The sequence below is a fragment of the Streptomyces sp. NBC_00012 genome, from assembly GCF_045040875.1.
GTDB lineage: Bacteria > Actinomycetota > Actinomycetes > Streptomycetales > Streptomycetaceae > Streptomyces.
The window spans coordinates 5090247-5146653 of record NZ_CP108309.1 but is presented as its reverse complement, the minus strand read 5'-3'; the positions used below and the strand labels follow the sequence as shown (position 1 = coordinate 5146653).

Genomic DNA, 56407 nt, shown 5'->3' with positions numbered 1-56407 from the left:
CGTAGCCGCCTGCCGCGTTCCAGCCGGCGGCGTTCACCGCGGCCTCGCCGCCGCCCAGGTTCCACGGGCCGCGGTTGAGGGCCCGCTGGAGCAGGCCGGGGCCCTCGGTGCCGAGGGTCTGGTTCTTCAGGGTCAGCTGGTGCAGCCGGCCCCAGCTCCAGGTGGTGATGTCCTTGCCGAGCTTGGCGGTCAGCTCCCAGCGGGCGTCCTCCATGGCACGGGCGAAAAGCTGGTCACGGTTCTCGGTCGGCTCGTCCCGGCCGCTCCTCGGCGCCTTCCACCAGTCGCTGTTCTGGTCCTCCATCAGATCGGCGACCACCTGGTACCAGCGGTCACCGCCGTCCGGCTGAGCGGAGTCCGCGTCCCGCTGGCCGCACTCGCGCACCAGCCTGCGCTGCTCGTCGACCGGGCCCGAACCGCCGGCCCGGGGCACGTTGAGGCACTCGCCCTCGACGCGCAGTTCCTTGGGCAGCTTGTTGCCGAAGGCCAGCTTGAGGATGTTGCGCCAGACCGCGTTGAAGTACGCCGCCGCGGCCGAGTCGGACTCCTGGGCGTAGTCCCAGCCTTCCAGGAGCTTCTGTGCCTCGCGGACACTCTTGTCCGAGACATTGATCTTCATCAGCTCGGGCACCAGCAGCGCGGCGATCTCGCTGGTGTTGTCCATCTGCATCTTCTGCATGTCCTCGGTCGAGATCTTCCCCCCGTCCTTGATCTTCGACTGGATGAGGTCGTCGATCCGCTGGCTGCGGCTGCCGTAGCCCCAGTCCTTGGTGAGCAGGTGGGGGTACTTCTTCTCGTCGATGACGGCCTGGTTGGCGGTGACGATGTAGCCGCGCTTCGGGTTGTACTCGTAGGGCAGCTCGTCGAACGGGATCGGCTCCTCCTTCCAGCCGTACTTCGAGGACCAGCCGGGGCTGGGCATCGTGCCGTCGCCGTCGAGGCGGACCGGGATCTTCCCGGGTGCCTGGTAGCCGATGTTGCCCTTGATGTCGGCGTAGATGAGGTTCTGCGAGGGGACCTCGAAGTGCTCGGCCGCCGCCTGGAAGGTCTTGAAGTCCTTGGCCCGGTTCAGCTCGAAGACGGCGTCCATGGACTTGCCGGCATCCAGCGCGGTCCACCTCAGGGCGACCGCGTAGCCGTCGGCCCGGTCCGGAGCGGAGTTGGTGACGGGGGCCTTCTGGCCGACCTTCTCCATCTCGCTGCTGCGGTCGGAGACCAGCGGGCCGTTGTTGGTCTCGCGGACGGTGATCGTCCGGTCCTCGCCACCCGCGACCTTGATGACCTCGTCGCGGACGGTGAAGGGCTTGACCTTGCCGTCGTACAGGTAGCCGTCGCCGGAGACCTTCTCCAGGAAGAGGTCGGTGACGTCGGCGCCGAGGTTGGTGAAGCCCCAGGCGATGTCCTGGTTGTGACCGATTATCACGCCGGGCATACCGGCGAAGGTGTAGCCCGCTGTGTCGTACTGGCACTTCGCGCTGATCTCGCGGCAGTGCAGGCCCATCTGGTACCAGAGCGAGGGCAGCTGCGGCGCCAGGTGCGGGTCGTTGGCGAGCAGCGGCTTGCCGGTCGTCGTGTAGTTGCCGGAGACCACCCAGGAGTTGGACCCGATGCCGTTGCCGTTCGGGCCGAGCAGTGCCGGGATCTCGTCGAGGGTGTCGGAGAGCGCGGAGAGCTGGGTGTTCAGGCCCTCGGTGGCGCCCTGCGCGGTGTCCGAGCCGATTTTGTCGGACGGGGTCGCGTCCGGGTCGAACTTCCCGGTGACCGGGGAGACCGCCCCCTGGTCGACGATCGGCCGGTGCTTGTACTGGTACGCCGGGTAGAGGTCCTTGATCTGCTTCGTGTCGAGCCTGCTGGTCATCAGCGAGCGGTCGATCTCGTCCTGCATGTTGCCGCGCAGGTCCCAGGCCATGGCCTTGAGCCAGGCGACCGAGTCGACCGGGGTCCACTCGGTGGGCTTGTAGTCGTTGGTGAAGCCGAGGGCCGCGTACTCGACGGAGATGTCCTTGCCGTCACGCCCCTTGAGGTAGGCGTTCACGCCGTCCGCGTACGCCTGGAGGTTCTTCTTGGTGTCCTCGGACAGGACGTTGTCGTACTCCTCCTGCGCGACCTTGCGCCAGCCCAGCGTGCGCAGGAAGGAGTCCGTCTCGACCTGTCCCGAGCCGAACATCTCGGAGAGCCGGCCGGCCGTCATGTGACGGCGGACGTCCATCTCCCAGAAGCGGTCCTGCGCCTGGACGAAGCCCTGGGCGCGGAAGAGGTCGGCGTCGGAGTCCGCGTACAGCTGCGGGATTCCGTAGCTGTCGCGTTTGACGTCCACGCTCCCGTCGAGGCCGTCGAGCTTCGTCGACCCAGTGGTCTGCGGGTACGAGGCCCGCACGGTGGAGACGGACCAGAACGCGCCGTAACCGATACCCGCGACAAGCGCCAGCACCAGAACGATCACGATCAGGCGGGCACGTCGCCCCTTCTTCCTGCCGGTCTTCGCACCGGCGGAACCGGTGGAGCCGGTGGTACCGGAAGAGGCGGTTGTGTTGGCGGGCATCGCTGTCCTTCGAGGGGCAGGTGGTCCAGGGAGTGCAGGAGCAACCATAGGCGCAGCGCGGGGACGGCTCTGACGCGGTATCTGGATGATTCGAATTGCGTAGCGATCGTACGAATGCTCGAAGGCATCAAGAAAACGTTAAAGATTAGGTAAGGTAACGAAGTACCGGCCGCCAATGGCCGATGCCGAGGGGCGATCCGGTCGAAGCCGGTCGCGCCGTCCGATCCGATCGGTTCCTCCGATCAGATCGATTCGTTCGACTCGGCAGGCGTACGCAGGGAAGGAACGGCCACTGTCTGTCCACACGCTCAACGAACTCCTGCTCGTCTGCTCACTCGTACTGCTCGTCGCGGTGGTGGCGGTGCGCGTCTCGTCCCGCAGCGGGCTCCCCAGCCTGCTCCTGTACCTCGGCATCGGGATCGCCATAGGGCAGGACGGCTTCTTCGACGTCAAGTTCGACAATGCGGAGCTGACCCAGGTCATCGGCTATGCCGCGCTTGTCGTGATCCTCGCCGAGGGCGGTCTCGGCACGAAGTGGAAAGAGATCAGACCGGCGCTGCCCGCCGCGGTGATGCTCTCGCTGGTCGGCGTCGCGGTGAGTGTGGGCGTCACGGCGGCCGGGGCGCACTACCTGGTCGGCCTGGACTGGCGGCAGTCGCTGATCATCGGCGCGGTCGTCTCGTCGACGGACGCCGCGGCCGTCTTCTCCGTGCTGCGCAAGGTGCCGCTGCCCGCCCGGGTCACCGGTGTGCTGGAGGCCGAGTCCGGCTTCAACGACGCCCCGGTGGTGATCCTGGTGGTCGCCTTCTCGACCACGGGACCGGTGGATAGCTGGTACGTGCTGGTCGGCGAGATAGCTCTGGAGCTCGCCATCGGCGCCGCCATGGGTATCGCCGTCGGCTGGCTCGGCTCGTACGGACTGCGTCGCGTGGCGCTGCCCGCGTCCGGTCTCTACCCGATCGCCGTGATGGCGATCGCGGTGTCGGCGTACGCGGCCGGCGCCCTGGTCCACGGCAGTGGCTTCCTCGCCGTGTATCTGGCCGCGATGATCCTCGGCAACGCCAAGCTGCCGCACTGGCCCGCCACCCGCGGCTTCGCCGACGGGCTCGGCTGGCTGGCGCAGATCGGCATGTTCGTGCTGCTCGGCCTGCTGGTCACACCGCACGACCTGCTCGACGACTTCTGGCCCGCGGTCATCGTGGGCCTGGTGCTGACCGTGGTGGCGCGTCCGCTGGAGGTCTTCATCTCGCTGGCACCGTTCCGGCTGCCCTGGCAGGAGAAGGCCCTCATGTCCTGGGCGGGGCTGCGCGGCGCCGTGCCCATCATCCTGGCGACCATCCCGATGGTCGCCGGGGTCGAGGGCTCCACCCGCGTCTTCAACATCGTCTTCGTTCTCGTCATCGTCTACACCCTCATCCAGGGGCCGACCCTGCCCTGGCTGGCGAAGGCCCTGAAGATCTCCGACGATCCGGCCGAGGCCGCCGACCTGGGCATCGAGTCGGCGCCGCTGGAGCGGCTGCGCGGTCATCTGCTGTCGGTGGCGATCCCCGGCCGGTCGAAGATGCACGGCGTGGAGGTCGGGGAGCTGCGGCTGCCCGCCGGGGCCGCCGTCACCCTCGTCGTACGGGACGGCAAGAGCTTCGTACCGGCGCCCTCGACCGTGCTGCGGCGCGGCGACGAGCTGCTGGTGGTCACCACCGATCCGGTGCGCGACGCGGCCGAGGAACGGCTGCGCGCGGTCGGCGAGGGCGGCAAGCTCGCGGGCTGGCTGGGGGCCGGCGGCAGTGGAGACGGAGGTGGCAGCAGGGGCGGCGGTGGCTCCGGTGAGGGCCGCCCGGGGTCGCATGCGGCGCACGACGTGTCACACGCGCTGAAGGCCGTGAAACGGCTGGGGAAGACGGGCGGCCCGAAGACGCATCACTGAGAGCGCCCGCACGGGCACTTCCGATCCGAGGCATCGAGGGAGTCCTTGCGCACAATCACAGGTGCACAAGGCCCTCTGCCTGTATCATGAAGGGACTCGATCGCCCCCTTGTTACGGGGTTGGTCGACCCGATCGACCAACCCGAACGACCAACTCTGCCTGATGCAGAGCTGGCGCGACCGTATGGCGGTCGTGGCGTCCTCCGCCTCTGCTGAGCGCCCGGCATCTACCGCAGTTCCGCGCGAAGAGGACAGCTCTCGGCAGCACCCGCACGAACGAGCCCGCACCCATCCGTGCCGGCCGTCTCGCGGGAGCTCAGCCACCAGGCGGCAGAAAGGCATGGACCGTGGCGTCCACGGTCACCGACCGCCCCGGTTACGGGCAGTTGCTGCGCACCCCGGGTGCGTGGACTTTTCTCCTTCCGGGCTTCGCCGCACGGCAGCCCTTCGCGATGCTGACCATCGGCATCGTGCTCCTGGTCCAGCACACCACCGGTTCGTACGGCAGCGCGGGCGCCGTCGCCGCCGTGACCGGTGTCGCCATGGCCCTGTTCGCACCGCAGACCGGCAAGCTCGCCGACCGCTTCGGCCAGCGTGCCGTTCTGCTGCCCGGCGTCCTGGTGCACGCGGCGTCCGTCTCGGCGCTGACGGCACTGGCGCTGGCGGACGCGCCCCTGTGGGCGCTGTTCGTGGCGGCCGTGCCGACGGGTGCGTCCGTTCCGCAGGTCGGGCCGATGGTGCGGGCCCGCTGGGCGGCCGCGCTCGGCGCGGCACCCGGCCGCGAGGCCTCGCCGCTGCTGTCCACGGCAGCCGCCTTCGAATCGGTGACGGACGAGTTCACCTTCGTCATCGGCCCGGTGCTCGCCACCGCGCTGTGCACGGGAGTGCACCCGGCGGCCGGCCTGATCACGGAGGCCGCGCTGACCCTGGTCGGCGGGCTGCTCTTCGCCGCACAGCGCCGCACCCAGCCCACGGTGCGCAACGCCGAGTCCGGCACGTCCGAGCGGCACGCCTCCGCCCTGTCCGTACCGGGCGTGCGGGTGCTCGCGGTGGCCTTCCTCGGGATCGGCGCGGTCTTCGGCGGGATGCAGGTCTCGCTGACCGCCTTCGCCGAGGAGATCGGCCGCCCGGGAGCGAACGGCCTGCTGTACGGCGTCTTCGCGGCCGGCAACATGCTGGCCGGGATCGCCTGCGGTGCCATCGCCTGGAAGAGCGGGCCGCGACGGCGGCTGATCGTCGGGTACGCGGCACTCACCCTGACCGCGTCCGGCCTGTGGGCGGTGCACTCGATGCCACTGCTGGCCGGACTCGGACTTCTGGTCGGGCTCTCCATCGCCCCGGCCCTGATCAGCGGCTACACGCTGGTCGAGGCGCTGGTGCCGGGGTCCGCCCGGACCGAGGCGTTCACCTGGCTGACCGGCTCGGTCGCGCTCGGCCAGGCGGCAGCGGTGACGGTCGCCGGGCAGCTCGCGGACGCCCACGGGGCCAGCACCGGTTTCCTGGTCCCGCTCGTGGGCACCGTACTGGCGCTGATCACCCTGGTTTCCCTGCGTTCCAGGCTCGCGGCCGCCGCCCCTGGACGGACCGTCGCGCGTGGTGTCGGTCACCGGAAGCCGGTCACGGTGGACTGATGCAGCGGAATACGTCAGTATGGAGCGTCGTTAGCACTCATTGAGTCAGAGTGCCAGGAGGAGCAAGTGCCGACCTATCAGTACCAGTGCACCGAATGTGGCGAGGGCCTCGAGGCGGTGCAGAAGTTCACCGATGACGCCCTCACCGTGTGCCCGAGCTGCGATGGACGCCTGAAGAAGGTGTTCTCGGCGGTCGGCATCGTCTTCAAGGGTTCCGGTTTCTACCGGAACGACAGCCGCGGCTCCTCGTCGAGCAGCACGTCGGCTTCGTCCTCGGCGAAGGCTTCCGGTTCCGCTTCGTCCGATTCCTCGTCTTCTTCGACGTCGTCCTCGTCGACGGGATCCGACTCGAAGTCGTCCTCTTCCTCGACGGCGTCCTCGTCGTCCTCGTCCGCTCCCTCGACGAGCGGCACGTCGGCCGCCTGAGCCGAACCGCACTTCTGCCGGGAGCCCCACCGATCCGTTCGGCGGGGCTCCCGGCGTTTTCGCACACCGATACTGTGACCGCATGGTGAACGCAGAGATCGGTGTCATCGGCGGCTCGGGCTTGTACTCCTTCCTGGAGGACGTCGCTGAGGTGCGCGTGGACACCCCGTACGGACCGCCGAGCGACTCCCTCTTCCTCGGCGAGGTCGGCGGCCGCCGAGTCGCCTTCCTCCCCCGCCACGGACGCGGCCACCACCTGCCGCCGCACCGCATCAACTACCGGGCCAACATGTGGGCGCTGCGCTCCGTCGGTGTACGTCAGGTGCTCGGCCCGTGCGCGGTGGGCGGCCTGCGCCCGGAGTACGGTCCGGGCACCCTGCTCGTCCCGGACCAGCTGGTGGATCGCACCAAGGCCCGGACACAGACGTACTACGACGGGGTGCCCCGGGCCGACGGGGCGGAGTCGAACGTCCTGCACCTGGGCTTCGCCGATCCGTACTGCCCCGACGGGCGCAGGGCCGCACTGGCGGCGGCTCGGGCGAAGAACTGGGAACCGGTGGACGGCGGGACGCTGGTGGTCGTCGAGGGGCCGCGCTTCTCGACCCGGGCGGAATCTCGCTGGCATGCGGCGATGGGCTGGTCGGTGGTCGGGATGACCGGTCACCCGGAGGCCGTCCTCGCCCGTGAGCTGGGCCTCTGCTACACGACGATGACCCTGGTGACGGACCTGGACGCGGGCGCGGAGGCCGGCGAGGGCGTCTCGCACGAGGAGGTGCTGAAGGTGTTCGCGGCCAACGTGGACCGGCTGCGCGCGGTGCTCTTCGACGTGGTGGCCGCACTGCCCGCGGAGGCGGACCGGGACTGCCCGTGCTCGCATGCGCTGGACGGCCTCAATCCGGGGATCGCGCTGCCTTAGCGGGGTGGGGCTTGGCGGGGCGGGGCGGGGCTGAGCTTGGCGGGGCTGGGCTTGGTGTGGTGGGGCTCGGTTTGGTGGGGCTCGGTGCGGTGGGGCGGGTGACTGTTGCGGTGTGAGTGGGTGACGGAGTTGTCCACAACTCCGGGGCTGTCCACAGGCTTCGGCGGGAATCTCGCGAACGGTGAATCGTGAGGAGTGTTCGTCCGAAACTCCCCATGACTCCTCACAGCAGGTGGTGTCGCCCATGTTCGCGTCCTCCGCGCCGTCTCAGTCGCCCTCTCCGTCGTTCTCCCCATTGCCCTCTCCGTCACCGGCGCCGCCACCCTGCGGGGTGCCCGCGTTCGCGCCTCTGCGGGTGCGCGGAGGCGGTGGGCACCGGCTGCGGCGGGCGTTGTGGCGGCAGCGCCGTGCCTTTGCGGCCGGACTGGCCCTGACGGCCGCCGCGCTCGCCGCCACGGGGCTGGGCGGTGACGGCACGGGCGCGGGCGGCCATGCCGCGTACGGGGCGGGAGCCGGGCCTGCGGCGGGAGCGCTGCCGAAGCCGGCGCGGCGACCTGCTCGGCTGGTGTCCGCGCCGGTCCGGATCGCGGATGCGGAGACAGTCCGCTTATTGCGGCCCGGTGACCACGTCGACGTGATCGCCTCCGGGGAATCCGGAACCAGGGCCGGGGCCGGGGCCGGAACCGGGGCCGGGGCCGGGGCCGGAACCGGGGCCGGGGCCCGGGTGCTGGCGAAGGGCGCGCGGGTGGCGGAGGTGCCGCAGACCCTGGCCGACGGGTCCGAGGGCTCCGGGGCATTCGTGGGTTCCGGCGGCTACACGGAGGACGGTGCGCTGATCGTGCTGGCCGTTCCCCGGGAAACCGCCACCGCACTGGCCGGCGCGGGGATCTCGTCCCAACTGGCGGTGATCCTGTGTTGATTCACACTTCTGATCGGTCAAGTCACCTTGCCAAGCATGAGGATTGGGTGGTTTCTACGCGTACTGCCGTAAGTTGCGGAGGAGTTTGCTCCGCCTACAGAACACGCGCAGGAAGGCTCACCTGTGAGCGAGAAGAAGGTCAGTCTGCTGGAAGGGTTCAAAGCCTTCCTGATGCGCGGCAACGTGATCGATCTGGCGGTCGCCGTCGTCATCGGTGCCGCGTTCACCCAGGTCGTGAACTCGATCGTCAAGGGAGTCATCAACCCGCTGGTCGGTGCGTTCGGCACGAAGGACCTGGAGGGCTACAGCTCCTGCCTCAAGGGCCCCTGCGTCACGGACCCGAAGACGGGCGAGGCCACCGAGGGCATCCGGATCCTGTGGGGCTCGGTGCTCAGCGCCACCCTCAGCTTCCTGATCACGGCAGCCGTCGTGTACTTCCTGATGGTCCTGCCCATGGCCAAGTACCTGGCCAAGCGGGCGGCGATGCAGGCCGCGAAGGAAGGGGTGCGGGAGACGCTGGAGGTGAGCGAGCTGGAGGTGCTGAAGGAGATCCGCGACGCCCTCGTCTCGCAGCGCGGCGGCCCGGCGGGCGAGAGCGGCGAGAACCCCGGCCGGGGTCACGACCAGTAGCGCGACGCGCAGCGGTAGAACCGGCGGCAACACCGCCGGACCACCACGGAGCGGGGAATCAGATGTGGTGGGGCGGCTTCTCGTCAAGGAAGCGCGCCAGATCGGCGGCGCTGCCACCGGCCGGGGCCCGCTCGCCCCACCCTCGGTCCGTATCGTCCGCGGACTGCTGGTCCAGCGGATCGTCGAAGATCAGAGCCGGTTTCGGTTTCGGCCGGTCCGGCTGGGAGGGCTTCGAATCACGCGGGCCGGGGGCGGGGGCGGTGCTCATACGTCAAGGGTACGGCGACGCTCAGCGGTCCTTCGGATCGATCAGCCACAGCCCGAGGACGACGAGGAACGACAGGCAGAGGAAGCCGGCACCCCACCAGGCCGTGCCGGTGCTGCCCTCCATCCAGGCGTCGATGATGACGGTCAGCCCCCAGAGCTGTCCGATGACCACCGTCATGGCGAGGGCCAGCCGGGCCGTCAGTTTCGAGGACCGCTCGGGCTCCTGGTCGGTGCCGGCTCCCGGGCCGGGGCCGGTGTGGCGGATCCGGGGGTCGCCGTAGCCGCTGGTGGCCCGGATCTGCGGATAGCGCTCGTGGACGGGCCGGTTGAGCTCGGGGCGAGCACTCCCCGGGTGGTACTCCGGATACTCCGGATACTCCGGATCCGCATGACGCTCCTGGGGCTCCTGCGGCCCTGGGTAGTTCTGAGGTTCCGGGGACTCCTGGGGCTCCTGGTTCCGGGACTGCCTGGACTGCCGGGACTGCCGGGACTGCCGGGACTGCCGGGCGTCGCTCATGTCCGCCTGCCAGGAGTCTCGGCCCCGGCCCCGGCGGTCCCCGGCGGCGCGGCCGCGGGTCCCTCCGCCCCGCCACCGTTGACGGCGGGGCAGCCGATGCGTGAGGCGAGGTCCGGGCGGTCGGCGCGGAACCGGCGGCACAGACCTTGCTCGACGCTCTCGCCCGAGCGCGTCGTGCCGATGGCCCAGATGCTGCCGTCGGCCTGTTCGATGAGCACCACCTTGGGCAGCCCACGGGGCGGCGGGCCGGCGGTGACCTCGCCGGTGCGGGCGTCGAAGACGCCTTCGTGGCAGGGGCAGTACAGCTCCCCCTCGGAACCGCGATCCTTGCGCCAGAGCACGGCACAGGCGAGATGGGTGCAGATCGCGGAGTAGCCGACGAGGGTGCCGTCGTCCAGCCGGACGGCGACCGCCTTGTCCTCCTCGTCCGGGTAGTGGAACGCGAGGGACTCACCGGGCAGCAGCTGAGCGGCGATCCTCTTCGGCGAGGGCGTCTTGCCGTCGTCCGGGTCGCCGTGGCGCGGCAGGATTCCCGCCGCCACGCCGAGACCGCCGACGGCGAGCCCGCCGGAGACGGTCGCCACGATCCGGAGGTAGTCGCGCCGGGTGGTGAGGGAGTCGGCGGCGATCCGGTCGTGCAGGGCTTCGCGCGGATCGCCGGGCGGCTGGTCGGTGACGCTCATCGGCGGACGTCCTTCCCGTTGATCTCGACGACGGGAAGTCCGCCGGGCACCGGCCACTGCATCCGGTCGGCGGGAACGACCATGGCCACGCCGGTGCGTACCTCGCTCCGGCCGAAGGTGAAGGTGTCGGCGACCTGGACACCGGGGCGCTCCGCCTGAAGCTCCTCGACGGTCCCGTAGAACAGCGCTCCGGTCGGGCAGACGGTCGCGCACATGGGGGCGAGGCCGTAGGCGGTGCGGTCGTAGCAGAGGTTGCACTTCATCTGCAGCTTCGCCCGGAGGTCGATCTTCGGTACGCCGAAGGGGCAGGCGTTGACGCAGTTGGCACAACCGATGCAGCGGGTGGTGTCGGCCTGCTGCACCACTCCGTCGGCGGTCACCAGGATCGCGTCGGCGGGACAGACCTCGGCGCACGGGGCGACGGGGTCCTCGCAGTGCATGCAGACGGTGGGGAGGGAGGCCACGGACCGGCCCTCGTCGGTGTAGTCGAGGTGGATCATCGACTTGCCGCGGTGCGAGTCGCATTCCCGGCAGGCGGAGACACAGGCCTGGCAGCCGATGCAGCGCCCCGGGTCGATGAAGATCGTTCTGCCCATCATGGGCTGTCAGCTCCTCTCCGAGGTGCCACGCCCCTGGGGGGCCGTGGGCGGCAGCGGGTCGGTACGGGAGACCTGGGTCTCCGGGTAGCTGACCTGGCCGGGTGCGACAGGCGGCGCGGGAACGTCGTCGATCTTCTCGGCGTGCTCGATGCGGCAGGCGCACACCTTGTACTCGGGGATCTTGGAGCGGGGGTCGAGGGCGTCGATGGTGAGGGCGTTGGCCGCGATGGGGACGGGCCAGTGGTACGGGACGAAGACGGTGTCGGGGCGGATCGCCTCGGTGACCAGTGCGGGGAAGACCTCGCTGCCGCGCCGGGTGACGACGCGGACCGGTTCGCCGTTGCGGAAGCCGTGGGAGGGATGGATCTCGGCCCAGGGGCGCGGGGTCTGTTCCACGAGGGCGCCCAGACGGCGGGTCTGGTTGCCGGAGAGGAAGTGGGCGACGGTGCGCCCGGTGGTGAGCGACATGGGGTACACGTCGTCGTACGGGTCCATCGGCGGGTGCCATTCGACGACCTGCATATGGATCTTGCCGTCGGGGTGGTAGGTCCGGCCGTCCTCGAAGAGCCGAGGGGTGCCGGGGTGGTCGGTGGCGGGGCAGGGCCAGGCGATCCCGCCGGTCTCCTCAAGCCGTTCGTAGGTGATGCCGTAGTAGTCGTTGACGGTGCCGGCGGAGGCGGTCCGCAGTTCGTCGAAGACGGCGCGGGAGTCGGCGAAGGCGAATTTGTCGCCCGCGCCGAGGCGCCTGGCGAGTTCGCACATCACCCAGGTGTCGGTCCGCACCCCGGGCGGCGGGTCCTGGGCCTTGTTGTGCTTGACCACCCGGGCCTCGGCGTTGGCCATCACCCCTTCGTCCTCGGCCCAGGTGGTGACGGGGAAGACGACATGTGCGTTGGCAGCGGTCTCGGAAAGGAAGAAGTCGAATTGGGCGTGGAACTCCGTGGCGTCGTACCCCTCCTTGACCACCCTGTAGTTGGGGAGGGAGACGAAGGGGTTGTTGCAGATGCCGATCAGGCCGCGGATCTCGCGGCGCTGCATCTGCCAGACCATTTCCATCATCGAGGTCCCGGCGGGCGGGAGTTCGGACTCCTCGATGCCCCAGATCTCACAGATCTGCCTGCGGTGCTCCTCGTTCATGATCGAGCGGCCGCCGGGCAGGAGGTCGGCCTTCTGCCCGTGCTCACGGCCGCCCTGTCCGTTGCCCTGGCCGGTGATGGTGCCGTATCCGGCGCCCGGCCTGCCGATGTGGCCGGTGGCGGTGCAGAGGTTGATCACGCTGAGGCAGTTCTCGACGCCCTGCGAGTGGTGCTCGATACCGCGGGCGTGCCAGGCCATGGCCTTGGGCGCGCGGGCGAAGGCGCGGGCGACCTGGGTGATCTGCTCGACGGGGATGCCGCAGATCTCGGCGGCCCGGTACGGCGGGTACTCCGCCACCTTGGCCTTCACCTCCTCCCAGCCGGTGGCGTGGGCGGCGAGATAGGTCTCGTCGGTCAGCCCCTCCTCGATGACCACGTTCAGCACGGAGTTGAAGAACGCCGAATCGGTGCCGGGCTTGAGGGCGACGTGGATGTCGGCCGTGCGGGCGATCGCGGTCTCCCGCGGGTCGACGACGATCAGGCTCGCACCGCGGTCCCGGGCCCCCCACACGTACTGGGTCATCACGGGGAAGCACTCGCCGACGTTGGAGCCCGCGATCAGCAGGCAGTCGGTGAGCAGGATGTCGGAGAAGGGGTTGCCGGCCCGGTCGATGCCGAAGGCGAGTTTGTTGGCGCCCGCGGCGCTGACCATGCAGAGTCGGCCGTTGTAGTCGACGTGCCGGGACTTGAGGGCGACCCGGGCGAACTTTCCGACCAGATAGGTCTTTTCGGAGAAGAGGCTGGCCCCGCCGAGGAGCCCGAAGGCGTCGTTGCCGTAGCTCTGCTGGATGCGCTCGATCTCGGCGACGGTGAAGTCGAGCGCCTCGTCCCAGGAGACCTCGCGGAAGTCCTCGTCACGGGAGCGGCGCAGCAGCGGGGCGGTGAGCCGGTCGGGGTGGTTGACCTGCTGGTACGCGTTGATCCCCTTGGGGCACAGCCGCATCCGGTTGATGTCGTGGTTGCGGGGTTCGACGCCGAAGACCTTGCCGCCGCGGTCGACGCGCAGATGCATCCCGCACTGCACCCCGCAGAAGCAGCAGTGAGTGGGGACGAGCGTCTCGCCGTCCTGGTCGGCGCGCCATCGGTCGGCGGGAATCCCGCCCGCGTCCCGGAAGGCCCGGGTGCCGGGCGAGGCGAGGGAGGGGTCGAGCGGGACGACCGCACGGGGGTCGGCTGCTCGCGGATCCGCGGTCACTTGTAGCCCTTCTTCACCTGGGAGAGATAGGCACTGCCACGCAGCACCCGCTTGCAGCGCGGGCAGTATTCGGCCCACTCGTCGAAGTCGAGGCTGAGGTCGCGCATGGTGCCGCGAAGGTTCTCGACGTAGGGCCCGGTGTCGATGGGCTCCTCGCAGCGGCGGCAGGAGAAGACCTCCTGGTCCTGCTGAGCGGTGTATTTGAACAGCTGCATGCCGACTGCGGCCGGACGCTGGACGATGTGGAAGAACTTCCCGAACGGGATGTAGATGAGGGTGAACACCACCGACACCATGTGGAGAACCGCCAGGAATTCGTATCCGCCGCCGTGCAGGAAGATCGACGAGAAGGTGAGCAGCAGACCGGTCACGGAGATGACGATGAGCGCGATCAGCGGAACCAGGTCGTAGGCGAAGCGCTGGCCGGTGATGGCGCCGCGGTCCTTCATGCGACGCCACAGGAAGTACGAGGCGCCCGGGATGACGAGCACCGCGGCGATGTCCAGGCCGTGGAACATCAGCCAGCCCAGGAAGTCCAGGGAGTCGAATCCGATGATCTTGAAGCCCCAGATACGCATCTCGTAGCCGGGCCCCGAGCCGCTGCCGGAGGTGAAGGTGAACCAGCCCCAGGTCAGCGGGAAGGTGATCAGCGCGGCGAGGATACAGCCCCAGAAGATCAGCTGATGGGCGGCCCAGCGGGCGTGCGAGCGGGCGCCGAGGAATTTCTGGAAGCCCAGATATGTGGCGATCATCCGGGGCAGTGCGGTGGGGGCCTTGCGGAAGTTGGCCGCCGAGAAGAAGCTCCGCCACCCCTGCTTGAACAGCCGCCGGGCACCGGGCGCGGAGACTCAGACCGTGTAGCGGTGGGCGACGCCGAAGGCGAGGAAGACGGTGGCGACGGCGTACGGGAGAAGAGCGGAGTCGAAGTTCACCAGCAGCCGGCTGCCGAGCACGATCGCGAGGATCAGGAGGGCGGAGACGATGACCCCGGCCGCGGTCGCCCGGCCGGTGACGGAGCGGGGCCGGCTGGGCAGCGGGGCACCGGACTCCGGCCCCGCTCCGGCGGCGTCGGCGGGCCTGGTGGAGCCGGGCGCCGTGTCGGAGCCGGCGGAGCCGGTACGTGCGCCGGGGGTGGGCTGCGCGGCTTCGGCGGAGGCTTCTGGCGGCTCGGTCACCCCGTCACCGTAGGGCGGTATCAGATAGCTGGTCCTGATTTGCGACTCGTCCGGGTGAGCCCGATCGCCCATCCGGGGCACACCCCGTTCAGTGTGGCTGTCCCCCGTCTGGTGTGCTGGCTCCCATGCCCGTAATGACGGCTCGCAGCCGCACCGAGGAACATCGCGCCTCGACCCCGTTGGAACTCTTCTTCGACCTGTGTTTCGTCGTCGCCGTGGCCCAGGCGGGCGGACGGCTGGTGCACGCCGTCGCCGAAGGCCACGCCGTCACCGGAATCGGCAGCTACGCGGCCGTCTTCTTCGCGATCTGGTGGGCCTGGGTCAACTTCAGCTGGTTCGCCTCGGCCTACGACACCGACGACCCGCTGTACCGCGTCGTCACGCTCGTCCAGATCACCGGTGTGCTCATCCTGGCCGCCGGAGTGCCGCGTGCCTTCGACGCGGGCGACTGGACGGTCGTCGTCATCGGCTACGTGGTGATGCGGCTCGCGCTGACCAGCCAGTGGCTGCGCGCCGCGCACTGCACCCAGGGAGCCGAGCGGCGCGTCGCGCTGCGGTACGCCGGCGGAATCACGGTGGTGCAACTGGGCTGGATCGCCATGCTGTTCCTGCCCTCCGACCCGCGCCCGGTCCGTGCCGTCGCCTTCGTCGTGCTCGCCCTCGCGGAGATGTCCGTTCCGGCGATCGCCGAGCGCGACCGCTCGACCAGCTGGCATCCGCGCCACATCGGCGAACGGTACGGACTGTTCACGATCATCGTGCTGGGCGAGACGATCGCGGCGGCCACGGTGGCGGTCCAGGAGGCGGTGGACGAGCACGACGCGCTCGGTGAACTGCTGCCGATCGCCGCGGGCGGACTGCTGATCGTCTTCTCCGCCTGGTGGATCTATTTCGCCGTGCCGATCCATGACTACCTGCGCGGCAGCAGGGAAGCGTTCATCTGGGGATACGGGCACTACCTGATCTTCGGTTCCGCGGCCGCCATCGGCGCGGGCATCGAGGTGGCGGTGGAGCACGCCGTGGGCAAGGCACATGTCTCGGACACGGTGGCCGCCGCCGCGGTGACCATTCCCTCCGCGCTCTTCCTGCTGACGGTGTGGGCGCTGCACGCCCGCCACTTCAAGCGTGACCTCGCGGAACAACTGGCCCTGCCCGTGGCCGCGCTGGCCATCCTGGCCTGTACGTTCGCCGGCGGATGGGCCGTGCTGGCGGCCGGCCTGGTGGCTGCCGTGGCCGTGGCCGTGGAGGTGGTGCTGTCCCGGCGCCCAGCCGTGGCCGGGTGAGCGCAACGGACGGACGGAACGGTGGACGGAGCGGCGGACGGCGACGGCTCACTCGGTGAGGGGCCTTCGGGTGAGGAGCCTTCGGCGAGAAGCGCACCGCGAGGAGCCCTCAGGGGCCCGCAGTGAGGAGCACGCAGTGACGGAAGAACCTCGGAAGCCGGCAGGCCCCTCCGCCCCGCCGGAGCCCGAACCATCGCATGCGGCAGGGCCGCTGGACGCGCTGACCGATGTCGCGGGGCTGCGCGTCGGCCACGCGCAGGTTCCGGGCGAGGGCGCGCTGAGCGGCACCACCGTCGTCCTCGCCCCCGAGGGCGGTGCGGTCGCGGCCGTCGACGTACGCGGCGGTGGTCCCGGCACCCGGGAGACGGACGCGCTCGATCCGCGCAACCTGGTGCAGCGCATCGATGCAGTCGTCCTGACGGGCGGCAGCGCCTACGGCCTGGACGCGGCGTCCGGGGTGATGGCCTGGCTGGAGGAGCGGGGGCGCGGGGTGCGGGTCGGCCCCGACCCGGCGCAGGTGGTGCCGGTGGTCCCCGCCGCGTGCGTCTTCGACCTGGGTCGGGGCGGTGACTGGCGGGCCCGGCCCGACGCCTCGACGGGCCGTGCGGCGGTGGAGGACGCGGCGGCCACGGAGCCGGGGGCGCCGGTGGCCGAGGGCAACGTGGGCGCCGGTACGGGAGCGGTCGCCGGGCAGCTCAAGGGCGGCGTGGGCACGGCCAGCCTGCGGCTGCCCTCCGGGATCACGGTGGGCGCGCTCGTCGTGGTGAACGCGGCGGGTTCGGTGACCGATCCGCGTACCGGGGTGCTGTACGGGGAGTACGGCAGCGCCGAACCTCCGGTGCACCCGGCGCCCGAGGTCCTCCGCGCGGCGGAGCAGCGACTCGCCGAGGTGCGCGACGCGAACGCTCGGCCCCCGCTCAACACCACGCTCGCCGTCGTCGCCACGGACGCGGACCTCACCCGCCCCCAGGCGCAGAAGCTCGCGGGGACGGCGCACGACGGACTGGCGCGCGCCGTCCGCCCCGTACATCTGCTCACCGACGGGGACACCGTTTTCGCACTGGCCACCGGCGGCCGGCCGCTGGACCCGCGGAATCCGATCGCGCTCAACGATCTACTGGCGGCCGGTGCGGATGTGCTCGCACGTGCCATCGTGAAGGCCGTACGCGCAGCTCGGAGCGTCGACGGCCGCCCCGGTGCCGGCTGCTACCCCGCGTACTGCGATCTCTACGGCATACCGCCGCGCTCCTCACAGTCGTCGGCGGGCAGCACCCCGGAGCCCGACTCGCCCGCCGGGTAAGGAAGTTCGGACGAACCGGCAGGAACCATCAGCGTGTGCCATACGTTTTCCTGAACCCCGGTCACGATGTCGGACCCAGGGACTACGTTAAGCACGCAGCAAGTAACACGCGGCAACGGCCTGGAGACAGCACCTTGAGCGATCCGTACGAGACAACCGAGCAGCACCTCGAGCGACTCCTGCGACGGGCACTCAACTCTTTCGACCTGCCCGACAGCACGGTCGAGAGACTCGGTACCGCGCTCGCCCACAGCAGTTCCCTGCACTCCTCGCACCACAGTTCCGTACTCCACCGCGAGACCTACCGGCACACGTATCTGCTGTCCGACGGCACCGCTCTGTCCCTGTGGGAGCTGGTGCACGGAGGTCCGCGGAGCGCGACGGGCCCGCAGTCCCGTACGGAGCCCGACCTCAGGCACCACGAGCTGTACGACGACGAGGCCGACGCCCATGTCGCCGCCGCCAGGCTGACCGGCAGTTTCGGTGAGGTCCCGGTGTTCGGGGACGACGGGCCGCAGGCCGGGCTGGAGATACTCACGGTCCTGATGGCGGCTCCCCCGGCCCCGCTGCCCCGGATGTACGCCCCGGACAACTCCGCCGACCACGCCCGCCGCGTCCTGCGCCGCGCGGAGAACAGCGACGGTCCCGGCGAGGAGACCGCCCGTCTGCTGCGCGCCGCATTCGCCCACCACATCACCCAGGTCTTCGGCCGGCAGTGCCGGGTGGACGGACGGGACGCCGGATTCACCCTGTACGAACATGCCTTCCTGCTCCTCGACGGCAGCGAGACGAGCCTGTGGGAGGTCGAGCACACGGCCACGCCGGACGGCCGCCACATGTGCGAGGTCTACGGCGACGAGGAGACCGCACGCGGGGCCATGGAGAGCCGCACACGCATCTGCTGACCCCCGGGCCCGGACATGGAGATGGAGATGACACGCAGGTGCCCGCACCCCGAGGGGTGCGGGCACCTGCGTTACTTCTCCCGGACAGAGGTCTGCCGGACAGGGGGCGGTCAGGGCGTCAGAGCGGGCTTCTTCGCAACGTCCGAACCACCCGCGCCGCCCATGCCACCCGCGGCCGCATCCGCAACACCGGCCGCGGCCTCGGCACCGGCCTCGTCGCCGCCCTCCTCCTGACGCTGCGGCCGCGCGGGCAGCGCGAACATCACCAGGAAGATCACCGCGAGCACCCCCGCCACCCACCACAGCGAGTGCCGGAACGCCTCCGCGAACGCCGGGCCCACCTGCGGCGGCGCGAGCCGGTCGCTGATCGAGCCGAAGAAGACGACCGCGACCAGCCCGAGCCCGAGCGCGTTCCCCATCTGCTGCACGGTGTTGATCAGCCCGGAGGCCGAGCCCGAGTGCTCCTTCGGCACCTCGGAGAGCACCATGTCCGTCAGCGGCGCCACGATCAGACCCATGCCGAGGCCCATGACCACCAGCGGCAGGATCATCTGCCAGGACGTGATGCCCATGCCGTACCGGTCGGACTCCCAGATGTAGATCAGCAGTCCGGCGATCATCAGCAGCGCACCGGCCTGGAGAACCTTGCGCCCGAATCGGGGCACCAGCTTCTGTACGGAGATCCCGGCGGCCAACGAGACGGCGACCGAGAACGGCACACCGGTCGTTCCGGCCCGCAGCGCGCTCCAGCCAAGGCCCAGCTGCATGTAGAGCGTCCAGACCAGGAAGAAGATGCCGAGCCCGATGCCGAAGGTCAGCTGCACCGCGATGCCCGCCGCGAAGCTCTTGACCCGGAACAACGACAGCTCGACCAACGGCGAGCCGTCCTTGCGCGCCTTCGCCCGCTCGAACAGCACCAGGGCCAGGAACACCAGCAGGCTGCCGGCCATCGACACGTAGCCCCACACCGGCCAGCCCAGCTCGCGCCCACGGGTCAGCGGGTAGATCAGCATCAGCATCCCCAGCGTCACCAGGACAACGCCGATCAGGTCGAGCCGGAGCGCCTTCGGGGCCTTGGACTCGCTGATGAACTTCCGCCCGAGAAGCAGGCCCGCGATGCCGACCGGCAGGTTGATCAGGAAGATCGGCCGCCATTCGAGACCTGCGATGTTCCACTCGGTGAGCAGCGCGCCCAGCAGCGGACCCGAGACGGCACCGAGGCCGACGATCGCACCGAAGAGGCCGAAGACCTTGCCGCGCTCGTGGGCCGGGAAGGTGGCGTGCACGATCGACAGCACCTGCGGAACCATCAGCGCGGCGGTGCCGCCCTGGAGGATGCGGGAGGCGACCAGCATCTCCGGGTTCACGGCGAAGCCGCAGAGCGCGGAGGCCAGGGTGAAGCCGCCGATGCCGATGAGGAACAGCCGCTTGCGGCCGTAGATGTCGCCCAGCCGGCCGCCGGTGATCAGACCGGCCGCGAAGGCCAGGGCGTAACCGGCGGTGATCCACTGGATCGAGCTGAACGAGGCGCCGGTGTCCTCCTGGATGCTCGGGATGGCGATGTTGACGATCGTGACGTCGACCAGGTCCATGAAGGCCGCGGTCATGACGATGGCGAGTGCGAACCAGCGCCGCCGGTCCGACGGGTCCGAGGACACCGTGGGCCCGGATGCCGTGGACGATCGAGGTGCGGAAGAAGTCATATGAAGAAACTAAACAGTCATTAGGTCAGGTCATGACCCAATGGCCGATCATCCTGGTGAGACGACCGACACCCCGGCACGACCGGAACCGGACCGAAGCGCGACCCCGGCACAACCGCCACCATCACCACCACCGCCACCCGACCGAAGCACGAGCCCCGGAGGACGACCGGCACCCGCAAGATGACCGGCACCCGGCAGGGGACCGGCATCCAGGCAGAAGGCTGAGCCCATGACCGACACCCCGGCAAGACTGCTGAATCTGCTGTCGCTCCTCCAGACGCCCCGCGAGTGGCCGGGCAGCGAACTCGCCGAGCGGCTCGACGTCAGCCCGCGCACCATCCGCCGGGACATCGACCGGCTCCGCGAGCTCGGCTATCCGGTCGAGGCCTCGCGCGGGTCCATCGGCGGCTACCGGCTCGTCGCGGGCACCGCGATGCCGCCGCTGCTCCTCGACGACGAGGAGGCGGTGGCCATCGCGGTGGGCCTGCGGGCGGGGGCCGGGCACGCCATCGAGGGGGTGGACGAGGCGTCCGTACGCGCTCTGGCGAAGCTGGAGCAGGTACTCCCGTCCCGGCTGCGGCACCGGGTCTCCACGCTGCAGAACGCGACGATGCCGCTGACCCGGGGCGACGGCTCGACCATCGACCCGCGGACGCTGACCGTGATGGCGTCGGCGGTCACCGGCCAGGAGCGGCTGCGGTTCGCGTACCGGGCGGGCGACGGCGCCGAGTCGAAGCGGGAGGCCGAGCCGTACCGGCTGGTGAGCACGGGGTGGCGCTGGTATCTCGTCGCGTACGACCTGGGGCGCGAGGACTGGCGTACGTTCCGGGTCGACCGGGTGAGCGAGCCGTTCGCGACCGGGGCCCGGTTCACCCCGCGTGCGCTGCCCACGGGGGATGCGGCGAGGTTCCTCGCCGGTTCCATCGCCCGTCGGCAGCCGGAGCTGGCGGTCGACGTGAGCTTCGCGGCCCCGGTGGATTTCGTGTCCGCACGGCTGCCGGCCGCGATCGGCCCGTTGGAGCGGACCGGCGAGAACAGCTGCCGGCTTCGGGCGATGCTCGCGGACTCGCTGGAGTGGGTGGCGCTCCGGCTGGCGCTGGTCGACTGCGACTTCACCGCGCACGGCCCGCCGCAGCTGGTGGAGTACCTGGGCGATCTGGGCGCCCGCCTGGCCCGCGCCGCGTCCCGCTGATCCCGGGCCCGTCCGGCCCGCGCGACGTCCCGCTGATCCCGGGGCAGGGCGCCCTCGCCGCACCGCGGAACGACCGGCCCCTCCTTCCCGGACACAGCACCAGGAAGCGCCACCGGGGCAAGGGGGACACACCACCAGGACGCGCCACCGGGGCAAAAGAATGAGCCCCGGCGCCAGGGGGGGGTGGGCGCCGGGACTCAGCTCAGGGGGTCACGCGAAGCGACCTATTTCGGAGGTTACTGGACGAAGGCTCACGCCGCAGCGTCAAAACCCGTGTCGTGGGCCATTCGCTTCAGTTCCAGCAGTGCGTGCTTCTCGATCTGCCGGATCCGCTCGCGGGTGAGACCGTGCTGCTTGCCGACCTCGGTGAGGGTCCGCTCGCGGCCGTCCTCGATGCCGTACCTCATCCGGATGATGGATGCGGTGCGGTTGTCGAGCTTGCCGATCAGGTCCTCCAGCTCCTCGCTGCGCAGCAGTGTCATCACCGACTGCTCGGGCGACACCGCGGAGGTGTCCTCCAGCAGATCGCCGAACTGGGTCTCGCCCTCGTCGTCGACGGACATGTTGAGGCTGACCGGGTCACGGGCCCAGTCCAGCACGTCGCCCACGCGCTCCGGCGTGGAGTCCAGCTCGGCCGCTATCTCCGCGTGCTCCGGCTCGCGGCCGTGCTCACGGTTGAATTCGCGTTGCACCCGGCGAATCCGGCCGAGCTCCTCCACCAGGTGGACGGGGAGCCGGATCGTGCGGGACTGGTCGGCTATGGAGCGGGTGATGGCCTGACGGATCCACCACGTCGCGTACGTGGAGAACTTGAAGCCCTTGGCGTAGTCGAACTTCTCGACCGCGCGCACCAGGCCCGCGTTGCCCTCCTGGATCAGGTCGAGCAGGGGCAGCCCGGCCCGCGGATAGCGGCGGGCGACGGCAACGACGAGCCGGAGGTTGGAGCGGATGAACACATCCTTGGCGCGCTCGCCCTCGGCGACCAGCGCCTCCAGCTCCTCGCGCGTGGCTCCACCGGCCTCGCTGTCCGCCGTGCCGTCGAGTATCTGCCGGGCGTAGACGCCCGCCTCGACGATCTGCGACAGCTCGACTTCCTTTGCGGCGTCGAGCAGCGGCGTACGCGCGATCTCGTCCAGGTACATGCCGACCAGGTCGCGATCGGCGATCTCCCCGCCCGCGGCGCGAACGCTGCTTGCCCGGCTGGTCCCACCAGTGGTGGACGAACGACGGGCGACGGCACGGGTTGCCATGCGTGCTCCCTTGCTGAGTAGGTCGCGACACCCTTCCGGGTGCCCTGCATCCGATGGAAACAACGACTGGAATCCGGACAGAATTCCCACGCATGGCATTCACTTTCGTGATCATGCAGTACCCTGTGCCGCCACGAGGGGGTGCGCATGCCGGAGAGCCGGACAGAAGTGCAGGTCAGGCCAGGCATCGAGGGCGATCTGGTAGCACTCACGGACATCTACAACCATTACGTGCGTGAGACCGCGCTCACATTCGACACGACCCCCTTCACCCCCGAACAGCGGTTGCCGTGGCTGCGTTCCCATCCTGAAGACGGCCCGCACCGTCTTCAGGTTGCTCAGGATGTCCGGGTTGTCGGCCCCGCTTCGGTCCTGGGATACGCCACCAGCAGCGCTTTCCGCCCCAAGGCGGCGTACGCGACCTCGGTCGAGGTGAGCGTGTACTGCGCCCCGTGGGCCACCGGTCGCGGCATCGGCACACTCCTCTACACGGCCTTGTTCGAGGCGCTCGCCGGTGCGGACGTGCACCGCGCGTACGCGGGCGTGACCCAGCCGAACGACGCCTCCGTCCGGCTGCACGAGCGCTTCGGTTTCCGCCATGTCGGTACGTACGTCGAAGTGGGCCGGAAGTTCGGCACGTACTGGGACGTGGCCTGGTACGAGAAGCGGCTCGGGCCACAGCCCTAGGTCCCGGCCCCTCCCGGTCTGGTTCCCCGGCCCGTTACGCAGCACCGGCCCCGCACCTAGCGTCGTACCGCATGGACGACACGACGAACACGGGCGGCGTGACAGACGCGGCCGGAGACGCGACGAACACGAGCGACACAACAGACGCGACGAACACGGGCGGCACAACAAGCACGAGCGACGCGACGAACACGGGCGGCACGGCAACCGCGGACGACACCACCGGCACGCTCGACGAGGCACTGGAGCGCCTCCACGCCTCGGGCCCCGAGCGCAACGGCTGGCTGAGCAATCACGGCCCGATGGCCGTCGAGGCGCTCGTCCGGCACGGCCAGGCACCGGCCGTCCACCGCTGGCTCGACCACTACAGCCACAAGCTGGAGGACATGCCGGACACCGCGACCCGGGTGACGGCGGAGAACTGGCGCGAGGCCCTCGGCGACCCGCGCCGGATCGCCGACTGGACGACGTACTTCGAGCGGGAGACGGCCGAGCGCCCCTGGCGGGACGTGCTCACCGAGTGGTGGCCGCGACTGCTCCCCGGCATCGCGGCGGGCGCCACCCACCCCGTGATCCGGGTCGGCCACTCCGTACGCACCCTGCTCACCGGCGAGGCGACCGCGCCCCGGATCGCCGAGCTCGCCCACGGCCTCGGCTACTGGGCCGCACGCCACCAGCCGCTGCCCGCCCTGGCCCCGCTCGCGCCCGCGCCCACCGCCGCGGCCGCGCTGGACGCCGTAGCGCCGGTGCCCGAGCAGAACGGCGGCATCCGGGACCGGCTGGCGCAGCTCACCGCGTTCCCGGTGTGGCCGCAGCGGTTCACCGACGACCCGGAAGAGGCGCGGGACCGGCTGGCGGAGCTGGTGCGGGCCGCGACCCACCGGTACGCCACACACGGGCACGGCGAACCGATCATGCTGGTGCACGCCGCGACCGCACCCAACGCCGTGCTGCGCGCCCTGCCCGCGCTCCCCCGCGCGCTGTGGGTGCCGAGCCTGGGGGCAGCGTGGGCGGCGAGCGCCGCGGTCACCGCCGCGTACAGCCCGGCCGAGGCCGCTCCGTACGCCCCGGCGGGCGCGTCCGCCGACGAGCTGTTCGCGCGGGCGGCGGCGCACGGCGACGACCACACCATCAAGTTCACCGACACCGCGCTGGACATCGGCGACGGAACGGCCCTCGCCGCCGCACTGCGCTCGATCGAACTGAACCCGCCGGTGCTGTGACCGGGGCCGGAACGGGGACCGGGCTCAGCCGAACTGCACCGACCGCTTCGCCAGTCCCATCCAGAACCCGTCGATGACGCTGCGTCCCCGGTCCAGCTCGCCCTCCGAGGCGCCGAGCGTCACGAAGAGCGGCGCGAAGTGCTCGGTGCGCGGGTGGGCCAGCCGGCCGGCCGGGGACTTGTTCTCGAAGTCCAGCAGCGCGTCGATGTCCTGCGCCTGGAGCGCCCGGCTCCCCCAGTCGTCGAACTCCGCCGACCAGCCGGGTACGCCGCCCGCATGCCGCAGGGCGGCCAGGTTGTGGGTGAAGAAGCCGCTGCCGACGATCAGGACGCCCTCGTCGCGCAGCGGCGCGAGCTTGCGCCCGATGTCCATGAGCTTCTGCGGGTCCAGCGTCGGCATGGAGATCTGGAGTACGGGGATGTCCGCGCCCGGGAACATCTCCACGAGCGGGACGTACGCCCCGTGGTCGAGCCCGCGGTCCGGGATGTCCTGGACCGGCGTACCGGCGCCGCGCAGCAGCTTGCGCACGTTCTCCGCCAGCTCCGGGGCGCCCGGGGCGGCGTACTGCACCCGGTAGTAGTGCTCGGGGAAGCCCCAGAAGTCGTAGACGAGCGGGACCGGCTCCGTGGCCCCGAGGGCCAGCGGGGCCTCCTCCCAGTGCGCGGAGACCATCAGGATCGCGCGGGGGCGGGGCAGCCCGGCGGACCAGGCGGCCAGCTCGCCGGGCCAGACCGGATCGTCGGCCAGCGGCGGGGCACCGTGGGAAAGGTAGAGGGCGGGCATGCGCTCCGCGGTGACTGTCATGGCACTCCCCATCCGCTGCTGATCCGGGTAAGTCTTCAGGTAAGTCTTCTACAGGCGTCTTTTTGAGAAGGAAGGGTTCTTTAATTTTCAAGCTTCCTTCCTCCGGAGACCTTAGCTCTATCTAGTTCAACTTTCAAGAAAAGGTCGTACAGTGGAGTACATGACCACGGCATCCACCGGCGAGCCGCACTGGCTCTCCGACGAAGAGCAGGGCGTCTGGCGCGCGTATCTCCACGCCACCACGCTCATGGAGGACCACCTCGACCGCCAGTTGCAGCGCGATGCCGGCATGCCGCACATCTACTACGGTCTGCTCGTCCAGCTCTCCCAGGCCCCCCGCCGCCGGAAGCGGATGACGGAACTGGCCAAGGACGCCAAGATCACCCGCTCGCGGCTCTCGCACGCCGTCGCACGGCTGGAGAAGAGCGGGTGGGTGCGCCGCGAGGACTGCCCGTCCGACAAGCGCGGCCAGAACGCCGTCCTCACCGACGACGGCTTCGAGATGCTGCGCCGGTGCGCGCCGGGCCACGTCGACGCCGTGCGCCACGCGATGTTCGACCGGCTCACCCCCGAGCAGGTGCGCTCGCTGGGCGAGATCATGCAGGTCGTCGCCACCGGACTGCAGCCCGAGGGCACGGACGCGGACCTGCCCTGGCTGCGCTGAGCCACCCGCGTACCGACGTGGCTGTGCCCCGGTTTCCGCCGAACGGAAACCGGGGCACAGCCATGTCACGCGTCACGCGTCACACCCCACGCGCCACGCGCAGGCGCTCAGTGGGCGACGACCGGGATCTTGAACTCGTCCTCGACTCCGTCGGAGTCACCCGAACCGGAGCTTCCGGTCGCCGGGCCCGCCGAAGGCCGGCCGGCGTTGATGAAGGTCACCGCGATCGCGGAGGCCGCCACCAGGATGCCGACCGCCCACCAGATGGCACCGGTGAAGCCGTGCACCATCGACTGGAGCTTCAGCAGCTCCGGGTCGGTGGCGCCGAGCGCGGCGTGCGAGGTGGCGTACGCCGTCGCGGCCGAGGCAGCGATGGTGTTCAGCAGCGCCGTGCCGATCGCACCGCCCACCTGCTGCGAGGTGTTGACCATCGCGGACGCGACGCCCGAGTCCCTGGGCTCGACACCGTGCGTGGCCAGCGACATGGCCGGCATGAACGCCGTACCCATGCCCAGCCCCAGCAGCAGCTGGCCGGGCAGGATGACGCCGGCGTACGAGGAGCCGACCTCCAGCTGCGTCAGCAGCAGCATGCCGACGGCGGCGGTCAGGAAACCGGGGCCCATGAGCTTGCGCGCCGGGACCCGGGTCATCAGCCGGGCACCGATCTGCGTCGAGCCGGTGATCATGCCCGCGATCATCGGGAGGAAGGCGAAGCCGGTCCTGATCGGCGAGTAGCCCTTCACGACCTGGAGGTAGTACGTGAGGAAGAGGAACAGCCCGAACATCGCGATGACGGCCAGACCCAGCGAGAGGTAGACACCACCACGGTTGCGGTCCAGCAGGACGCGCAGCGGCAGCAGCGGCGACTTGACCCTGGACTCGGTCAGGACGAAGGAGAACAGCAGCACGGCGGACGCCACGAACATGCCGATGGTCAGCCCGTCCGACCAGCCCGCGGACTCGGCGCGGGTGAACCCGTACACCAGCGAGACCAGACCCAGCGCGGACAGGACGACGCCCGGGATGTCGAGCGAGGAGCGGTTGCGGCTGCCGGCCGGCTCACGGATCACGAAGTACGCGCCCGCGGCCGCGATGACGGCGAACGGGATGTTGACGAAGAACGTCCAACGCCAGTTCAGCGCCTGGGTCAGGAAACCACCGAGGATCAGCCCGACGGCGCCGCCACCACCGGCGATCGCACCGTAGATGCCGAACGCCTTGGCGCGCTCCTTGGCATCGGTGAACATCACGGCGAGCAGCGACAGGGCCGCCGGCGCGAGCAGCGCGCCGAAGACGCCCTGGAGCGCGCGGGAGCCGAAGAGCATGCCCTGGTTCTGCGCCGCGCCACCGAGCGCGGAGGCCAGCGCGAAGCCGATCAGGCCGACGACAAAGGTCCGCTTACGGCCCCAGAGGTCGGCGATCCGGCCGCCGAAGAGAAGCAGCCCGCCGAAGGCGAGGGCGTACGCGGTGATGACCCACTGCTTGTTGGCATCGGATATGCCCAGGGCCGTCTGGGCGTGCGGCAGCGCGATGTTCACGATCGTGGCGTCGAGCACGACCATCAGCTGCGCGAGGGCGATGAACGCCAGCGCTTTCCAGCGACTGGGGTCCGGGAGTCGGATATCGGCTGTTTTTGACATGGGGGTACCCACCTAAGAACGTGCACGCGCACGCATGCACGCGAAGAGTCGTGAACCGGGAGAAAACGCCGGAGAAAGGCCGGACGGTGAACAGGCGGACGGTGAGAGCGCCGGTGGCGACAGGGCCGGTGGCGAAACGAATGGTGGTGAAGGGAATGGTCAAGGCGTGGCGGACACGCCACCGGGCTCCTGGCTCAGCAGCCCGGCGCGGGTGTCACGGCCGGCGCCGCAGATCCTCCAGGGTCGCCGCCGTTCCGGGCAGTTCGGACCGGCCCGGGGCCTGCAGTCCGTCCAGGAACAGCTGTAGATGACGGTGGGTGAACCGGTCGATGCCCGGGCAGCCGATGCCGGGCAGCGGACGGGTGAGCTGGGAGAGGGCGACGATCACGTCACCGACGGCGATGTCGGTGCGCAGCCGCCCCGCGGACATGGCCCGCGACACGAGCCCGTCGACGGCCTCTTCGAGGCGCCGGCGCTCGGCGAGCAGTTCGGGATGGTCCTTGTCGAAGCCGCCGGACAGCATCGGGCACAGCGCCCCGATCCGCTCGTCGGCCGCCGCGTGCACGAAGCGGCTGAGCGCGGCGAAGGCGTCGGCCTCCTCGGCCGCCGCCTCCTCCGCGCGGTCGATGGTCCGGGAGGTGACCGCGAGCACGACCTCGTGCACCAGCGCGGCCCGGTCGGGGAAGTTCCGGTAGAGGGTGGCGTTGCCGACGCCGGCACGCCTGGCGACCTCGTCGAGCGGCACATCGGGCCCGAACTCGACGAACATCTCGCGCGCGGCCGTCACGATCCGCTCCCGGTTGCGCAGCGCATCGGCCCGCGGACGAGGTTTCCGGGACTGCGTCGCTCCGGCGACAGCGCGGCTGACGGTCTCCACGGCCACGGCCCCCTTCTCCTTCTGCTCTTCCACCGCTCCCGCGGTGACGGCCGGTCGGCCGCCGTTCTTCACGGCACAACCTTCCCGTAACCGGGGACCGCCTCCCCGTTTCGCGGGGACACCGATTCAAACGGGGAACACCTCCCCACTTATTTCCCCACTCCATTGTGACCTGAGTCACATCGAGTGACAGGGAAACCAGCCGAACGGCGCACTCAACGAGCGGCACCGCACCACCCGCAACAGGCTGATCCGCAGAGCGCAGTCGGGGTCGGCCGACTGCCGCGGACCCCGAGGCGCCTGTATGCAGAAGCCACGCCACCGGATACGCGACCACCGCCGCCCGATCGCTCTCGCCTCCACAACAGCCCTGGCCATAGCCGCGATGGCCACGGCAAGCAGCACTCTTCCGATAGCCGGCCGGGCCTCGGCCGGCCCGATAGCCACCACCCGTTCCGCAGGCATAGCCCCGTGCCGGATACCGGCGACCATGGGCGTACAGATGTCGGAGGGCATGCCGACACCGGAGGGCTACGCCCGCTCCACTGGCAGGGTCCGCGCCCTCAACCTGATGATCGACTTCCCGGACGCGCCAGGCGCCGGCAAGGCGATGGACCGGTACGCCGAATTCTTCCCGCAGACCACCGACTGGTTCCGGACCGGATCGTACGGACGGCTCACGTACGTCCCCGACGCCCCGCTGAAGTCCTGGCTGCGGATGCCACTGCCGCTCTCGGAGTACGGGGTGGAGCGCGGCTCACCGTACGAACCGGGCTACCGCCGCCTCATCCAGGACATCGTCACCGCCGCCGACCCGAAGGTGGACTTCGCCGCGTACGACCTGGTCAACATCCTGGTCACCCCGAACGCCGGGCCCTCCGCCCTGGACACCGTCCTGTCCGTGACGTTCTCCGGCAACGACGACGCCCCGAGGGCGGACGGTGTCCCGCTCGCCAACACGTCCTTCATCTACAGCCGCCAGGACGACGGCTCGGGGTCGTTCAAGAAGACCGGATACCGGGTCCTGCCGCACGAGAACGGCCATGTCTTCGGCCTCCCCGACCTCTACACGGTGGAGGGCGGCGGCTCGGTCGGGCACTGGGACATCATGTCCGAGGACTGGGGGGCCGACAACGATCTGCTGGGCTGGCACAAGTGGAAGCTCGGCTGGCTGGACAACAAGCAGATCAGCTGCGCCGCACGCTCCGGCACCAGCGAACACGTGCTCGGCCCGCTGGCCACCCGGGGCGGCACCAAGCTGGCGTTCGTACCGCTGAGCGGCGAGTCCGGCTACGCGGTGGAGGTACGGACCCGGGCCGGCAACGACGAGGCCATCTGCCGGCCCGGCGTACTGATCTACAAGGTGAGATCGGACGTCGACACCGGACAGGGCCCGGTGTCCGTCGCGGACAGCACCAAGGGCAGCACCGGCTGCACCCGGCTGCCCAATGTGCACGCCGCACTGTCCGACGCCGCCTTCCAGCCCGGCGAGACCTTCACCGACCGGACCAACGGGATACGCATATCCGTGGTCGACAAGGACGAGAAGGGAAACTACCGGGTCCGCATAACCCGCCCCTGACGACGCACGGGGACACGTCGCCACACACTCCCCGGCCCCTTCAGCGCCCCCGGACCTCCGCCTCGACGGGTCCGCGCAGCTCGCGCTTGAGGATCTTCCCGGTCGCGTTCCGGGGCAGCGGCTCCTGCCGTACGAGCACATGAGCCGGGACCTTGAACGCGGCCAGGCTGCGCCCGACGTGCGCCCTCAGCTCCTCGACGGTGACGGTGGCACCGTCCCGCAGCCGCACGACCGCGGCGACCTCCTCGCCCAGGACCGGGTGCGCCACCCCCAGCACCGCCGCGTCCTCGACGTCCGGGTGGTCGTGCAGCACGGACTCGACCTCGACGCAGTACACGTTCTCCCCGCCGCGGATCACCATGTCCTTGATCCGGTCGACGACATCGACCCGCCCCTCCCGCACCACCGCGAGATCACCGGTGCGGAACCATCCGTCGATGAACGCCCGGGAGCTCGCCGCCTCGTCGCGCCAGTAGCCGCGGACCAGGGACTGACCGCGCAGCCACAGCTCCCCGACCTCGCCCTCGGGCAGCGCCTCGCCCGCCGGCCCGGCGATCCGCACCTCGGTGGTGGGGGTGGGGCGGCCGACGCTGCCCGGGTGGAGCCGGTACTCGGCACCGAAGTTCGCCAGGACGCCGCCGCTGGTCTCGGTCAGGCCGTAGCCGTTGCGGGGTTCGACGCGGTCGCCGTGCCGGGCGGTCAGCCGGGCGACCAGATCGGGCGGCGCCGCGGCCCCGCCGGTGTTCAGCATCTGCAGGCTCTCCATGCCGTCGCCCGCCTGCTCGGCCGCGGCGAGCAGCTGGAGCGCGGTCGCCGGGACGCCGGCGTAGTGGGTGACGCCGTGCTCGCGGATCAGCCGCAGCGCCTCCTCGGCGTCCCACTTCCGCATCAGCACGATGGCGCCGCCCGCCGCCATCGCGGCGTAGAAGCCGGTGAACGCGGCGACGTGGAAGAACGGGAACGTCAGCAGCGACACCGGGGCGGGCCCCTGCCCCGGGATGACCCCGCGCCCCAGCGCGGAGGCGGCCGCGTGGTACCGAGGATTGAGCACCGCTCCCACCTGGGCGAGATGGGTGGCGACGGCGCCCTTGGGCCGGCCGGTGGTGCCGGAGGTGTAGATGATCGTCGCGTCGTCCTCGGGCCGGATCTCGACCTCGGGAGGCGCGGCGAGCGGATCGGGCGCGGGCAGCTCCTCGTACCGCTCGACACCCGTCTCCTCGTACCGCTCGACACCCTCCGCGACTGCCCCCTCCGCGTGGAAGACGAGCACGCGAGCCCCGTGCCGAGCCGCCCACCCGGCGACTTTGGGCAGCCGCTCGCCGTCCACCAGCAGCATCCGGGGCCCGGAGTCGTCCAGTGCGTAGGTGAACTCGTCCTCGGTCCACCAGGCGTTGAGCGGTACGGCGACCAGACCGGCCAGCTGAGCCGCCCAGAAGGCGATCTGCCACTCGGGGTGGTTGCGCATCGCGACGACGGCCCGGTCCCCCGGGCACAGCCCGTACACATCGGTCATCCGGCAGGCCAGCGCGGACGCGGCGGCGAAGAACTCGGCGTACGAGTAGCTTCGCTCCCCCGCGATCAGGAACGGCCGGTCCCCGAAGGCCCAGGTGGTCTCCACGAACTCCCGGAGCGTCCTGGGCCCGTCCGCGTACACGAGCGAGCCGTCCTCCACCCGCACCACGGCGAACGGGGCACCCGGCCCGGTCAGCGCTGCCTCGATACGGCCGGCTTCCGCCGGGTCGAAGACGGGGCCGGCGGGGGCGGGAGCGGCCGGGCCGGGAGCGGGAGCGGCCGGGTCAGGAGCGGGGCCGGGAACGGCGGGGGTCGGGTCGGTGTGCGGCACGAACGACCTCCTAAGCGCCTGCTCAGTACATTCGCGACGCTATGCCCGCCCCCGCCCCGCGTCAAGACACCCGAGCAGCGGCGACAAGATCCTCCAGCCGGCCTTCGCTCAGGGCTCCGGACGCCGTCGCGGCAACCCGCCCACGCGCATCGACGACAAGGGTGACGGGCAGCCCTTGTGTGCTCAGCAACCCCTTGGGCAGCGCGAAGAGCTGCTTGCCACCGGGGTCGAGAATGCTGGGATAGGGCATGTGGAACTCACGGGCGAAGGCCCGCGCCGCACCGGCGGACCCGTCCCGGTTCAACCCGAGGACGACAACGCCCTGCCCCTCCATCTTCCGGTGGTACCGCACCAGAACCGGAGTCTCCTTGCGGCAGGGCCCGCACCAGGAGGCCCACGCGTTGACCACGACTGTCTTCCCCGCATAGTCGGACAGCTGCACCGGCCTCCCGTCGGCGTCGGCTCCGGTGAAGTCCGGCGCGGCGGGACGGTGCGCACCCTCGATCGTCAGCGTGCCGTCCTTGCTGCGGTGGTAGCCCTCGGGAGTGCCCGGACTGCCTCCGATCGTGATCCCGGCGATGAGAGCGGCGGCGCAGCCAAGGGCGGCCAGAAAGGGAACAAAAGGGCGCTTCATGGGGGGTCCTTCGGGGCGGCGTCGGTCAGGCGCCACCCGACGTCCGAGCCGGGGACTCCCGAACCCACGCCATGCCACTTCCCCCGGCCGCCCATGCGGCGGCACCCGGCACCCCGGGAGACCCCGGAATCCGCGATGCGGTGCGGACACGGCATGCGGGTATGCGGGAACACCCCCGTGCATGCTGAACAACGGATCTTGCTGGTCAGTCAGAACGGTACGCCCACCCCCAACTCCCCCCACAAACACCCCCCTTGCAACCACCTCCCCCACACCCACTTCCCCACCACCCCCACCACCAGCCGGCCGGCTACCCGACCGCGGACCCTATGGGGGCGACCTCCGCAAGCCCCATCCGCTAGGCTGTCAGCGCCGCCTTCGTAGCTCAGGGGATAGAGCACCGCTCTCCTAAAGCGGGTGTCGCAGGTTCGAATCCTGCCGGGGGCACAGCACTAAGGGCCAGTTCAGAGGCTTGATCCCCTCGAACTGGCCCTTAGCCGTGAGCACGGCCGTGCCACTCACGTGCCACAAAGTCCACTAAGAGTCCACGTCCCCCTGACGCTGGCGGATCATGGCTCCCAGCCGATCAGCAATGGCGCGGTCCCGGTCAGCGGTCATGTGCTGATAGATCAACGCCGCCCGCGCGGTGCTGTGCCCCATGCGTGTCATCAGCTCACGCGTGCTCGCCCCGGCCGCGACCAAGGTGTTTCCCGTGTGCCGCAGATCGTGGAAGTGGACATCGGCAGCGATGCCCGCCTCCTTGCGCGCCTTGATCCAGTCGTCCCGGAAGTTGCTGCGCCGCAGATGTCCGCCCTGGGGGCCGAGGAAGACGTGGCCGTCGCGACCGGCACCCGCGTAGCGCTCCAGGTGCTCGATGACGTCGGCCAGGATCTCATCCGGGAAGGCGACGGGGCGGACGCCGGCCGCCGACTTCGGAGCCTTGTCGAAGAGCCTGCCGTTCTGCATCTCTGCTTGGGCACGCTGCACCAGGACCACGCGCCCCGTGGTGTCGATGTCGCGGCGGCGCAGGGAGGCCAGCTCACCGAAGCGCAGCGTGGTGAAGGCTGCGAGCAGGACGAGCAGCCGGTATCGGGGAGCGATGGCATCGGCAGCGGCGTACACCTCCGCCACGGTCAACACCGGCCGCTCGGGCACGTCGTAGCGGTCGGCGCCCTTGACCCGGCACGGGTTACGGCGGATCAGCTCGTCATCGACGGCCGTGTTCATGATGGCGCGGAGGATCTGATACGCCTTGACGACGGTCGGCTCTCCGACCCCGGCCGCGAGCAGCTGGCCACGCCAGGCCCGGACGCGGGACGTGGTGATGTCGGCCAGAGATCCCGAACCGAACGTCGGCGTGATGTGCAGCCGGATCACTGCCTCGTTCCGTTCCCTGCTGCGGTCGGCCAGCTTGCGGTCCCGCAGCCAGGCATCGGCGTACTCGGTGAAGGGGACAGCTCCCTTGTCCGGGTCCTCCCACTGGCCGCGTGAGATGTCCGCCTCGATATGCGTCAGCGCGACTTCCGCGTCGGTTTTGGTCGCGTAGGTCTGCTCGGCACCGCGGAGCTGTCCGGTCGCCGGGTCACGGTAGCGAGCTTGCCAGCGCCCCGAGCGCAGTTGCCGAACCGAACCGAAGCGTCGACGGTTCCCCTTCTTGTTCGCCATCAGGCAACCCTCCGCAGCCCGGCCCGCCGGATCGTAACCGGCTCCACAGTGTTGGCCGCGATGAAGGCCGATAGGGCCGTCTCGGGGATGCGGACGTGGCGGCCGACCTTGACGAAGGTGATCCTTCGTTCCTCAATCAGCCGCCGGGGGAACCGGACTGTGGTGCCGAGGAGTTCGGCGACCTGATCAACACTGAGCAGACGTTCCATGCTCACCACTCCCCTGTGGTGTCGAGTGCTTCGAGTTCGGCGCGGAGTTCGCGGGCGTGTTCTCGGTTGTGCTGAATGTCGCGGTGGATGTTGGCGGCGAGCCAGGATTCGCCGGGGGTGTGGCCGTGTCCGGCGTAGGCCCAGTGCGCGAGCGTGAGCGTGGTCGCTTCCGGGTGATCGTCCGGGTCGGGCAGGCCGAGCGCCTCGCGCTGTTGTGTGGCGCGGTAGTCAGCGCGGACCTGCCGCAGAGCGCCGAGGGTGGTGGAGTAGCGGCGGGATTTGGTGGAGAAGTGGCCGCGGAAGCCGAGCATGTGGGCCCAGTCGCGGAGCTTGCGGTCCGGATAGGCGTGGTGGAGGTCAAGGCACGCCTCGATCAGCCGCCGCGGGTGCTCAGGAACGTCGAGGAGAATCAGGGCTTCTTTGTTGCCGATGCGGTGGTCGACAGTGCCGGTGGTCTCGGCCGCCTTCGTGGCGTACTTGGCGACGTAGGAGGCCACGGCCTGTTCTGTGAGGTCTTCGCCGTTGCCGAAGGCGCCGATGGGCTGGACGTCGAGTTGCGTGCCCCAGCGCAGCACCCAGTCGTTGACGATCCCGGCAGCCGGATTGGCCGGCACGGTGACTTCGACCCGGGCGGCAGCCGCTCGAATGGCGTCGTCGAGGAGTTCGAGGGTGGCCCAGGTCGGCGGCGGCGTATGGGGGCCGTCGGGTCCGTCGAAGCGGATCACGGCGTGGAAGTGGACCGCACCGCGCTTTTGGTACTCGGCGACCTTCCCGAAGGAGAGCCGGGACTGTTCCCGGGCCGCTTTCTGGGTGAGACCGGCTCGGCGGGCAATCTCGCGGCGCAGGTAGATCGTGAAGTAGCGCCACAGGTCGGATGCGTGGTTGTTCCACAGCACCGAGCCCGCGTAGTCGTAGGTGTTCGGGTCGAGCGGGGTGCCGAGTTCCGGGGCGGTCTCCCGGTGGTGGGTGCCGCAGCGGCAGGGCCGGTTTCCGGGCCGATTGTGGACCGGGCCGAACGAGGGGGCGGTGAGGGTGGCGAAGACCCGCGGATGATCCCGGATGGTGTGCGGGGTGCCCTTGTCCGGGTCTCCGGTGAGGCCCGCGCGGATGAGGTGGTAGGTGTCTCCGGCGTAGGTCCAGGCGCAGGCGGGGCAGCGGGAGGCGCGGCGGTTGCCGCAGGCGATCCGTAACCGGCCGCCGGGCTCGGTGTCGGTCGTGTAGTGGTGCAGGAGGGTGCCGGTTGCCCGGTCGGTGGTCTTGGTGGCGCCGGTCAGGTGGATGGGCTGTGCGCATCCTCCGGTGCGGCGGATCTGTTCTTCCCAGCGGTCGAAGCCGGTGGACCCGGCCACCCGGAGCACATCGCTCAGAGTGGCCGGGTCCAGGCCCGCCGCGGTGGCGGTGGTGGTCACCGGTCGATCTCCTTCGGCGGGTGGTTGTCGATCCAGTCCTCGGCGCAGACCTTGTGGACGGGCTTGCCGCGGTCGGAGCGCAGCGGGGTGGGCTTGTCGCAGAGGACACAGGGCTTGTCGCCGGTGGGGTCGAAGTGCTTCTTGTCGCTCCAGTCGAGGAGTGCCATGGGGATCAGGCCCCGGTGCGGGCGTAGGCGCGAGCGGGGGCGGTGTGGCCAGTGCCGTTGCAGGGGCGGCAGGTGGCGGTAACGGTCTCGCGGTGGCCGTCGGCGTTGGTCTGGCCGGTGGTGATGGCGACCGTGGGGAAGCCGTCGCAGTGGGCGCAGACGGGCAGGTTCAGGGTGTGCTCGGGCATGATGGGATCTCCCTTTCGGGTCCGTTGGATCTGCAATGGGTTGAGGCGCCCGGGGCGGCGGAAGTTTGGCGACCGAGGCCGCCCCGGGGGCTACTTGCTGCGGTGCGGGCGCTTGAGCGTGAGGCCCAGGCCGCCGGTGGCCGAGAGAACGGCGACCGTCGCGGCAGCGGCAACGTGCAGGGTCACGGCGATCATCAGGATGATCAGGGCGATTCCGCCGGTGATCGTGATGGCCAGCAGGATGGGACCCGTGTAGTTGCGGGGCGAAGCCCGGACGATGACGATCTGTTTCGGGTCGGTGCCGGGCGGGAGTTGTCCGAGCAGGTCGGCCGGGATGTGACCGGCGTTGAACTGGTCCTCGGGGTAGCGCACGGGGTCACCTCCGGTCAGGGGTTGCAGCGGTGGGTACGGGCGGCGAGCTCGGCGGCGGCACGACCGTGGTAGTCGGCGGAGAAGCCGCATCCGGGGGCGGTGCAGGCGGCGGTGTGCTTGGTCCGGCCGCGGCCGTCGTGGTGGGTGCCGACCTGCACGGGGCCGATGCGGATCACGTCGGTGAAGCGGTTCGGGCGCGGCATGGTCAGTCCTCCTGGCGGAGGCTGTTGCCGGGGAACTCGCTTCGGATGCGGGTTGCTTCGGCCGGGTTGTCGGTCCGGTCCGCCGCTTCCTCGGCGAGCAGGCGAGCCAGGGTCGGGCGGCCGGAGTCGGCCATCTCCCGAGCGGCGTCGAGGTAGTCCGCGGGGCGGTTGAAGTTGAACAGGGCCATGGGCTGTTTTCCTTTCCGGTCAGGCAAGTTGGACGGTGATGGCGTCGGCGAGCTGTGCCGGGACGCCGAGGCGGGTGCGCAGGGTTGCCGTGTCGATCCGGTTGCCGGTTGTGGCGTGGTGCTGGTCGGCGACCTTCCGGGCGTGGTCGAGCAACGCGGGAGGAACAGTCACAGCCGGAGTCGCATCCACGACCGGAGCAGGGGCGGGCAGGAGTTCCGGGGCAGGCTCGGGAGCTCGCTCCACGGTGACGTCCGGGACCGGCTCAACATCCGGTTCAGCCAGGGCCACAGGAGCCGGAACCGGTTCGGGGTCGGCCGGCGGATTGGGGGCGTGGGCGAGGAGGGTGCCGCCGAGGAAGGCAAGGGCGGGCCATCCCGCGACGAGGATGCGGAGCCAGGCCGGTACGGCGTTCAGGTCGAGGAGTCCGGCGGTGGCGATGTTCGCGCCGAGGGATGCAGCCAAGGCGATGACGAACCAGATCCAGGCGGCTCGGTTGTCTGCGTGAGTGCGCATGCGGCGCCAGGCTGCGACGAGCAGCAGATCCACGCTGATCGGGTAGGCCCAGGCCTTCCAGCCGTCCTGTCCGGCCGCTTGTGCGAGGTCGTGCAGGTGGGAGAAGGACAGGGCACCGGCGATGACAGCCTGAATCAGTACGGCGTCGAGGCGCAGGGTGCGGGACATCGGATTCACCTCCATTCGGGGTGGGACCGGGGTCGGGCGGGACGGTGGTCGACCGCCCGGCGCCGGGCATGGATGGGGTAGGGACCTGGCGCGAGAAGGTCACGCCGACCGAGGTGGGGCGGGGTGTTACTCGGCGACCGGCACCGGACTGACCAGCGGCGAAGCGGGAGCCGGGGCGGTGCGGACGACGGGCCGGAACGGAGCCAGCGCCGGAATGTTCGGCGTCAGGTGCGCGTACTCCTGGCACACGGCCACGGCGTCGGCGGGGGTCATTTCCGGGGTGCGGATGCGGGACCAGCCGCCGGAGGAGTCACCGGCCACGGCCACACCGGGACGATCCGGCGCAATCGTGGTGACGGCGAAGACCGCATCGGGGGCGATGTCACCCAGGCCCATGTCCGCGGTCTGCTTGTCGTTCACGCGGTGCACCACACGGCCCGTGAGCTGAGCACGGAGCATGGTGGCGCCCTTACCGAGCTCGGAGCCGAAGCGCTGCCCGCAAACCTCCAGATAGATGCCGACCGCCCGAGCCATCTGCGCGAGGCGGATCATGTGCATCACCATCCGGTCCCGGCGTTCCTCATCCTTCTTTGCCGCGGTCAGGAACAGTTCCGCCACCTCGTCCACCAGCACGACCAACGGCACCGGCCGCACCTTGACCGACAGGTCCCACAGGTCGGCGACACCTTGAGCGCTCAGGAGGTCGAAGCGCTCTTCCATCTCCCGGACCAGGACTTCCAGCAGATCCGACGCCTCATCCGGAGTGACCGCAAGGGCGGACAGTCGGGGCGCGTAGCCGCGCTGTTCGACACCGCGCTTGCAGTCGATCCCGACCAGGCCCACCGGCAGTTTCGCCAGACCGGCGATGAGGTTGCGCTGATACATCGACTTGCCCGACTGATTCGCCCCCAAGGTCAGGGCGTGCGGGATCTTCTTGTAGTCCCGGACGAACGCCGCACCGTCTTCCCGCAACGCGACCGGCACCACCATCGGGCCGGACATCAGCTTGCGGGGCAGGCGGCGCGGCATCTTCACTCGGCGCAGCACGTCGTAGCCGGTCATGCGCAGCTCCACGAAGCCGGGCTTGACCTCCACCACGTGCACCGAGTGGACGCCCCAGGCGTGCCGCAGCCGTTCCGAAGCCGCAGCCACATCGGCGGGCTCCAGACCAGCCGGGAGGCGAAGGGTGACCCGCATGCCCGTGGAGGAGCCGCTGACCCGGCGGACCTTCGGCGGGACCGGCTGCACATCCTGGCGACGGGCCACGTTACGGACCATGAACGCCCGCAGGCGGGACGGCTGAACCGTCAGCCCGCACACATCCATCGTGGACCGGTAGGTGAGCGAGAACCGGACCCGCGCCACCGGCAGACCAGCCAGCGACCAGAACACGCGAGGAGCACGTGCCTTCGCGTAGCCGAGCCCACCGACGGCAGCTATTGCGCCGGATACTTCAAGCACCGAGGCGAGGTCCGACATCGTCAGGCACCCGCCGTGATAGCGACCGCGCGGAAGCTGATCCCGTGACGGCTCTGACCGTTGAACGTGTTCTCCCAGTCCCGCGCCTTCAGCCCGATCACGGTCACCAGCGTCCCCGGGGCCAGACCCTCCGGGACACCCGTGCTCGGCACCGTCACCTGGTAGAGGTTGCCCTCCCCCTCGTCCGAGATCAGCAGACCCACCGTCGCGAGCGGAGCACCGGTCTCCCGGTCCATCGCGATCTCACCGGTCTGCTTACTCACGAGCTTCGGAGTCGGAGGCGTCGCAACGAACACGACAGCGGTCGAAACATCGATCTTGAACGACGGCATGAGATTCCCCTGTCTTGACTTCGGAGCAGCCCAAAGAAGGCCCTTTGCCTCCGCTGTCCTAGGACTGCGAGTGCGTAAGAAGACAGTGGCATGCAGTCCTGGGACTGTCAACAGTCCTGGGACTGTGTTTGACTTGGCTTGTCGAAAGGGGTTCGTAATGGCGCCCAAGTGGCGAGAGCTAGCAGACAAGCTGGCCGAACAGATCAAGCGCGGTGAATACGCTCCCGGCCAGCAGCTTCCGCACATCAGAGAGCTCGTCGACGCTGGCGAGGGCTCCAAGTCCACGGTTCACGCCGCCTACAAGGCCCTCGAAGCAGAGGGTCTCGTTACCTCATCGCGAGGCCATGGCACCGTCGTGCGGCAACACGTCCCGCTCAAGCGGCTCGGTATCGCCAGGTACGACAAAGCCAAGTGGCGGGACGGCGACGAGGTGGCGTTCATCGCGGACCGCGTGGCGTCCGGACGCACCTACCGCCGGAACGAGCAGACCCAGGCAATCAATCTCGTTGAAGCCTCACCCGAGGTGGCCGCGGCACATGGACTACCTGTGGGAGCTGAGGTCTATGCCCGCGCGCGGCTGGTGAAGGAGGGCGACCAACCAACGCATACCCTGACCAGCTACTACCGGCCCGAACACGTCGAGGGCACGCGGCTGGTGGACCCCACACCAGGGCCGGCGGGGCGCGGCGGCGGATTCCGCGTGCTGTACGACGCGGGTTACGAGATCGACCACATGAAGGAGGAGATCTTCGCCCGTGCTGCAACGCCGGACGAGGTAAAGCTCTTGCAGCTACCACCGGGCGAACCAGTCGTCGAGCTGCATCGGACGACCTACACGGCCGCTGGCACGGTGGTTGAATTCGCCATCGGTGTACATGCAGCCTCACGCTTTGCCTGGGAATACGACTTCAAGGTCCCGGACTCGGCGAAGGGCAGGGAAGAGCAGCAATGATCTCAGCGCAGGCATGGGCAGATACGCGACGCTTGTGGGACTACCACCAGATGGGCCACACAGTCCGGCCGTGCTCAGTCGCAATCGGCCTGGGCAGCCACGACCTCGGCGTGGCCGACACGGCGGTTGCCCTATACAAGCGCGGCATGGCTCCACTGCTCGTGTTCACCGGCGCCACCAGCCCCACAACGCGGGAACGCATGCCCCGCGGCGAAGCTGTCCACTACCGAGAGCGGGCGATCGAGCTTGGCGTGCCGTCCTCGGACGTTCTCGTCGAGCCGCGGGCTCGCAACACCGGTGAGAACATCCGCTTCTCCAAGGCCCTGCTCGAAGAGGCGGGGGTGGAAGTGTCCTCCGTCCTCCTGATCAGCAAGCCGTACGAGGAGAGGCGCGCCTACGCGACAGCATGTAAGGCGTGGCCGGAGGTTGAGATCATCAGCGCATCCACGCCGATGACGTTGAACGAATACGTCGACTCCATCCAGGACGCTCGCTTGGTGATCGACATGCTTGTAGGCGCACTGCAGCGGTTGCTGATCTACCCAGACCAGGGCTTCACGATCAAGCAGCCGGTGCCGGATGACGTGATGGAGGCATACGAGCGGTTGTGCCGAGAAGGCTTCACGAGTCGGCTCCTCACCACCGACAAGCCGTCCACCTGAGATCGCACTCGGCGCGCAGCACGGTTGCCCCGCTGAACGATGCCCCCGCGTTCGTTCGCACGACGGCCGCAAGGTGATCATTAGCGCTTGACCCGAGCCGGGTTGTTACAGGTTTCTCTACCTCATCAAGGCACCCGGCTGCGCTCCGCTCCGCCGGGCGCGCTTCCCGGCTCTGGCCGCTCCCGCGCTCCTGCCTCCGGCCCGCTCGTCGCTGCCGCCGCCGACGCGCGCCCGCAGTGGATAGGCCGAAAGGCATGAGCCGAGACCCGATCCGCGGGCCAAACACATGCCTCCGGCGGGGGCGCTCAGACTCCGGGATGGGACGGGGCGCCGTTCGCGGGTGCCGGCAGATTCGTGGCGAGCGTCGTGGAGCTCCCATCCCGACCGCCTTCGACCCAGGCAAAGCCGAGCAGTCGCGGCCCAGGGCGTCAAGGTCGTTCGTACAGTGGCGCGCTCCACCTTGACGCCCTGAACCACGCCCGCTCCACGGTGTGTGGGTCGAAGGCGGACGGGATGGGAGCTGGGTGAGTGGTGGGTTGAGGTGATGGGGAAGGTGGAGGTCTAAGCTCCCGGCCAGGGGCGAAGGGGGAGGATGCTCGTGGAGCAGCAGTGGCCCGAGGGGCCGAACGCCGATCCTGATGCGGCTAGAGAGCGCTACAAGGCAGACATGCAGGCATCGCGGGGGGCGGTGCGGGAGCTGTTTCGCGTTGAGATGCCCGTTGCCCACATGGGCTTGGCGATCGCGATCACCGCGAGCATCTTCGTGGGCATGGTCTGGTCGCCGAGGACGGGCGCGATCATCGCTGGAGCCTTTGCCGCGCTGTTCGTCGTCTCCCTAGCCGTAGCGTTCCTAGCAGGTAGCCGAGGTTGGGACGCGGCACGCGCCGCATACAAGTTCACCTTTGGTTGGGCAGACTGGATCACGCCGTAGCGCCGTGCCCCACACGTGCCCGATAGACCGGGGAGCCACGGAGAAAAGCGGCACACTACAGGCAAGACTCACACGAACGGCCCCCGACCGATTCACCCGGTCAGGGGCCGTTCATCCGCGGTGGGTGTGGGATTTGAACCCACGGTGACATCGCTGCCACGACGGTTTTCAAGACCGTCAGCTCAGGTAAGGGGTGGCAGACCGGCCACGCAGCTTGCCCCGACTGCCCCGACTACATCCAAAATAGCCACAACAATCAGTCTCCCTCTGCCCATAAGCGAACTCCCCTCACTCCGTGCCCTACGATTTCTGGAACTTTCCAAGGCCAGACCCACGAATCGCAACACAACCAGAGCCAGGACAGCCAGGGCGAGAACTGCCATCTGAGTCGAACAGATGCTCCATACCCCTTGCCTCAACTGACGGCGTTGCCAGGATAGTTCATCCGGACTCTTGCCGAGCTCGAACGGCAGATTTCTGGGTCGTCGCTTCAGGAGGCCCCGCCCCGTGCAGCAGCGAAGTGCGGCAACTTCCCCGTGCCACAACCGCGCCAGATCGGGCGGGGACTCACGGGGAACTGCGGCTGCTGACGGAGGCCACAGCCAGCAGACGCCAAAGTCGGCATCCCGCAGGTCAGAGCCCAACTCGCCCCACCACGCTCCTAAAGCGGGTGTCGCAGGTTCGAATCCTGCCGGGGGCACACAGGTCAGAGGGGGCACCTCCGGATTTTCGGCGGTGCCCCCTCTGCTTTGACATCCACCTTTGACATCAACGGCGGCGGTCACTGACGACCGGGGCGCCTCCTGAGCAGCCAGTCCATGTGGCTCATGGCCTCTCGCTGGGTGTCCTGGACGACGTGCGTGTACACGTCCATGGTGATGCTGATCTGAGAGTGTCCGAGGATCTCCATCACGACACGGGGCGCGACTCCGGCCGCCGTGAGGAGAGTGGCCGTGCCGTGCCGGGCGTCGTGCAGTCGGATCACGCGGAGGCCGGCGGACTGGGCGACGCGGGTGAAGGAGCGGTAGACGTTCCGCGGCTCGACCTGGCGGCCGGTGCGGGTGGTGAAGACGTAGCCGGAGTCCTGCCACTGCTCCCCCGCCTTGGCACGAGCAGCTGCCTGCCGCATCCGGTGCCAGCGCAGGGGCGCGATGCAGAGGGCGGGTAGCGGGACGACCCGGCGACGGCGGCTCTTGGGATCGTCGTCGTACAGGACACCCCGACGGCACTGGGTCTGCCGGCGGACGTGGAGGACGCGGTTGTCCAGGTCGAGGTCCGACCAGCGCAGTCCGACGATCTCACCCCGGCGGAGCCCCATGGCGATGGCGAGCACGAACGCCGCGTACAACGGGTCCTTGCGGGAGGCCACGAGGAAGTCCAGCGTTTCATCGAGAGTCCAGGGCTTCAGTTCGCGGTTGTCGGTCCGGGTCGGTTCGACGAGCTTGGCGACGTTGCGCGTGATCAGTTCCTCACGGCAGGCGGAGGACAGCGCCGACCGCAGGACGCGAGCGACACCGGGCCCCGGCGGCACAAGAGCTACGGAGCAGAAGGTTCCCGTGCCCCTGCCGTGCCCGATCGTCCGGGAACTGACGGGTAACCACGGTGGTTGACGGACAGCCCACACGAGAACGGCCCCCGACCGACTTACCTGGTCAGGGGCCGTCCATCTGCGGTGAGTGTGGGATTTGAACCCACGGTGACATCGCTGCCACGACGGTTTTCAAGACCATCCGCTTCTGTGCTGCGGCAGGCACGCTGACCTGTGGTTACGACCTTCCAAGCCGGATACGCCACCCCATGTTGGCCAGAGGATGACCGTAGAGGCTTCAGTCAGAGCGTCCAGGCCTTGAGGCGACACTCCGGGCCTGTCGGTCGTGCCGGGCAGAATACGGCTCCGTGAGCCTCCACTACGAAGTCGTCTTCGCCTGCCTCCTCCGCGACGACACGCCCGACGCGGTCCTGGACGCCCTGCGATGGCACCTCGGCCTGACCCCTGAACGCCCGGCAGGGCTCGACGAGGAGGAGCACACATATCCGCTGCTCTCCCCGGATCCCGACAGCCGCCTGCCCGGAGGTGACTTCGCGTCCCTACGACGCCAGTCCTGGGGCTTCACGGCCAGCGGTGAGCGCCACGTCTGGGGGCTGTTCAGCCGCAACCTCTGGCTCGACGACATGATGGGTGACCTCGTCCCCATCCTGGACCTGCTCGCACCTCACGTCGAAGAACCTGGCTACGGCGGGCACTTCCGCGAGGAGTTCGACGCCGAGCCGACCGTCTTCACCTTCCACGCGGGCACCTACGGGCCGCTGAAGCTCTGACGCCGTCTCATCGGGTAAGCAGCACCGCTGACCGGCCTGTTCGCAAGCGGAACTCATGGCTAGCCGACCGGTCAACGGTGGTAAAGCGATCCAACCAGCGACCTTCCGCTTTTCAGGCCGTGTCCTGACGAGACTGAGCCTGATCATAGGCGCTGTGTTGGGCTGTCAGTAGGTGCCATTGTGTGCTGCTGTTGGCGTACAGGTTGGCGTACGCCCGTTCGTCCCGCACCCTGACAGGGATCGGCGTACAGCACTGAAGTACAGCAACCACAGCAACCAGTCCCGCCCGTTAGCGTCCTCCTAGGGCCGTAGCACGGCCGGAATGACCGTCCGCGACCGATCTACATAGAGCTACGGACCAGAACGCGCTTCTTCTCTGCGCCTGCACGACCCAGAGGAGCAGGACCCGCGGGTGGCGAAATCACGCCCTCTACAGGGCGGGAGTGCAGCTGTACCGTGCGATCCGCACACATAGAACCAACCTCAGGGCACTGGAGCCAGACCTGTGATAGCCATTCAACTTGCGTCTGAGGGCACGAACACGGCCTCCATCGCCGCCATAGCTGGCGTGGCTGGCGCCCTGGTGGGAGGGGTGGCCACCGTTGCCGCCGCTCGTTTCTCCAGCCGGGGAACCGTGGGTGCTGCCGCGAAATCGGGAGCCGACGCCTACGGCATGTCCGTACGGCAGACACGAATGGACTCCTATCAGGAGTTCGCCAAGGCGGCGCGCCTGGCATTAAGTCAGATCCAAGACGCCGTCAACTCAGTCGGGGCATACAGCCAAAGCGTCGGAGAAGACGAACGCCGTGGTGCAATCCCATCCCTACAAGACCTACTCACCCAGCTAGACCCGATGGGCGATGCCGCGATCCGCGTAAGGCTCGCTGGCCCAAAGGTCGTCGCCGAAGAAGCGTATGCAGTGCTTGAGAAGTGCGGGGACGCGTTGTGTGACCTGGAGAGCTACGTCGGACTGGTCCAAAGCAGCCCTTTCATGTCAGTAGACAGCGATGATCTCACGATCATTACGGAAGGCCCCCTGATCCGATACCGCGAGGTAGCAGCCTCCATCGGAGCTGTGTCGAATGCGATCGCAGGGTTCCTTGACGTGGCCCGTGATCATCTCGACGACTGGAACGGAAGACCCGCTTAGCGGCGTACCGAGAGCTGTCCCGGCCGCACACAGGTCTGCGCCCGACATGAGTGTCTAACTGCGTGACAACCGCGACAGACAGTCGCGAACAACCGTGGACGTCAGCGGACCATCAGCGCAGGTGACGAGCGCATCGCCCCAAGGACAGTCAGCATCCCAAGTTGCTTCGGGACGAAGCGGTCCTCGGGCGGCGGCGAGCGAACCGCGTGAGATGGCCGCGGCTAGTTGCGACGCGGAGGATGTCCCGCAGAGCCCCGGTCAGCTCCTTGACCAGGCACCGCATCTCGTCAAGGATCGCGTCCTGGTCGTCGAGGGCTTCGGAGGCCTGCTCCAGCAACTCGGCCGCCGCGCCGAGTTGGACCGCTTCAATGTTGTCCGCCAGGCGGGACACGTAGCCGCCCCGGTCGTCGGTGCTCAGGTAGCAGGACTTGCCGTCCGGGCCCGACCACGGGAGGAGTCACAGTTCGTTCGGTGCTGTCATCCTTGGGTCTGCCTCTCGTCGATCACGTGGTGGGTGGTGAAGACGGCGTCTACGCGATCTCCCGGAAACGCCAAGAGCGTGGCTTCGACGACGCGGCCGGTGGAGTCGGTGGCGATGCGGGTGGTGGAGAGGACGACCGACGCGTGGCCGATGCGGAGGGCCGATGCTTCGTCCGGCGTCGAGGGGCGAGCGCACACCGTCTCTCGGAGAGCGGCCGGCGGCGGGCCGAGGAGGGCGAATCTTGTTACTTCTTCTCGGCACGTGAAGTCGTCATCGAGCACTCCGGCCGGGACCAAGTCGCGCGGCATGTAAATGCGAGCCAGGCCGTGCGGAGACTCCCCTTCATGGCTGATGCAGGTGGTCTCCACGATGGGGCTGCCCGTGGGGACCTTCAACAGGGTCGTGAGGTGCGCTTGGGCCTGAACGGTGTTGCTGCGGACGGTGACGCGCAATGCCGGCTCAGCGGCGGTCCACGGGTCCAGGGTGCCCCAGCCGACGTGTCAACCTGCGGCGTTCACCAGAAGAGTGCCGCCACTGCATACGGAGATGTAATGTGCACACTCGGCGAGTAACCATTACTCAACTGCTGATGGCACGGGAGGACTTGATGGTTGCGGAGTTAGTCGAGACCTGGGTGGCGGGCTGGGCCGTATCGCGGCGGACGCCGCCGCCGGTCGAGATGCCCTGGGGGTTCTACATCGCGGTGGCCGACAGCCCGGGTGAAGTGGGACGCCATGTCCTGCCCGAGGCCGATGAGTTGCGGGTCCGCAGCGCCTCCGCCTCGGTGGCCGTGCCGCGGACCTGGATGAAGATACCCGTGGAGCCAGAGGTGATCGAGCCGTGGCTGTCCCCCGGGTGGGTGGTGGCGTACGAGGAGACCGGACACCTGATGGTCACCGACCTCATGGCCGCCCACCGGGTCGAGCCAGAGGGATACACCGTGACGGTGGAGACCGTCGGAGCCGTCGTCTTCGCGCGGGTGCTGGACGCGGCGGGCGAACAGGCGGCCCAGGGGCAGATGGCGGTGCTCGGGGATGCGGCAGTCGTGGACCGAGTGCGGACCGGGGATGCCCACCGTCGGCGCGGGCTGGGGCAGTTGGTGATGCGCACGCTCGCCGACCATGCCCTGAACGAGGGTGCCGGCCTCGGAGTCCTCGGCGCGACCGACGCCGGGCGCGCGCTGTACGAGACGCTGGGCTGGAAGAAGCACGCGACCATGGCGGAGTGCGTCTACCGGCCATGAAGCCCGAAGCGTCAGCCGTACGCCCTCGGGCCAGATCTTCCCTTCAGGGGATCCGCACCCTGTCAGGAAGGCATCCTTGGGGAACACATTCGGCACACATGAGGACGGGAAACCCCACGAACACGTGAGAACTACGGAGGGGAGTTTTCCAAAGCCAGACGTACTGCGACTGGCATTTACGCAGGTCGCAGCCTTGATCAGGGAAAACTCCTAAAGCGGGTGTCGCAGGTTCGAATCCTGCCGGGGGCACCAGCGCAAAGGCCACCCAGGAACGTCCCTGGGTGGCCTTTGGCATCCACAGCTGACATCGACGATGTCGGTCGCTCACGGACGGGCCGCCTCTTGCCGTAGACGGTCCGCGTTGCCGATGCCCTGCTGCACGATGCTCCCCACGTGCGAGCACACAATGGCCGGGCCAAATGCCCCACCGACCTGTGCGGCCCTCTGAGCGAGGTGCGCCTTCCTGCCCCGAGACCGCTTAACCTCTGCTGGTCCGTCCGGCCTCGGGCGGCTCAAGGGAAGGGTGTTCATGCAGCAGCGGGTAGCGGGGAGCGGGTTGAGAGTCGCGGCCTGGGTACTGGTACCACTCGGGCTGGTCCTGGCGCTGGGGGGCATCGGGTACTTCTTCACGAACTACCAGGGCGCCACCGTCATGAGCGAGGCGATGGAGCCCACGTACCGCCCGGGCGAGCGGCTGGTCATCGAGCATATCGACACGGGCGAAATACGCAGGGGCGATGTCGTACTCGTCAATGTGCCCGATCGCTATCAAGGCAGACCGGTCCTGCAGCGGGTCATCGGGAAGGGTGGTGATCACGTGGTGTGCGACGGAAATCGGATCACGGTGAACGGTGAGCCGGTCGACGAACCGTATGTGATGCGCGGCGAAGTGAACCCGGCAACCGGGCCGTACGACGTGAAGGTGCCGGACGGACGGTTGTTCCTGCTGGGCGACCACCGGGGGAATTCGAACGACTCGCGGTTCTTCCTCGACAAGCAGTCGGGCAGCGTCGCAGAATCCGGGGTGCTCGGGCGAGTGCAGAAGAGTCTCACTGTGCCGGCGGTGTCGGTGGCGCTCGGGGTTCTCGGGATCGTGCTGACTCTGGTCGGCACCGGCCTGGGGATCGGGGGGTACGCGGCCGCGCGGCGTGCCCGTCGGACGCTCGCAGCTGTGCCGCCGTGGCCTGTGGCCCAAGGGCTGCCCCCTGGGCGATCTTGAGTATGCGTGTTGTGGCCGGCGTGAGCGCGGCAGTGCGGCCCCCCTGATCAGGTTCTGCCCCGGACCGGGCAGGCCGGGACAGAACCCGATTCAGTGACCTCCATTCGAACTCACTGACAATTTCCGGGACCCGCACACCCAGGCATCGCATTGCTGGACGCAATTCCAGGACAAGCGCGCAGAAACTGCCGCCCCAGTTCGGCCAACGCGGTGAAATACGAAGTCGTCGAGATCACTCGTCGCCTATTGTTGCCGACGTGTGCTGAAATTCAGGCGACCCGCCTATCGGTGTGCGTATCCAATGGCCTGGGCTGCGCAAATTCCGCCCATGTCCGCTGCTGCTTGCACGCCGCGGTAATCGGAAAAGAGATGGTGGAAATTTCCGTAATTAAGCTTTCCCGGCGCACGCGCACTGCATCGACGTCCTTGGTGGCACTTGCGATCGCGAGTGCTCCGCTGGCCTTTCATGGCCAGGCCCAGGCCCAGGCCCAGGCCATGCCGCTGGGCGTGAACGCCCGTCAGGCACCTGGCACTCCAGGGGTCCCGCAGGCCCCGGTTCCGGTGTTCGCCGAAGACTTCGAGAACACAGGTGAGACTCCGGTCTTCCTGGAGGACTACGTCGGCGCCCCACCGCTCGACGAGACATACACGGCCGACCCCTCGTGGCTCGACCACGGGCAGTGCAACGGCATCATCCTCGATCAGACCGGCGCTGATCAGCCCGACTGCCCGGCAGTGCTGAAGGACATGGCCAATGCGCTGGGACAGGTGGGCGGAACGAACCCGCCGACCAACCACGTGGTCGCGGCATACACCAACTGGGTGCCACCGGGCGCCGACCGGGTGGAGTTCCGGACCGTGCAGCCGATCCCGATCGCGAAGCCGAACCGCTACATCACCTTCGCGGTGGACGCAGCCGCCGTGAATTGCGACCAGGCGAATCCGCAGCTGAAGTTCTATCTGACCGACAACGGCTCGGACATCCCCACCTTCACCACCCCCATCAATCCCTGCACCGACCCCAGCTCCAAGTCCTACCCCGAAGGAGGCGGGTTGCGGGCCGGAAGGTTCGCCGGCAACAGGGCTGTGCTGTTCAACGACAGCCAGTTGGGCATCAAGATGGTCAATGGGCAGGGCGAATGGTTCGGTAATGACCACGCATTCGACAACATCCGGATCCTGGATGCGACTCCGCAGCTGGACAAGGCGTTCAGTCCTGCCACGATCGAGCAGCGTGGCACCTCGACAGTCGCGATGACGGTGACCAACACCAGTGAACTGGCGGCGAAGGACGACTTCAGCTTCGCCGAAAGCCTGCCCACCGGAGTGAAGGTGGCTTCGCGCGCGAACGCGTCGACGACCTGCGGAAACGGCACGGTGTCCGCGACGGCGGGGGGCACGTCCGTCACTCTGAACGGCGGCGACCTGGCCGCAGGCGAGAAGTCCTGCACGGTCACGGTGGACGTCACCGCCGCCAAGGCGGGAACCTACGTCAACCGCCCCGAAGCGATCACCACGGTCGGTCTGAATCCCCCGGCCCCCGCGACCCTGACCGTCAAGAGGAAGTCGGCAGCGGTGGGCACCGCAACGGGTTCGGGCGGTCTGCTTTCCGGCAATCTGGTGCAGGCCCCCGTGGACATCCCGGTCAATGCCTGCGGCAACTCCGTGAACGTCGTCGGAGTGCTCAACCCGGCGGCGGGCAACGTCTGCGTCAACGGCTAGCCGACCAAGTCACTCGCCGCACCGCGACCGGGCGGGTCCCGGCGCTGGTCGCGGCGGCGTGACGGATACCGGTGTACGCCGAGGCCCGGACCGCGCGGAAGCGGTCCGGGCCTCGGGTGTTCCTCAGGCCGCAGGGAGCCGGGGCAATTCCTTCGGGAAGGTCCGCGATTCCTGGCAGTCGACAGCCTCGTACGTGTGACGAGCAAGCTGGTAAGCGAAGTCGACAAAGACCTGCCGCAGCTCATTCCCGTGGACGCGGGTTTCGCCGATGGTGCGGGCCTCGACGGTCAGCGCATAAGCCTCCCGCGCCTCGCCCCGCTTCTTGCCGGGCGGGGTGCAGGGGACGTACACGTACGCACGGTCCGGGTGCGCCAAGGCTCTGATGCCGCCGGACGACACCTCGACCGGGTTCTTGTCGCCCCCGTTCTCCGCGTAGAAGTCACGCCACGAGCCGGGAGCCGAGTCGCGGTGCTGCACCTCTCCCGAGATGACGGAGCCACCGCTGGTGCGTACGTAACAGGCAAAGAAGTAATCCCCCTCCGACCGGTTTTGCCGAAGGCTCCCCCGCTCCTCGGCCGAACGCGCCGAGGGCAGGGCATGCGCCGCCGTCTCCCGGTCCACCGCGCCGTCGCACGGCCGGGCCGGCAGCCGGTCGATGCCCTTGGTGAAGATCTCCAGGTATCCGAATACCACCGCGAACGCCACCAGGCAGCATATTCCCGCGGTGACGAAGTTTTTCTTTCGACGTGCCTGCATGAGGATTCCCACATCCACTCAGAAATTACGCGGCCGGCCGGGCATGGGCGTCCTCCAACATGTTGTCGCTGTCGTTCCAGCCCGCCTGAGTCGCCAGGCGGATCATGTTCCGCGTGGCATCCTCCGTCAGTTCCTTGGACCCGTGCTTTTCCATGGCCTTGATGGCGCTCTCCTGTGTCTGCACGTTGGTCGATTCCAAAGAGTCGTTCAGCTTCCCCCCGCTGTCGTAGAGGGCCTGGTCCAGGGCGCCGTCGATCTGCTGCCCGTCGATGAGGCGGTCGACGGCCATACCTGCGACTCCACCGAAGAAACCGCTGACCGCGGCGCTCGCCGCCGCCACGGCCGGTGCCGTTCCCACCAGGGCGACGGTACCCACGCCGACCCCGGCGGCCAGGAAGGACTTGACCGTGTCGCCCTTGGTCTTGAGGGCGTCGTTCGCTTCCTTCTCGGCCTCCAGGTCACCGGCGATCTCGGAGTCCGCGACCGAGTGTCCGACGATGCCCTCGATGATTCCGGCGTTCGTGGAGATGGCCTTGACCGCGTCCTCCGTCTTTCCGTCGAAAAGTTCCGGCTGGGCGACGTGCGCCTCCAGGGAACTCGCCGTGTAGACGCTCTCCCCGACGATGATCGCGGCGCGGCCCATGGGGTCGCGGGCCGTCTCGTACAGGAACCGTGTGGCATCCAGCTTGTTGAGCCCGTCGGGATCCTGGCTGTTGCTCCAGAAGATCGACTCGGCTCCCGTACCGGAGACCGACCGGCTGATCTCGGGCATGTAGGCAGCGGCCATGTCGCCGAAGCTCTCGCCCGTGGCCTTGTTCACCAGATCGGCGCCGGTCCCCGGCTGTGCGACCGCGTGCATGACCTCCTGCATCAGCGCGACCTGCGCCTTGCTGTGCGGCCGGACGTCGGTCGGCCTCTCACCGTCCCCGATTCCCGTCGTCGCCGCCTCCAGGGCGTGCGCCACCGAACCGTCGCGGTCGGTGTACCGGGTGCTCTCCAGCATGTGCTCGAAGACCTTCTTGTCGTCGAAGGTCTCCAGCGCGGCCTCGGGGTTGTGGGACAGGGCCTTCATGTAGCCGATCAGCGGGTCGCTGCCGTTGTCCTTGCCGAAGACGAGGTCCGTGACGTTTCCGGCCTTCCAGAGGTCGTTGGTGCCCATGCCGGGGCTTCCGGCCGGCGCCATGTCCATCTTCAGGAGCTGCTTGCCGTAGGCGTCGAGGAACTCGGAGTCGTACTTGCCGTGGTGCATCAGGCTGCTCATGACCTGGTAGCCCATGGCACCGTTCGGCCTCAGCGGGTCCGAGGAGTTGGCCCGGAAGGCCGTGGTCGCCTCGTCGAGGACCCTCTTCTTCCACTCCTGCATGCCGTCCGCGTCGGACAGCGTGGCCGTCGCGAGTGTCATGCTCATGTCCCTCTGAATGCTCTGGAGCTGCTTGAGCTCCTCGCCCGTCGCGCCGCGGTGAACCTCGGCAAGGTCGTTCCAGAACTGCAGGGTCTCCTTGCCCCCCAGCTTGGAGGCGAACTGGGCGGAGAAGAGCTCGTCGTCCTTGTACTTGGACATGGTCCGCTGGAACTCGGCGAGTTCCTCGGGCGACATCTTCTTGGCGTCCTTCGCCAGCTTCGCCATGTCGTCGGCCTTCTTCAGCGCGTCGGCGGCGGAGTCGCGGTCGGCGTACTTGGCGCCGGAGAAGCCGTAGTCGGCCTGTTCGGCTATCGCCTTCAGGGCACGGGCGGCGGTGGAGTCGCTCGTCGTGGCCGCGCCGAGGAGAACCTGGATCGTGTGCCTGAGAGCCTCGGCCTTCTCCTTGGTGCCAGGAGGTTCGGGGTGGACGGCCGCGATGACACGGAAGCCGCCGCCCTTCTCTCCGTAGACCGAGAGCTTGTCCCTCTCGAAGCCGTCGTCCAGGGCCTTCGTGAGCTTGTCCCGGTACCCGACGAGCTCGTCGTACGTGTCCTTGAGGATGTTGTGGATGGAGGTCGCCTGGGTGAGGGCGTCGGAGAACTCACCGGTCGTCTTGGAGATGAACTCACGCGAGACAGTGGCGTTGACGCCGGCCCAGTTGGCCTTGTCGGCCTTGGCCTTCATGTCGTCGCGCGACTGCTTCTCCAGCCTCGTCAGGCTCTTGACGACCGTGCCCCAGTCGCTGATCGCGGTGTTCAGCGTTGAGAAGTTGGCGTGACGGAGTGCTTCGAGGTCCATCAGCGCTTCGTCCCCTCGTCAAAACCCTCGTCAAGGGTGGCGATGCTGCTGACGGTCGACGCGATGTAGTACTCGTCGCCCGCGTGGGCCTTCTTCGTGAAGTCCATGTGGTTGGAGATGTGGGCACAGGCGTCGAGCAGGGTGGTCAGCGATTTCTCCCACCGTTCCTGGACCGAGTCCAGGGCGCCCCCGAGCTCGAACTCCTGCGTCCTGAGGTCCTTGGCGGCGGTCTGACTGCTGGACCAGGCGTCACGGCCGTAGCGGCCGAGGTCCGTGAACAGCTTGAACGCGCTGTCACCGACTGCAGCCAGGTCCTGCTGGTCGACCTTGAGGTCACCCTGCTGCCCTCCGCCGCCGCCCGTGCCGCCCGGAACCCCGTTCAACTGCATTCGCGAGGAGCTTCTACTGCTGGCGTCGGCCTTCAGCTGCTCCCATTCGTCCCACACCATCTGGTGAAATCCTTCCCCGTACGGACAAGCAAGAAATCGACGTTCCACTCGGGAAGACCGGCAGACATCCCGGTCATGTCAAGGGCCGACCCTACACAAGCAATTGGAACGGATCACCGGACAGCCTGGCCCCCTTGTTCGGCTCTCCCTTGCGGGCCAGCGGTCAGGGACGCATGCGGCCGAGCGCCGACAACGAGTACGGATGGTTCGCCCTGCGGCCTATGTGCTGGGGGCCTACGAGGACGGGCCGGGCACACTGTCCCCGCGGGTCTTCAGGTTCAGCCCGAGGAGGGGGCCTGGGTGTGTTTGCCTTCCAAGGCCCTGGCAGGCCTGAGTTCTACGGATGGCCTTGGAGTGGGAACAGGTAATCGTTCGCTCGGAAGATCCGGTGGCCTAGGGCCAGTGGTGGGCCGAGGCTCTTGGCTGGGTCGTGGTCCAATCCTCCGACGAGGAGGCATCAGTCAGCACGGGTCGTTCACGGGTGGTTGACGGCGGCCACGGGTAGTTGGCGGCGGCCGCCTTCACCTCAATGCTGGTCGCCCACGGAGTCCGCGTAGTAGACCGACTCGGCCAGATGGAAGGCGAGCTGGCGGAAGGTCCATCCCGTTCCGGCCGACCGGTCCAGCTCGTCGGGTGTCAGGGCGTCCAGGCGGTTCGCCCAGATCCTGGCCAGGCGGGTGAGCCGACTGCGTGCCTCGTCGAGGTCGGCTCCGGCGAAGGGGGCGAGGTCGGCCGCGGTGGTGGTCGCCGAGGCGTGCCAGTGATCGGGCTGCGTCTCCTCGCCGACGAGCCGGGCCTCCATCTCGGCGAGATGGTCGACCATGTGGTCGGCGACGCGGCGGATCGCCTTGTGCGGGGTGTAGAGCCGGTCGCCTGCGGGGACGGGGCGGCCATCCCAGTCGGTCCAGGTCGCGGCGAGGGCCAGGACGTGGTCGACCATGGCCGTCAGGACCTGTGCCGGGTCGCGGTCGTCCGTCGCCGGAGTCTCGTCGTGGGCGGCGTCGGGGGCGGCGTCGGGGGCGGCGTCGGGGGTGCTGTCGTGGGCGGTGGGGGTGCTGGATTCGCCGGGGTGGCCGGAAGCGGCGAGGTCGTGCGTCGTGTCCGTCATGGCTCGACGCTAGACCGGCGACTCTTCGGCCCCCGCCGAACCGTCTCCCGCTGCTCCGAGCACCGAGCGGCCCCGAAGCAGCGGAGGCTGACGACAGCACTCGGTCAGCGCAGTTCCTCCGGGCACGGTGTGCCGGGTGACAGTTGGTAGGGGGCGGCCAGCCGGTACACACCCGGTCGCGGTGCGAGCAGTTCCGTCCACTCGTCGCCGTCCGCGTCCTCCTCGGCCTTGAACAGACAGCCGTTGGTGTTGACGAAGGTCCGCGGAGTGCTCTCGTCCGTGCGCTGCTTGGACTCCTCGGTCTCCTGCGGCCGCTCGACGCTCCTGCCCTCGCTGTCGACCACGGCGAGCCAGCGCGAGTACGGGATACGGATCAGGATCCGGCCCGGCGTCTTCACATGGATGGTCAGCTCGCCCGCGTCGGCCTCGTCCACCGTGGCCGGCGGATCGGCCAGCGGCACCGGGCTGTCCACCTCGAAGAGCCGCCAGTTGGCGTCGGACCACACCGGCTTCAGATACGGCAGCCCCTCGTCGACCAACTGCGCCTCCTTCACCGCGCCGCTGGCGTCCGGCCTCCCCTTGGGCAGCACCACGTAGTGCACCGCCCAGCGGTCGAGCCACTCGCGGTAGTTGGCGCTGTCCAGGGTGTCGTCGTAGAAGAGCGGGTTGCGTTCCATGTCCGCCTGCCGGTTCCAGCCCCGGGCCAGATTGACGAACGGCGCGAGCCCGGACGCCTCCCGGTGACTGCTCGCGGGCACGACCTCGACCCTGCCCCGCTCGGCACCGGCCTGCTGGAGCTGATGGACCAGCGGGGCCAGCTCACGCGCCCCGGCGGCGGTGGGAGCGGTGCGGACGATGTCGTCGACGCCCTTGAAGCCGATCCAGAAGTTCAGCCCGGCGAACGCGACGACCAGCGCGTACCAGCGCCGGGAGCGCGGCGTGGTGTAGGGCAGTGCGGCGAGGAGCACCACTCCGGCGAACAGCATCGCCATCCGGGTGATGTTCGAGCCGATCTGTGAGTCGATCACATAGGTCAGCAGCGTCCCGACGCCGTACACGGCGGCCGCGGTGCGGACCGTCTTCCAGTCGCGCGGTACGAGGACGAACACGAGGACCGCGAAGATGAACGGCAGCGACAGGGTCGCGATCGACATCGGCTGTGTACCGGAGAACGGGAACAGCCAGGCGGACAGCGCCACCACCGCGACCGGGGCCAGGCCCAGCGCGTACGCACCGGGGCGCCGCTTGTTCAGGAACAGCGCGGCGGCGACCACGCCCAGGAACAGCCCGGCCACGGGGCTGCTCGCCGTCGCGAGCCCGGCGAGCGGCGCGGCGACGGCCGCCTTCGCCCACCGCTTGTACCGCCAGCGGTACGGCCAGCAGAACACCGCGGCCGTCGCGGCCACCGCGAACATCATGCCGAGCCCGAACGTCACCCGCCCCGACAGCGCGTTGCACAGATACGCGAACGCCCCGGCGAGCGAGCAGGCCAGCGGGTTGCGGACGGCCCGGACCCGGACCAGGATCAGCGCGGTCAGCGCCGCCGACACGGTCCCGACCATCATCATCGTCGTACGGACACCGAGCACCGACATCAGATACGGCGAGACGACGCTGTACGAGACGGGGTGCATGCCCCCGTACCAGGCCAGGTTGTACGCGGTCCCGGGGTGCCGGCCGACGAACTCGGCCCAGGCGTCCTGGGCCGCGATGTCGCCGCCGCTGTTCGCGCAGAAGAAGAACCAGAGCAGGTGGGTGATCGCGGCGACGGCCGTCGTGATCGTCACCGGATGCCGCAGCAGCCGCTGGGCGCGGGCCCTGCGCGACGGGTCGGTGCGCGGCGGCTGCCCGGAGGCGCCCGTGGCTGCCACGTCCTCCGGGGTGGGCGCGGTCGTCCGTGTGTTCCCGCCGCTACCGCTGCTGCCGCCGATGTCGCTGCCCCTCATGCCTGTGCTGTCGGCCGCCTCATGGCCGGGTCTCGGCTCCGCGGTGGTCACTGCGGCTCTCCCCGTCTCCCCGAATCCGCCTGGCCTCGTACCCCGTCCCCCGTGCACCCGTGAGGACGCCGTCCCAGCGTCATCGAGTTGCCTCGGGACGCTAACACGTACGCAGCGCGGAAGGGGGCGCCGGGACCGGCACCCCCTTCCGTCATCGCTCTTTCCGGCCTTCGGG

At 69.1% G+C, this 56407-nt stretch carries 52 protein-coding genes, 2 tRNA genes and 3 pseudogenes (1 of these 57 running past the window's edge); 23 read left to right on the top strand and 34 right to left on the bottom strand.

What is annotated here, in order from left to right; genetic code table 11:
- A protein-coding gene (locus tag OHA19_RS23720) for a penicillin acylase family protein (protein WP_405713549.1) crosses the window boundary here: on the bottom strand, window positions 1-2542 show its 5' portion. 215 nt of this gene lie to the left of the window's left edge; only the first 2542 of its 2757 coding nucleotides appear in the window; the start codon lies at window positions 2540-2542; its stop codon lies beyond the left edge, outside the window.
- Between the two features lie 352 nt (window positions 2543-2894).
- On the opposite strand from OHA19_RS23720, the gene OHA19_RS23715 reads away from it, so the two are divergent.
- The 6 genes from OHA19_RS23715 (at window position 2895) to OHA19_RS23690 (ending at window position 8987) form a co-directional block, all read left to right on the top strand.
- On the top strand, window positions 2895-4466 hold the full coding sequence (locus OHA19_RS23715) for a potassium/proton antiporter (RefSeq protein ID WP_405713551.1): 1572 nt from the start codon (window positions 2895-2897) through the stop codon (window positions 4464-4466).
- A gap of 346 nt (window positions 4467-4812) precedes the next feature.
- Window positions 4813-6096, top strand: coding sequence for an MFS transporter (locus tag OHA19_RS23710; RefSeq protein ID WP_405713552.1), 1284 nt, complete (start codon window positions 4813-4815; stop codon window positions 6094-6096).
- A 66-nt stretch (window positions 6097-6162) separates the two neighbouring features.
- The gene (locus tag OHA19_RS23705) at window positions 6163-6522 is read left to right on the top strand and encodes an FmdB family zinc ribbon protein (protein ID WP_405713554.1); all 360 of its coding nucleotides are present in this window, start codon (window positions 6163-6165) and stop codon (window positions 6520-6522) included.
- Between the two features lie 82 nt (window positions 6523-6604).
- Window positions 6605-7438 carry an S-methyl-5'-thioadenosine phosphorylase gene (locus OHA19_RS23700; protein ID WP_405713556.1) on the top strand — a complete coding sequence of 278 codons (834 nt, stop codon included), beginning with the start codon at window positions 6605-6607 and terminating at the stop codon, window positions 7436-7438.
- A 244-nt stretch (window positions 7439-7682) separates the two neighbouring features.
- Window positions 7683-8357 (top strand): hypothetical protein, encoded by a 675-nt coding sequence (locus OHA19_RS23695; RefSeq protein ID WP_405751448.1) that lies wholly within the window; start codon window positions 7683-7685, stop codon window positions 8355-8357.
- Window positions 8358-8480: 123 nt separating this feature from the next.
- Window positions 8481-8987 (top strand): MscL family protein, encoded by a 507-nt coding sequence (locus tag OHA19_RS23690; RefSeq protein WP_405751445.1) that lies wholly within the window; start codon window positions 8481-8483, stop codon window positions 8985-8987.
- Between the two features lie 58 nt (window positions 8988-9045).
- Here the strand turns inward: OHA19_RS23690 and OHA19_RS23685 are convergent, their stop codons facing one another.
- The 6 genes and pseudogenes from OHA19_RS23685 to OHA19_RS23660 all read right to left on the bottom strand — a co-directional run bounded on the left by OHA19_RS23685 (window position 9046) and on the right by OHA19_RS23660 (window position 14559).
- A complete protein-coding gene (locus tag OHA19_RS23685) occupies window positions 9046-9255 on the bottom strand; it encodes a hypothetical protein (protein WP_326766087.1) in 210 nt (69 codons plus the stop codon).
- 21 nt (window positions 9256-9276) lie between these two features.
- Window positions 9277-9771 carry a hypothetical protein gene (locus OHA19_RS23680; protein ID WP_405751442.1) on the bottom strand — a complete coding sequence of 165 codons (495 nt, stop codon included), beginning with the start codon at window positions 9769-9771 and terminating at the stop codon, window positions 9277-9279.
- Window positions 9768-10454 (bottom strand): ubiquinol-cytochrome c reductase iron-sulfur subunit, encoded by a 687-nt coding sequence (locus OHA19_RS23675; RefSeq protein ID WP_405713564.1) that lies wholly within the window; start codon window positions 10452-10454, stop codon window positions 9768-9770. Before OHA19_RS23675 ends, OHA19_RS23680 begins: the two co-directional genes overlap by 4 nt.
- Window positions 10451-11053, bottom strand: a complete 603-nt coding sequence (locus OHA19_RS23670; protein WP_405713566.1) for a 4Fe-4S dicluster domain-containing protein — start codon at window positions 11051-11053, stop codon at window positions 10451-10453. The genes OHA19_RS23675 and OHA19_RS23670 overlap by 4 nt, the downstream gene beginning before the upstream one ends.
- 6 nt (window positions 11054-11059) lie before the next feature.
- Window positions 11060-13384: a molybdopterin oxidoreductase family protein gene (locus tag OHA19_RS23665; protein ID WP_405751440.1), complete on the bottom strand. Its 2325-nt coding sequence runs from the start codon at window positions 13382-13384 to the stop codon at window positions 11060-11062.
- Window positions 13381-14559, bottom strand: a pseudogene (locus OHA19_RS23660) (MFS transporter). Before OHA19_RS23660 ends, OHA19_RS23665 begins: the two are co-directional and overlap by 4 nt.
- A 134-nt stretch (window positions 14560-14693) precedes the next feature.
- Here OHA19_RS23660 and OHA19_RS23655 point away from each other — a divergent pair.
- From OHA19_RS23655 to OHA19_RS23645, 3 genes are all read left to right on the top strand, one after another.
- Window positions 14694-15842, top strand: coding sequence for a low temperature requirement protein A (locus OHA19_RS23655; RefSeq protein ID WP_405751438.1), 1149 nt, complete (start codon window positions 14694-14696; stop codon window positions 15840-15842).
- Between the two features lie 211 nt (window positions 15843-16053).
- Complete coding sequence (locus OHA19_RS23650) at window positions 16054-17142, top strand: P1 family peptidase (protein ID WP_405721560.1); 1089 nt, start codon at window positions 16054-16056, stop codon at window positions 17140-17142.
- A gap of 134 nt (window positions 17143-17276) precedes the next feature.
- On the top strand, window positions 17277-18047 hold the full coding sequence (locus tag OHA19_RS23645) for a DUF6227 family protein (RefSeq protein WP_405713574.1): 771 nt from the start codon (window positions 17277-17279) through the stop codon (window positions 18045-18047).
- A 110-nt stretch (window positions 18048-18157) separates the two neighbouring features.
- On the opposite strand, the gene OHA19_RS23640 is transcribed toward OHA19_RS23645, so the two are convergent.
- On the bottom strand, window positions 18158-19750 hold the full coding sequence (locus OHA19_RS23640; protein ID WP_405751435.1) for an MFS transporter: 1593 nt from the start codon (window positions 19748-19750) through the stop codon (window positions 18158-18160).
- 232 nt (window positions 19751-19982) lie between these two features.
- Between OHA19_RS23640 and OHA19_RS23635 the strand changes: the two genes are divergently transcribed.
- Window positions 19983-20945, top strand: a complete 963-nt coding sequence (locus OHA19_RS23635; protein WP_405713577.1) for a helix-turn-helix transcriptional regulator — start codon at window positions 19983-19985, stop codon at window positions 20943-20945.
- 251 nt (window positions 20946-21196) lie between these two features.
- Here the strand turns inward: OHA19_RS23635 and OHA19_RS23630 are convergent, their stop codons facing one another.
- On the bottom strand, window positions 21197-22195 hold the full coding sequence (locus tag OHA19_RS23630; RefSeq protein WP_351253022.1) for a sigma-70 family RNA polymerase sigma factor: 999 nt from the start codon (window positions 22193-22195) through the stop codon (window positions 21197-21199).
- A 147-nt stretch (window positions 22196-22342) separates the two neighbouring features.
- Between OHA19_RS23630 and OHA19_RS23625 the strand changes: the two genes are divergently transcribed.
- Together OHA19_RS23625 and OHA19_RS23620 are read left to right on the top strand one after the other, a co-directional pair.
- On the top strand, window positions 22343-22882 hold the full coding sequence (locus OHA19_RS23625; protein WP_405713579.1) for a GNAT family N-acetyltransferase: 540 nt from the start codon (window positions 22343-22345) through the stop codon (window positions 22880-22882).
- A gap of 71 nt (window positions 22883-22953) precedes the next feature.
- The gene (locus OHA19_RS23620) at window positions 22954-24105 is read left to right on the top strand and encodes a questin oxidase family protein (protein ID WP_405713581.1); all 1152 of its coding nucleotides are present in this window, start codon (window positions 22954-22956) and stop codon (window positions 24103-24105) included.
- Between the two features lie 24 nt (window positions 24106-24129).
- On the opposite strand, the gene OHA19_RS23615 is transcribed toward OHA19_RS23620, so the two are convergent.
- Entirely contained in the window at window positions 24130-24909 is a 780-nt protein-coding gene (locus OHA19_RS23615) for a dioxygenase (RefSeq protein ID WP_405713583.1), read from the bottom strand.
- A 151-nt stretch (window positions 24910-25060) separates the two neighbouring features.
- Here OHA19_RS23615 and OHA19_RS23610 point away from each other — a divergent pair, with 151 nt between their 5' ends.
- Entirely contained in the window at window positions 25061-25573 is a 513-nt protein-coding gene (locus OHA19_RS23610; protein ID WP_405713585.1) for a MarR family winged helix-turn-helix transcriptional regulator, read from the top strand.
- Between the two features lie 107 nt (window positions 25574-25680).
- Here the strand turns inward: OHA19_RS23610 and OHA19_RS23605 are convergent, their stop codons facing one another.
- Together OHA19_RS23605 and OHA19_RS23600 are read right to left on the bottom strand one after the other, a co-directional pair.
- The gene (locus OHA19_RS23605; protein ID WP_405713587.1) at window positions 25681-27213 is read right to left on the bottom strand and encodes an MFS transporter; all 1533 of its coding nucleotides are present in this window, start codon (window positions 27211-27213) and stop codon (window positions 25681-25683) included.
- Window positions 27214-27427: 214 nt separating this feature from the next.
- Window positions 27428-28090 carry a TetR/AcrR family transcriptional regulator gene (locus tag OHA19_RS23600; RefSeq protein ID WP_405721563.1) on the bottom strand — a complete coding sequence of 221 codons (663 nt, stop codon included), beginning with the start codon at window positions 28088-28090 and terminating at the stop codon, window positions 27428-27430.
- A gap of 304 nt (window positions 28091-28394) precedes the next feature.
- Between OHA19_RS23600 and OHA19_RS23595 the strand changes: the two genes are divergently transcribed.
- Entirely contained in the window at window positions 28395-29672 is a 1278-nt protein-coding gene (locus OHA19_RS23595) for a M6 family metalloprotease domain-containing protein (protein ID WP_405713589.1), read from the top strand.
- A 40-nt stretch (window positions 29673-29712) separates the two neighbouring features.
- Here OHA19_RS23595 and OHA19_RS23590 read toward each other — a convergent pair whose 3' ends face one another.
- Window positions 29713-31515 (bottom strand): class I adenylate-forming enzyme family protein, encoded by a 1803-nt coding sequence (locus tag OHA19_RS23590; protein WP_405713591.1) that lies wholly within the window; start codon window positions 31513-31515, stop codon window positions 29713-29715.
- Window positions 31516-31576: 61 nt separating this feature from the next.
- Window positions 31577-32149: a TlpA family protein disulfide reductase gene (locus OHA19_RS23585; RefSeq protein WP_405713593.1), complete on the bottom strand. Its 573-nt coding sequence runs from the start codon at window positions 32147-32149 to the stop codon at window positions 31577-31579.
- Window positions 32150-32523: 374 nt separating this feature from the next.
- On the opposite strand from OHA19_RS23585, the gene OHA19_RS23580 reads away from it, so the two are divergent.
- Window positions 32524-32596: transfer RNA gene (locus tag OHA19_RS23580), tRNA-Arg, on the top strand.
- 90 nt (window positions 32597-32686) lie between these two features.
- On the opposite strand, the gene OHA19_RS23575 is transcribed toward OHA19_RS23580, so the two are convergent.
- The 11 genes from OHA19_RS23575 to OHA19_RS23525 form a co-directional block, all read right to left on the bottom strand.
- Window positions 32687-33814, bottom strand: coding sequence for a tyrosine-type recombinase/integrase (locus OHA19_RS23575; protein ID WP_405713595.1), 1128 nt, complete (start codon window positions 33812-33814; stop codon window positions 32687-32689).
- A complete protein-coding gene (locus tag OHA19_RS23570; protein WP_405713597.1) occupies window positions 33814-34023 on the bottom strand; it encodes an excisionase family DNA-binding protein in 210 nt (69 codons plus the stop codon). The genes OHA19_RS23575 and OHA19_RS23570 overlap by 1 nt, the downstream gene beginning before the upstream one ends.
- 2 nt (window positions 34024-34025) lie before the next feature.
- Window positions 34026-35432 (bottom strand): replication initiator protein RepSA, encoded by a 1407-nt coding sequence (gene repSA, locus OHA19_RS23565; RefSeq protein ID WP_405713599.1) that lies wholly within the window; start codon window positions 35430-35432, stop codon window positions 34026-34028.
- Entirely contained in the window at window positions 35429-35599 is a 171-nt protein-coding gene (locus tag OHA19_RS23560) for a hypothetical protein (protein WP_405713601.1), read from the bottom strand. Before OHA19_RS23560 ends, repSA begins: the two co-directional genes overlap by 4 nt.
- A gap of 5 nt (window positions 35600-35604) precedes the next feature.
- Window positions 35605-35787 carry a hypothetical protein gene (locus OHA19_RS23555; protein ID WP_405713603.1) on the bottom strand — a complete coding sequence of 61 codons (183 nt, stop codon included), beginning with the start codon at window positions 35785-35787 and terminating at the stop codon, window positions 35605-35607.
- Window positions 35788-35877: 90 nt separating this feature from the next.
- Entirely contained in the window at window positions 35878-36159 is a 282-nt protein-coding gene (locus tag OHA19_RS23550; RefSeq protein ID WP_405713605.1) for a hypothetical protein, read from the bottom strand.
- 14 nt (window positions 36160-36173) lie between these two features.
- Entirely contained in the window at window positions 36174-36362 is a 189-nt protein-coding gene (locus OHA19_RS23545; RefSeq protein ID WP_405713607.1) for a mobile element transfer protein, read from the bottom strand.
- 2 nt (window positions 36363-36364) lie between these two features.
- Complete coding sequence (locus OHA19_RS23540) at window positions 36365-36550, bottom strand: hypothetical protein (protein ID WP_405713609.1); 186 nt, start codon at window positions 36548-36550, stop codon at window positions 36365-36367.
- Between the two features lie 19 nt (window positions 36551-36569).
- Window positions 36570-37232 carry a DUF2637 domain-containing protein gene (locus tag OHA19_RS23535; protein ID WP_405713611.1) on the bottom strand — a complete coding sequence of 221 codons (663 nt, stop codon included), beginning with the start codon at window positions 37230-37232 and terminating at the stop codon, window positions 36570-36572.
- A 126-nt stretch (window positions 37233-37358) separates the two neighbouring features.
- On the bottom strand, window positions 37359-38711 hold the full coding sequence (locus tag OHA19_RS23530; RefSeq protein ID WP_405713613.1) for an FtsK/SpoIIIE domain-containing protein: 1353 nt from the start codon (window positions 38709-38711) through the stop codon (window positions 37359-37361).
- A 2-nt stretch (window positions 38712-38713) separates the two neighbouring features.
- Window positions 38714-39043: a hypothetical protein gene (locus tag OHA19_RS23525; protein WP_405713615.1), complete on the bottom strand. Its 330-nt coding sequence runs from the start codon at window positions 39041-39043 to the stop codon at window positions 38714-38716.
- A 157-nt stretch (window positions 39044-39200) separates the two neighbouring features.
- On the opposite strand from OHA19_RS23525, the gene OHA19_RS23520 reads away from it, so the two are divergent.
- The 3 genes from OHA19_RS23520 to OHA19_RS23510 all read left to right on the top strand — a co-directional run bounded on the left by OHA19_RS23520 (window position 39201) and on the right by OHA19_RS23510 (window position 41588).
- Complete coding sequence (locus OHA19_RS23520) at window positions 39201-39995, top strand: GntR family transcriptional regulator (protein WP_405713617.1); 795 nt, start codon at window positions 39201-39203, stop codon at window positions 39993-39995.
- Window positions 39992-40657 carry a YdcF family protein gene (locus tag OHA19_RS23515; protein WP_405713619.1) on the top strand — a complete coding sequence of 222 codons (666 nt, stop codon included), beginning with the start codon at window positions 39992-39994 and terminating at the stop codon, window positions 40655-40657. Before OHA19_RS23520 ends, OHA19_RS23515 begins: the two co-directional genes overlap by 4 nt.
- A gap of 598 nt (window positions 40658-41255) precedes the next feature.
- Window positions 41256-41588, top strand: coding sequence for a hypothetical protein (locus OHA19_RS23510; protein WP_405713620.1), 333 nt, complete (start codon window positions 41256-41258; stop codon window positions 41586-41588).
- A 121-nt stretch (window positions 41589-41709) separates the two neighbouring features.
- On the opposite strand, the gene OHA19_RS23505 is transcribed toward OHA19_RS23510, so the two are convergent.
- A tRNA-Ser gene (locus OHA19_RS23505) sits at window positions 41710-41808 on the bottom strand.
- A gap of 561 nt (window positions 41809-42369) precedes the next feature.
- Window positions 42370-43095, bottom strand: a pseudogene (locus OHA19_RS23500) (tyrosine-type recombinase/integrase); the annotation flags it as partial.
- A 389-nt stretch (window positions 43096-43484) separates the two neighbouring features.
- Between OHA19_RS23500 and OHA19_RS23495 the strand changes: the two are divergent.
- On the top strand, window positions 43485-43907 hold the full coding sequence (locus tag OHA19_RS23495; RefSeq protein ID WP_405751432.1) for a hypothetical protein: 423 nt from the start codon (window positions 43485-43487) through the stop codon (window positions 43905-43907).
- A 505-nt stretch (window positions 43908-44412) separates the two neighbouring features.
- A complete protein-coding gene (locus OHA19_RS23490; RefSeq protein WP_405751430.1) occupies window positions 44413-45057 on the top strand; it encodes a hypothetical protein in 645 nt (214 codons plus the stop codon).
- A gap of 148 nt (window positions 45058-45205) precedes the next feature.
- Here the strand turns inward: OHA19_RS23490 and OHA19_RS23485 are convergent, their stop codons facing one another.
- Window positions 45206-45475: a hypothetical protein gene (locus OHA19_RS23485; RefSeq protein WP_405753301.1), complete on the bottom strand. Its 270-nt coding sequence runs from the start codon at window positions 45473-45475 to the stop codon at window positions 45206-45208.
- A 59-nt stretch (window positions 45476-45534) separates the two neighbouring features.
- Window positions 45535-46032, bottom strand: a pseudogene (locus OHA19_RS23480) (UTRA domain-containing protein); the annotation flags it as partial.
- A 113-nt stretch (window positions 46033-46145) separates the two neighbouring features.
- Between OHA19_RS23480 and OHA19_RS23475 the strand changes: the two are divergent.
- From OHA19_RS23475 to OHA19_RS23465, 3 genes are all read left to right on the top strand, one after another.
- Window positions 46146-46781 (top strand): GNAT family N-acetyltransferase, encoded by a 636-nt coding sequence (locus OHA19_RS23475; RefSeq protein ID WP_405751427.1) that lies wholly within the window; start codon window positions 46146-46148, stop codon window positions 46779-46781.
- A gap of 529 nt (window positions 46782-47310) precedes the next feature.
- Window positions 47311-48000 (top strand): signal peptidase I, encoded by a 690-nt coding sequence (gene lepB, locus OHA19_RS23470; RefSeq protein WP_405721566.1) that lies wholly within the window; start codon window positions 47311-47313, stop codon window positions 47998-48000.
- Window positions 48001-48210: 210 nt separating this feature from the next.
- The gene (locus OHA19_RS23465) at window positions 48211-49722 is read left to right on the top strand and encodes a chaplin (protein ID WP_405751425.1); all 1512 of its coding nucleotides are present in this window, start codon (window positions 48211-48213) and stop codon (window positions 49720-49722) included.
- Between the two features lie 123 nt (window positions 49723-49845).
- Here OHA19_RS23465 and OHA19_RS23460 read toward each other — a convergent pair whose 3' ends face one another.
- The 5 genes from OHA19_RS23460 to OHA19_RS23440 form a co-directional block, all read right to left on the bottom strand.
- On the bottom strand, window positions 49846-50478 hold the full coding sequence (locus tag OHA19_RS23460) for a hypothetical protein (RefSeq protein ID WP_405713631.1): 633 nt from the start codon (window positions 50476-50478) through the stop codon (window positions 49846-49848).
- A gap of 25 nt (window positions 50479-50503) precedes the next feature.
- On the bottom strand, window positions 50504-52678 hold the full coding sequence (locus OHA19_RS23455; RefSeq protein WP_405751422.1) for a hypothetical protein: 2175 nt from the start codon (window positions 52676-52678) through the stop codon (window positions 50504-50506).
- Window positions 52678-53127: a hypothetical protein gene (locus tag OHA19_RS23450; RefSeq protein WP_405713635.1), complete on the bottom strand. Its 450-nt coding sequence runs from the start codon at window positions 53125-53127 to the stop codon at window positions 52678-52680. Before OHA19_RS23450 ends, OHA19_RS23455 begins: the two co-directional genes overlap by 1 nt.
- A 526-nt stretch (window positions 53128-53653) precedes the next feature.
- Complete coding sequence (locus OHA19_RS23445) at window positions 53654-54067, bottom strand: hypothetical protein (RefSeq protein WP_405753299.1); 414 nt, start codon at window positions 54065-54067, stop codon at window positions 53654-53656.
- Window positions 54068-54339: 272 nt separating this feature from the next.
- A complete protein-coding gene (locus OHA19_RS23440; protein WP_405713637.1) occupies window positions 54340-56232 on the bottom strand; it encodes an MFS transporter in 1893 nt (630 codons plus the stop codon).
- Window positions 56233-56407: the final 175 nt, after the last annotated feature.

Excerpts from the sequence above, each read along its gene's own strand:
- OHA19_RS23700 (WP_405713556.1), top strand. The coding sequence starts at position 6,605 with ATGGTGAACGCAGAGATCGGTGTCATCGGCGGCTCGGGCTTGTACTCC.
- OHA19_RS23695 (WP_405751448.1), top strand. The coding sequence starts at position 7,683 with ATGTTCGCGTCCTCCGCGCCGTCTCAGTCGCCCTCTCCGTCGTTCTCC.
- OHA19_RS23685 (WP_326766087.1), bottom strand. The coding sequence starts at position 9,255 with ATGAGCACCGCCCCCGCCCCCGGCCCGCGTGATTCGAAGCCCTCCCAG.
- OHA19_RS23680 (WP_405751442.1), bottom strand. The coding sequence starts at position 9,771 with ATGAGCGACGCCCGGCAGTCCCGGCAGTCCCGGCAGTCCCGGCAGTCC.
- OHA19_RS23675 (WP_405713564.1), bottom strand. The coding sequence starts at position 10,454 with ATGAGCGTCACCGACCAGCCGCCCGGCGATCCGCGCGAAGCCCTGCAC.
- OHA19_RS23670 (WP_405713566.1), bottom strand. The coding sequence starts at position 11,053 with ATGATGGGCAGAACGATCTTCATCGACCCGGGGCGCTGCATCGGCTGC.
- OHA19_RS23655 (WP_405751438.1), top strand. The coding sequence starts at position 14,694 with ATGACGGCTCGCAGCCGCACCGAGGAACATCGCGCCTCGACCCCGTTG.
- OHA19_RS23640 (WP_405751435.1), bottom strand. The coding sequence starts at position 19,750 with ATGACTTCTTCCGCACCTCGATCGTCCACGGCATCCGGGCCCACGGTG.
- OHA19_RS23635 (WP_405713577.1), top strand. The coding sequence starts at position 19,983 with ATGACCGACACCCCGGCAAGACTGCTGAATCTGCTGTCGCTCCTCCAG.
- OHA19_RS23630 (WP_351253022.1), bottom strand. The coding sequence starts at position 22,195 with ATGGCAACCCGTGCCGTCGCCCGTCGTTCGTCCACCACTGGTGGGACC.
- OHA19_RS23625 (WP_405713579.1), top strand. The coding sequence starts at position 22,343 with ATGCCGGAGAGCCGGACAGAAGTGCAGGTCAGGCCAGGCATCGAGGGC.
- OHA19_RS23620 (WP_405713581.1), top strand. The coding sequence starts at position 22,954 with ATGGACGACACGACGAACACGGGCGGCGTGACAGACGCGGCCGGAGAC.
- OHA19_RS23615 (WP_405713583.1), bottom strand. The coding sequence starts at position 24,909 with ATGACAGTCACCGCGGAGCGCATGCCCGCCCTCTACCTTTCCCACGGT.
- OHA19_RS23605 (WP_405713587.1), bottom strand. The coding sequence starts at position 27,213 with ATGTCAAAAACAGCCGATATCCGACTCCCGGACCCCAGTCGCTGGAAA.
- OHA19_RS23595 (WP_405713589.1), top strand. The coding sequence starts at position 28,395 with ATGCAGAAGCCACGCCACCGGATACGCGACCACCGCCGCCCGATCGCT.
- OHA19_RS23585 (WP_405713593.1), bottom strand. The coding sequence starts at position 32,149 with ATGAAGCGCCCTTTTGTTCCCTTTCTGGCCGCCCTTGGCTGCGCCGCC.
- OHA19_RS23575 (WP_405713595.1), bottom strand. The coding sequence starts at position 33,814 with ATGGCGAACAAGAAGGGGAACCGTCGACGCTTCGGTTCGGTTCGGCAA.
- OHA19_RS23570 (WP_405713597.1), bottom strand. The coding sequence starts at position 34,023 with ATGGAACGTCTGCTCAGTGTTGATCAGGTCGCCGAACTCCTCGGCACC.
- OHA19_RS23560 (WP_405713601.1), bottom strand. The coding sequence starts at position 35,599 with ATGGCACTCCTCGACTGGAGCGACAAGAAGCACTTCGACCCCACCGGC.
- OHA19_RS23555 (WP_405713603.1), bottom strand. The coding sequence starts at position 35,787 with ATGCCCGAGCACACCCTGAACCTGCCCGTCTGCGCCCACTGCGACGGC.
- OHA19_RS23545 (WP_405713607.1), bottom strand. The coding sequence starts at position 36,362 with ATGCCGCGCCCGAACCGCTTCACCGACGTGATCCGCATCGGCCCCGTG.
- OHA19_RS23540 (WP_405713609.1), bottom strand. The coding sequence starts at position 36,550 with ATGGCCCTGTTCAACTTCAACCGCCCCGCGGACTACCTCGACGCCGCT.
- OHA19_RS23535 (WP_405713611.1), bottom strand. The coding sequence starts at position 37,232 with ATGTCCCGCACCCTGCGCCTCGACGCCGTACTGATTCAGGCTGTCATC.
- OHA19_RS23530 (WP_405713613.1), bottom strand. The coding sequence starts at position 38,711 with ATGTCGGACCTCGCCTCGGTGCTTGAAGTATCCGGCGCAATAGCTGCC.
- OHA19_RS23525 (WP_405713615.1), bottom strand. The coding sequence starts at position 39,043 with ATGCCGTCGTTCAAGATCGATGTTTCGACCGCTGTCGTGTTCGTTGCG.
- OHA19_RS23520 (WP_405713617.1), top strand. The coding sequence starts at position 39,201 with ATGGCGCCCAAGTGGCGAGAGCTAGCAGACAAGCTGGCCGAACAGATC.
- OHA19_RS23515 (WP_405713619.1), top strand. The coding sequence starts at position 39,992 with ATGATCTCAGCGCAGGCATGGGCAGATACGCGACGCTTGTGGGACTAC.
- OHA19_RS23475 (WP_405751427.1), top strand. The coding sequence starts at position 46,146 with ATGGTTGCGGAGTTAGTCGAGACCTGGGTGGCGGGCTGGGCCGTATCG.
- lepB (WP_405721566.1), top strand. The coding sequence starts at position 47,311 with ATGCAGCAGCGGGTAGCGGGGAGCGGGTTGAGAGTCGCGGCCTGGGTA.
- OHA19_RS23460 (WP_405713631.1), bottom strand. The coding sequence starts at position 50,478 with ATGCAGGCACGTCGAAAGAAAAACTTCGTCACCGCGGGAATATGCTGC.
- OHA19_RS23455 (WP_405751422.1), bottom strand. The coding sequence starts at position 52,678 with ATGGACCTCGAAGCACTCCGTCACGCCAACTTCTCAACGCTGAACACC.
- OHA19_RS23450 (WP_405713635.1), bottom strand. The coding sequence starts at position 53,127 with ATGGTGTGGGACGAATGGGAGCAGCTGAAGGCCGACGCCAGCAGTAGA.
- OHA19_RS23445 (WP_405753299.1), bottom strand. The coding sequence starts at position 54,067 with ATGGTCGACCACGTCCTGGCCCTCGCCGCGACCTGGACCGACTGGGAT.